This is a genomic window from Pseudogracilibacillus sp. ICA-222130, assembly GCF_037892545.1.
Taxonomy (GTDB): Bacteria; Bacillota; Bacilli; order Bacillales; family Amphibacillaceae; genus Pseudogracilibacillus.
On sequence record NZ_JBBKBG010000012.1, the window covers coordinates 1 to 57,671 of the forward strand.

Consider the following 57,671-nt stretch of genomic DNA (forward strand, 5'->3'; position numbering starts at 1 on the left):
ATTAATTCCGCAAGTTCCCTCGCAATTCCCACTCTACTTGCGAATATACGTGAGGATCCTACATACCATTCAGATGCTTCAATATTCTGTCCTCCTACAAATTCAACTAATGGAAGTAAGACAGGTTGAACAGATGTACAATAAGGTCAAATTTACTTAAGGATGAATAAGCGCAATGCTATAAGAGATTTCTATCATTTTTTTGTTGAAGTTGGTTCATGAAAGTAGTGGAAAAAATAAGGACCTTGGTACGTGAATGTACCAAGATCCTTATTTTGTTTTAATAGCTTCTATTTTAAACGACAAGTTTATTTTTAAAAGAGTATGTGAAGGATATTTTTATCCACTTAAATAAGGTTCTCTAATTTTAATCGTTTATTTAAGAAATACATAATGTAAATTGCAATCCCCATTGTGACAAACTCACTTATTCCAAGCGATAACCATAATACTCCAAAGGCATCTGGTACATCTGCAAAGAAGATAAGCATGTACGCAATGATGTACATATTAATAGAAAAAACAGCTGTATTGATCCACATAAGTGCAATTTTGTTTTTCACAAAACGCGCGATATACATTGTAATTCCTAAAGATAATGCCGTATGTAGCACACCGAATACAATATCTGCTTTTGTCGGTGAAAACACTAAATTGGCAAGAAATACTCCAACAACAATCCCGAAGAAATATTTTTTATTTAATACGATTAAATGGTTAAAAAACTCCGAAATTCGAAATTGGATCCCTAAAAATCCGAATGGTGCGATAACGGCAGTTACAACAAAATAAAGTGCTGCAACAAGCCCGTTAACGACTAATGTTTTTGATTGCATATTATCATTCTCCCTTAGTTTTTTTACGTTGGATGGTTCCGAACAACGTGTAACCTTGCTTATAATACTAGTAATCAACTTATTTTTCAAATAATGCGCATTAGAAAGCGTCAAACTTACCATATGGTTATTTTTCCACTATGTATGCATTGCAAACATACGCTTCAGATCAATAAAAAGGAAGTATGAAAAAAGCACTATTTCTATCTTTCTCCTAAATTTGACTTGACAGGTAGGAATTATATGAATATGATAGTGGATAAGATGATACGTATCGATATATAAGCTGACTAGAAAACTAGAGGCGAAACAAATTACTACATCGTGATTTGTTTCGCCCTTTTTTTATATTATTTTATGGTGGGGTGTATAAAAGTTGCAGCTACAAGTAAGAAACAGTCCTTTTAGTGAAGAAGAAGTTCAATTATTAAATCAGTTATTAGGGAAGTTAACCGGTACACAGAGGGTTTGGCTTAGTGGTTATCTAACGGCTGAAATAGTATCAGATATGGGTGCTACACAACAGGAACCGGCCCATATGTTACAGGAAGTACAAGTAACAGAGACAAAAGAGATAACCGTGCTATACGGTACTCAAACAGGAAATGCCCAATCATTAGCAGAGACTTTCACAGAACAATTACTAGGAAATGGATTAAAGGTAAATGCAATTTGTATGAATGAGTTTAAAGCGCGAGATATAAAGAAATTATCTCATGTTCTTATTATCATTAGTACCCATGGAGAGGGGGATCCACCTGATAATGCGATAGAGTTTTGTGATTTTATCCATAGTAAGCGTGCACCAAAATTAAATGATTTACATTATTCCGTACTTGCTTTAGGGGATAGTTCCTACGAACAATTTTGTTTAACAGGAAAACAAATTGATGAACGACTCGAAGCATTAGGAGCGACCCGTATTGCCGACCGAATAGACTGTGATGTTGATTTTGATGAGGATGCTGAAAATTGGTTTACATCCGTCTCGTCAGAGCTTCAAGAACTAACGACAACTTCTACAAAGAACATAGCGAATACAACGAATGAAAATAAAGTAACATCTCTCTATTCAAGAACGAATCCATTTGAAGCGGAAGTATTAGAAAACATAAATTTAAATGGGCGAGGGTCGAATAAGGAAACACGACATATTGAATTGTCTATAGAAGATGCTAATTTAAAATTTGAGCCCGGTGATTCTATCGGTATTTATCCAGAAAACGATCCACAATTAGTGGAACAATTGATTACAAGTTTTGGTTGGGAAAAAGATCAAGAGATTACGATAAAAGATCATACTTGGACAGTTGAAAATGCGTTAAAACATCATTATGAAATAACACGCTTAACAAAACCTATCTTAGAAAAGATTGCATCCACTTTTCAACATGAAAAACTAACAACATTATTACAAGATGAACAAAAAAATACATTAATGGAATATATAGAAAATCATGATCTATTAGATTTAGTGGAAGATTATTCATTGCAAAATGTGAGTCCGGATGAGTTACTCCCATTATTACGCAAAATACCTGCACGTCTTTATTCGGTTGCGAGTAGCTACCGCGCAAATCCGGATGAAGTGCATCTAACTGTAGGCGTAGTTCGCTATCATGCAGGAGAAAGGGACCGAAATGGTGTCTGTTCTGTTCAGCTATCAGAGCGGATAGAGCCAGGAGACAAAGTGAAAATATATGTGCACAAGAATGATTATTTCCGTTTACCAGAAGATGATCAAGTACCAATTATTATGATTGGACCTGGAACAGGTATTGCACCATTTAGATCATTTATGGAAGAAAGAGAAGAAATAGAGGCGAAAGGAAAGTCGTGGTTGTTTTTCGGAGACCAACATTATAGAACAGATTTTTTATATCAAATTGAATGGCAACGTTGGATCAAACAAGGAGTTTTAACGAAATTAGACTTAGCTTTCTCACGTGACCAAGAAGAAAAAGTATATGTACAACATAAAATGTGGGAAGAAAAAGCATTGTTTTATCAATGGTTAGAAGAAGGTGCCATCATTTACGTTTGTGGGGATGAAAAAAGCATGGCGAAAGATGTTCATGATACGATTTTACGAATTATTCAAGAAGAAGGAAATAAATCCGAAGAGGAAGCAACTGCCTATTTAAAAACGATGCAACAGCAAAAGCGTTACCAACGTGATGTATATTAACGCATTGGAAATATAGGATTGAATAATATCGAGAGGGGATTTGAAGTGACATTAAGAAATGAAAAAGTATTAGAAACGATGACAGAACAACATAGTGATGTAGAAGATATAAAAATTAAAAGTAATTATTTACGTGGAACATTAGTCGAGACATTTGCAGACTCATTAACTGCAAGTATTCCAGAAGAAGATAATCGTTTAATGAAATTCCACGGGAGCTATATGCAAGATGATCGTGACCTTCGATTAGAAAGACAAAAACAAAAGCTAGAGCCGGCTTATCAGTTTATGATCCGTGTTCGTGCAGCAGGAGGGGTTGTCACTCCAGAGCAGTATATTGCGATGGATGAAATCGCGCATCAATATGGCAACAAAACATTACGTTTAACAACAAGGCAAGCGTTTCAATTATATGGCATTGTTAAATGGGATATGAAAAAGACGATGCAAGCAATCAATGATACATTATTATCTACATTAGCTGCTTGTGGGGATGTCAATCGTAATGTAATGTGTAATCCGAACCCTTATCAGTCAAATGTACATGAAGAAGTATATAAATGGGCAGAGAAGATAAGTAAACACTTGGAACCACAAACAAATGCATATCATGAAATTTGGTTAGATGGAAAAAAAGTGGTGGACCAACAAACAAACGAGGAACACGAGGAACCGATTTATAAAGACATTTATTTACCACGAAAATTTAAAATTGGGATTGCAGTACCACCTTCTAATGATGTGGATGTCTTTTCTCAAGATATTGGTTTAATTGCAATTATAGAGAAAGGAAAATTTGTTGGTTTTAATGTTGCGGTCGGTGGTGGAATGGGTATGACACATGGGGATGAACATACATATCCCCAAATTGGTCGAATAATTGGATTTTGTCCACCAGAAAAAACCGTCGATGTAGCAGAAAAATTAGTAACGATTCAACGTGATTTCGGAAACCGTTCTATTAGAAAATATGCTCGGTTTAAATATACGATTGATGCAAGAGGAATCGACTGGTTAAAAGAGACATTACATGAACGTTTAGGATATGAGTTGTCAGCACCGAGAGATTTTCATTTTGATCATAATGGAGATCGTTATGGATGGGTAAAAGGGTCGAATGGAAAATGGCATATGACGATATTTATCCAAAATGGAAGAATTAAAGATACGGATCAATATTTATTAATGACAGGATTGCGAGAAATTGCGAAAGTACACACAGGTGATTTTCGACTTACACCTAATCAAAACTTAATTATTGGAAATGTAACAGAGGAGAAAAAGGAACAGATTGACCGTCTACTAAGTATATATAATATTTCAAAAGGAGAGAATGCTTCAGCACTTCGCCGTAATTCCATAGCTTGTGTTGCTTTTCCAACTTGTGGATTGGCGATGGCAGAATCGGAAAGATATTTACCTAGTTTGATTGATAAAATCGAGCTATTGCTAGAAGAAGCTGGGCTAGAGGAACAGGAAATTACGATTCGGATGTCTGGTTGCCCGAATGGATGTTCACGGGCGGCGTTAGCAGAAATAGGATTTATAGGCAAAGCTCCAGGAAAATATAATTTACATTTAGGCGGAAGTTTTAACGGAGATCGCTTAAGTGTGATGTACAAGGAAAATATTGATGAAGAAGAAATATTAGCTTCACTACAACCAATTATTAATCATTATGCAAAAGAAAAATTAGACAATGAAAACTTTGGAGACTTTGTAGTACGAGAAGGATATGTACCAGCAGTCTATAATGGATTACAATTTCATGAAAATAGATGATATGAGTAGGAATTCATTTCAAAACATGGTATGATATTGCTTATATATAAGTAAATGGGTGCGAATAATTGGTAAAGGAGGAATGATTGTGAAAAATGATATTGAAAGTGAGGCGCAATTATCCAAAAAGATATTTGATATGCTAAAAACTATATCATTTGGCACCATTACAATCATCGTTCAAGATGGAAAAATCATTCAGCTAGAGAAAAATGAAAAAATAAGAATTAAATAAACAATCGCTGACTAGAAAACTAGAGGCGACAGTAGGAAAGAACATCTCTTCTTTCCTACTGTCGTCTTTTTTTCATTTGAAAGGAGAGTAATATCATGGGTGCAACGTTCTCTTATGAACATTGGGAGGATTCCATTGCCTCACAATTAAATGAACAATTTCAAGAATCTTTAGATGTGTTGAAATGGGCGTATAACACATACGAAAAAAGCGACATCGTATATGCTTGTAGTTTTGGGGCAGAAGGGATCGTATTAATCGATTTAATTAGTAAAGTAGCAAAAGATGCAACCATTGTTTTTTTAGATACGGGATTACATTTTGACGAAACCTATCAGTTAATCAAGCAAGTAAAAGAAAATTATCCGACATTAAATATTCAACTAAAAAAACCCGAGTTAACAGTGGAGGAACAGGAAGAACAATATGGGGCTGCCTTATGGGAAAAGAATCCAAATAAATGTTGTCATATACGAAAGGTAGAGCCGATGCATGCGGTGTTATCAGATGTGCCTGCATGGATTTCCGGATTGCGACGTGAGCAATCCAAATCAAGAAGAAATACAAATTTTATTAATAAAGATGATACTTTTCAAGCGATAAAAATTTGTCCACTCATTCATTGGACGTGGAAAGAAATATGGCAATATATTTTATTGCAGGATTTAAATTACAATGTTCTGCATGATAAAGGCTATCCTAGTATCGGGTGTGAAAAATGTACGTTACCAGTTTCAGATGAATCTAATAGTCGTTCAGGTAGGTGGGCACAATTTCAAAAGACGGAGTGTGGATTACATTCCTCTTCGTAAAGAGAGTTAGGGATATATTATGGTAATAATCATGGCGGTTTTCATTGCATTATTATTTGCAATGAACATAGGTGGTAGTGGTGCAGCAGCAACGATGGGAATCGTATATGGAACAGGTGCCATTCGCTCTAAAAGGCGAACATTAATTATTTGCAGCATCGGTATATTTTTAGGTGCGGCATTTGGTAGTCGAAAAGTCATTGAAACGATTGGTACTGGTCTCATCGATGTCGATCTACTAAATGCCACATCTGTCGTTATCATTTTAGGAAGTGCTTGTACGTCCTTATTTATTGCAAATATGATTGGTATTCCATTATCGACAAGTGAAGTGACAGTTGGTGCAGTAATAGGATTCGGCTTTGTATATAGAAGTATTTACGTGGAATCCGTTGTAAATATCGTTCTATGGTGGATGATTACACCGTTGATAGCATTCTTAATCGTTTATGTAGCCATTTTATTTTATAAGAAACTAATCATAAAACTCCCTCATAAATTTCATATAAAAAAGCAATATATCGTCCTATTTGTTATATTTGCTGGTTTTTTAGAAGCATTGGCAGCAGGCATGAACAATGTTGCAAATGCAGTTGGACCGCTCGTCGGTGCAGCGATGATTCCTAGTTCACTTGCAATGGGTCTTGGAGGGGTGTTTATAGCAATCGGTGCAATTGTATTTGGAGGTAAGGTACTGGATACGAACGGGAAAAAAATAACAAAAATCTCTATCCATGATGGGTTAATCGTTTCATTGACAAGTGCAGGTATTACGATTATCGCTTCGATATGTGGCATACCAATTCCGATGACACAAGTAACGACATCTGCCATTGTTGGTGTCGGTGTTGCAAATGAAGGAAAAATTATCTTTCAACAACCAATTTTTAAAAGAATCATGATTGTTTGGATATTATCTCCATTATTATCCTTTTTTATCGCTTATTATATGGTGCAAATTTTTATCGAACAGGATATGTTATCTATCTTGTTAATGACGGCTTTCTTACTTTTTTCGGTTACAATTTGGAAAATAAAAACGAGCATTTGGAAAAAAGACATGAATAAAAGGAGTGTTTAAGATGACGGAAAATTTACCACATGGAGGTACATTAGTACAACGCGTGCATATAACAGATGAAAATACGACTAGTAAGCATATTGAGTTAGATGCGATTGCCTTAAGTGATTTAGAATTAATCGCTAATGGAACATATAGTCCACTAACAGGATTTGTTTCAGAAAGTGATTATCATTCCATTTTGGACAATATACGTTTAGCAAATGGGACGATTTGGAGTATTCCAATTACTTTGCCTGTTACAGATCATGTTGCAACATCTTTAAGGAAAGGAGAAAAAGTTGGATTAAAGAATAATGGACAATTGTACGGTTATATAGAAATAACAGAAATATATAGAGCGGACAAAGAGAAGGAAGCGAAAAATGTATATGGGACGGTAGATGAGCAACATCCGGGAGTGAAAAAAATATTGGAACGTCCAAATAATTATGTGGCTGGTCCTATTACATTAACTAAATTTCCTGATCGTGAATTTTCTCATTATCATTTCACTCCGAAAGAGACTAGAAAACATTTTGAAGCACTCGGTTGGGAAACGATTGTCGGTTTTCAAACGCGTAACCCAGTCCATCGTGCACATGAATATATTCAAAAAGTCGCATTAGAAACGGTGGATGGATTGTTTTTAAATCCTTTAATTGGAGAAACGAAGGCAGATGATATTCCTGCATCTATTCGAATGAAAAGCTATGAAACATTGTTGGAAAACTATTATCCAAAAGATCGAGTGTTTTTAGGGGTGTTTTCTGCGGCAATGCGCTATGCCGGACCACGTGAGGCGATATTTCATGCGATTGTACGGAAAAATTTCGGTTGCACGCATTTTATTGTTGGTCGTGATCATGCTGGAGTTGGTGATTATTATGGCACATATGAAGCGCAACATTTAATAGCTCAATTTGAAGAGGAGTTAGGTATTACGATATTAAAGTTTGAAAATAGCTTTTATTGCACGGCTTGTGGCAATATGGGAACGACAAAAACATGTGCCCATGATAGCTCCCACCATCTTTTGTTATCAGGGACAAAGGTGCGTGAAATGTTGCGAAATGGAGAGCATCCACCGAAGGAATTTAGTCGACCTGAAGTGATTGATGTGCTCATAGAAGGATTACGAGAAAAGGAAAAAGTGTCAGGGGGAACTACGAAATGAGTACACATATTGTATGGCATGATTTAGCGGTAACAAAACAAAAGCGACACGAATTAAAAGGACACAAAGGAGCCGTCATTTGGCTGACTGGTTTATCAGGATCTGGAAAATCAACCATTGCAAATGCAGTAGATTACCAATTGCATGACCAATCTATCCATAGTTATGTATTAGATGGCGATAATATTCGGCATGGTTTAAATGCGAATCTTGGCTTTTCTAATGAAGACCGTAAAGAAAATATACGGCGTATTGGAGAAGTAGCGAAATTATTTGTTGATAGCGGACAAATTGTTATAACAGCTTTTATCTCTCCATTTATAGAAGATAGAGACATAGCTCGTCAATTATTTGAAGCAGATGAATTTATTGAAGTATATGTGAAGTGCCCAATAGAAACATGTGAGGCGCGTGATCCAAAGGGATTGTACCAAAAGGCTCGTGAAGGGATCATTCCTGAATTTACAGGTATTAGTTCCCCATATGAAGCCCCAACAGAACCGGAAATAACGATTGAGACAGACGTATTAAATATTGAAGAAGCAGCAGCAAAAATTATTCAATATTTACGCACTCATCATTTCATTCAATAAATAGGAGGCATTCGAATGGCAAAAGGAAAAGTTTACATTGTCGGTGCAGGTCCCGGAGACGAAGAGCTTATTACAATAAAAGGGAAACGTGCTATCGAAGAAGCAGATATTATTTTTTATGATCGATTAGTGAATAAGCAATTACTCACGTATGCGAAACAACAGGCAACTTTTATTTATGCTGGAAAAAAACCAAATTATCATGCGATTAAACAAGAAGCATTAAATGAATTACTCGTAAATCATGCGAAACGTGGGAAAGTTGTTACACGTTTAAAAGGTGGCGATCCTTTTATATATGGACGTGGCGGGGAAGAAGCGGCGGTACTTGCCCAACATCACATACCATTTGAAATTGTTCCAGGTATTTCAGCAGGTATTGCAGCACCTGCATATGCTGGTATTCCTATTACACACCGGAATGTTAGTAATAGTTTTACAGTGATGCCTGGCCATGACGAACAAGTAGAAAAAGTGAACTGGAGTCAGTATGTACAACCGAATCATACCCTCGTTATTTATATGGGAATGAAAAATCTACAACGAATCGTTGAGAAATTATTGTTATCTGGTCAGGATTCCACTATGCCAATAGCGATTATTCAATGGGGAACGACTGACACACAACGGGTAGTTTCTAGCACATTAGAGCATATTTTATCTCATCCTGAAACGAAGGAGTTAGCGAATCCAGCTATTATTGTTATTGGCGAAGTTGTTCGATTACAGCATCATTTACAATGGTTTACGACATCGTTGTATGATGATCCACTATTAGAATTACATGTAAAGTGAGGGATCAATTTGCAAGCTATTTTATATGTTGCACATGGTACGAGATCACAAGCAGGAACAATGGAAGCAAAAAACTTTATTTCCTATTATATGAAGCATGTTCAAGTACCAGTTCAAGTAATGAGCTTTATTGATTTTGTTTTTCCGGCAGTACATGAAGGAATCGATCTTTGTGTAGCTAAAGGGGCAAAGAAAATTGCCATCGTGCCATTACTGCTTTTAGAAGCTGGTCATGCAAAAAATGATCTACCAAAAATGATAAACGAAGCAAAAAGGAAATATCCACATATAACATTCACATATAGCCCACCTTTTGGTGTACATGATTATATGGTAGATGCCATTATCGATCGTTTAAACGAACATGGACCAATGAAACAAGATGCTTCTGTGTTGCTTATTGCTCGTGGGAGTTCTGATGTAAGTATTCTAGAAGATTTGCGCCGCATTATAGAAAAACTGAAAGCGAAAATAGGCGTTCCAAAAATTAGTGTCTGTTATTTAGCCGGACAAACGCCTACGTTACAAGCAGGATTAGAACAGCATATAACATATGGTGCAAAGCATATTTATGTAGTGCCATATTTACTATTTACTGGTTTATTAATGCAACATATAGAAAAGACGGTACATTCGACGCAAAGAAGAGAACAAGCGTACAATTTCCATTTATGTACACAAATTGGGAAAAGCAAGGCTATCACCCCTTATATGTTTGAACGAATCTATCAAGCTACAAAAGATCGGAGTATGACAGATGGCGTATTATCCTATATGGATTAATTTTAGCGGGAAAAAAATAACCGTTATTGGTGGTGGGAAAATAGCGGAGCGAAAAGTGAGTTCCTTTGTCAAGTTAGGTGCAAATATTGAACTGATTAGCCCGAAGATTACAGGACGATTAGAACAATATGTGTTGCAAGGGGAAGTACAATGGAGAGAAAGGCAATATGAGAACGGGGATGAAAAAGAAGCGTTTTATGTTATTGCAGCAACAAACGATAGACAATTGAATGAAAAGATTGTGCAATCATGTACACCATGTCAATTAACATTAAATGTTTCGGATCATACGGTAAGCAATACGATGATGGCGGCAATATTAAAAACAGAGCAAATCCAAGTAGCGGTAAGTACGAACGGAAAGGATCCATTTTTGGCTAAGAAGGTACGAAATGATATCGGAACATTTCTTACAGAAAGAGAATGATGGTACAAGAATGGAAATAAACTATTTGGAACAATGTATAGAAATTAACAAAAACTTCGACATAACGGGATAACCCTTTTGGAGGAAACCTTGAAATCACGGTAGTAGATGATGGAACATGAATTGTTCATTTTTCGGAGATTTTTATTAACATTTGATTAGAACTTGCTAGATGTATATGGAGAAGCGTAACGGAATGGTTTTATTCCTGCGCTTCTCTTTTTTCGTCATATAATTGTAGTATCTTTCTTGCGTGCTCTAGCGGAAGATGCGGCAAAACAACGAGATCATTTTTATCTTTTATGTGGATCGATGCAACACGTAATTTCTTTTGAAAAAATGTTTGCGTCATATAAAGTTCATCGATTTGTGTGAAAGACAATGTGACAGTGTGCTTTGGTATAAGCGTCGTTTGATATATTATGTCTGTCGATGTAAAGGTATAGGCGATTTTTTTGAAAGAAAGATAGCGGATGAAAAGGATGAGAAATAGAATGATGATTGGAATCATCCACCACTCTGGTATGAAATAAAAGATGAAAAATATTGTAAATACAAGTACATAACTTGGTTGTATCCATTGAATAAATAGTGCTTTTAAAGGTAATCGATATAATTGTTCAGTTGTTTTCATTTTTTCACACCTTAAATGACATCATGAATAGATGGTATAGTATATAGTAATTCCATTTTAACAAGATTTATGTACGATAGATAGAGAAGAGGAGGATTGTCGTGAAAAAGTCATGGATTATGCTCGGTTGTATATTATTGTTAGTTAGTTGTGGAAAAGATCGTAGTGAAGAGGAGAGGACAGTAACGATTATCGAACAAAGTATCGAACAGACGCAAAACGAATTTGCTTGGGAGCTATTTGAAGAAGTTTCTGAATCAGAGGATGGGAATATATTCATTTCGCCCTATAGTGTGTTTATCGCATTGGCGATGACAGTAAATGGAGCAGAGGCGGAAACAAAAGAGGAAATGATGCAAGTGCTAGGTGTGGATAATTTTTCCTTGGAACAACTAAATGAGGACAATGAGCGGTTGATGGTGTCATTAGAAAAAGCGACAGAGAAAATAACATTGCAATCGGCTAACGCAATTTGGTTGAATGATTTGTATACATTGGAAAAGGATTTTCAACATCGTGTAAAAACATATTACGCTGCGAACGTAGAGGAAGTGGATATAACAGACGCTACAACAGCGGACCTAATCAATATGTGGGTAAAAGAGCAAACGAATAAAAGAATAGAAGAAATAGTAGAGGCACCATTAGATGAACAATTGGTCATGATGTTAACTAATGCGATTTATTTTGATGGGGATTGGCAATATGAATTTGCCGAAGAACGGACAGTTGATGCTCCTTTTTATGGAAAGGAAGAAACAGAAGTGGCGATGATGAGTGTAGAAGAAGATTTGTCTTATAAAGAGGAAGCATCATTCGAAATGGTGCAACTTCCATACGGAGAAGGAGAAATGAGCATGTACATCCTTTTACCGAAGGAAGGAACGACCTTACAAGAAGTACAAGATGAACTTAGTTATGAGTCTTTTTCTTCCGTACGTACAAAAATGAAACCGAAAAAAGGAACAGTAGAATTACCTAAATTTTCATTAACCGAGGAATATGAATTAAACGATGCGCTTATTCGATTAGGAATGGAAAAGGCATTTGATGATGAACACGCAAATTTTTCGAACCTAACGACATCTGATGACCCGTTATGGATTGATTTTGTACAACATAAAACATTTTTAGACGTAAATGAGCAAGGAACAGAAGCGGCAGCTGTAACAAATGTTGGGATTAAAACGATGTCAGCGAAGGAGGATGATTCATTTTATATGCAAATGAATCGACCGTTTCAATTTTTTATAATAGAAGAGGAAACAGAAGCAATTTTATTTATGGGCGAAATACATTCTTTAACAAAATAAAGTATGAATAACCATTCATTTTGTGGTAAGATGCATGTAAAGGTTTGTAGAATGGATGAGGTGGAGAGATGTTATTAAAAACAAATGCCAAAAGGGGAACGATGGGACAGGTGCAATGGATCCATAATTTTGTTTCATTTGGTCCTGTTCGATTAAATGTGATTGTGTACGAAGTGGATGGTATCTTAATTGATACAGGGTCGATAAGAGTTATACAATTTTTACAACCATTCTTTGAAGAAGTCCAAGCAGAACAAGTCGTTATTACGCATTCTCATGAGGATCATACAGGTGGAGCGGCATTTATTCAACAAAAATATGGGATACCGATATATATGAATGAAAAATCGATTGCACCATGTAAAGAAAAGGCGACATACCCGCTATACAGAAAAGTATTTTGGGGAAAACGTCCACCTTTTGAAGCGAAATCGATCAAGGATACATTTACGTCTCGAACAGCGAATTGGAAAGTGATCCATACACCGGGACATGCTGCAGATCATCTATCATTTTTAAATGAGCAAACAGGGCAATTATTTTCTGGTGATTTGTATGTACATCCTGAAACAAAGGTTATCTTGCGAGAAGAGAGCATTCCGACGATTATTCAGTCGATCAAACGAGTTTTGCAATATGACTTTAAGGAAATGTTCTGTTGTCACGCTGGTTATGTACCAAATGGACGGGAAGCCTTCGAACAGAAGTTGCGTTATTTAGAAAATGTACAAGGGGAAGTGTTAAAATTACATGAAAAAGGGAGTAGTGTGAAGGAGATTCAGCAACACATTTTCCCCAAAAGTTATCCGATTACAAAGTTATCCTTTGGGGAATGGGATAGCAAACATATTATTACATCCATTATTCAAGAAGCAAAAAGAGGTTAAGACATAAGGGACGGAAACCATGACACATACGAATCCACATCGAGAAAGAAATATGCGCTACTTTCCGTGAACAAGGTGTTATGAAACGAAAATAGATTGGCCAATGGGAGCTTAGCATATTTCTTCTGTTTAAGATTATGAGTGATGTATGTTTCACATTTGTTGTACGTTATGTCTAAACCTCTAATGTAATTATCTTTTATTGTTCATCTAGCAAGTCTTTTAGAGAGAAATCAATTTCTTTATTGGTAGATTCTTCATATCCTTGCATATATTTAATACGACGTTGTGCGGAAGCTGCTGATACTTGCTCGTCTGCATGATAAGATGAACGAACAAGCGGACCTGATTTACAATGTTTAAATCCTTTTGCTAACGCAATTTCTTCTAGTTCCTTAAACTCATCAGGGTGATAGTATCTTTCCACATCTAAGTGTTTTTTTGTTGGTTGTAGATATTGTCCGATCGTTAAAATATCTACATTATGTGCAAGTAGGTCATCCATTGCTTCTAAAATTTCTTCTTTTGTTTCACCAAGCCCGACCATCATACTTGATTTAGTCGGTGTATCAGGAGCGATTTCTTTGACGCGTTTTAATAATTCTAATGAGCGATCGTATTTTGCAATGGCACGTACACGTTTCGTTAAACGACGAACTGTCTCAATATTATGATTGAAAATGTCTGGACCAGATGACATTAATTCATGTAAACTTTCATAATCCCCTTTCATATCTGAAGGTAAAATTTCAATCGTCGTTCCAGGATTCTTTTTTCGTACTTGTCGAACTGTTTCAGCAAATACTGCTGCACCACCATCATTTAGGTCATCACGCGCTACTGCTGTAATGACAACGTGTTTTAAGCCCATCACTTTAACGGAATCGGCAACACGTTCAGGCTCTCCCCAGTCTAATTCATTCGGTAATCCTGTTTTTACAGCACAGAAACGACAACCACGTGTACATGTATCTCCTAGAATCATAAAGGTAGCAGTTTGTCTTTCACTCCAACATTCATGTAAATTCGGACAGCGTGCTTCTTCACAAACTGTATTTAAGCGTTTTTCACGCATTAATTTTTTTAAGCCTTTGTAAGAATCTGATGTATTAATTTTGATTTTTAACCATTCTGGTTTACGCAAATATTGTTGCTCTTTTGCCATGATTAAACGCTCCTCATCGATTTTTTAAGTTTAAAATTCCATTCATCTGTACGGTATTTCGTATCGACTAAATATTCCACATATTTCCACTGATCTTCATTCAACTGAAACTTTTCCGTTTGAATCTGTAATGCACTTTCAAATCCTTGTAAAAATGCATCGCGCATCATATCGTATGTGTGCGTTTTTTTAGTAATTTCATTAATGCTTGTCGCTTTATGTTTAAAAGCTTGTTTTTGACGCTCTTTTATCTTTTCGTTTGGGTAGTTAAAGAGATCAAACAACATATCAAGATCAAAACTCATTGGGATGGAACCGTGTTGCAGCAATACACCGTTTTTTCTTGTTTGTGCATTTCCAGATATTTTTTTCCCGTCCACTAACATTTCATAAATGGCTGGTTGTTCGAAACAGACATCAGACCGCTGACGTTTAGCTTCTTCCTCTGGTACAGCAAATTCCGCATTGACACCTAATAGCTGGTAGCCTTCCAATAATCCTTTTGACAAAACATAATATGCTTCATTAATAGAACTAGGAATTTTTGGATGTTCTTCACTAACGATAATACTATATGTAATTTCATCGTCATGTAAAACAGCACTTCCACCTGTTAGGCGGCGAACAAAATCACACCCGTGTTTCTCTACTGCTTCAAAATTAATTGCTTTTTCAGCCTTTTGAAAATGTCCTAATGTTAAACTAGGATTTTTCCAGCCATAAAAGCGTAGAGTCGGTTGAATGATACCTTCTGCATGGAATTGAAGCAATGCTTCATCAATGGCCATATTTGTTGCGGCATCATGGTAACCAGTATCTAATAAGTACCACTTTTCTTGCAAAAAATCACCCCGTTTGAAGATATTGTCTATTTGTATGAACAATTGAATATAATAAGAAATTTTTATCAAACTATTTCTATTTTAGTATATTATGGACTAAAAAACAAAAGAATGAATTAACTCTAAAGAGTCAGAAAAAATAGTTACTAATAGGGGCATATTTGTGGATAAAACCTTATTTTATCGTGCTTATAGAGAATAATCTTAAATTTATCCACAAAGTTAATAGTTTATCCACAACATTTCATACACAACGAAAAACATTGAACTATTCATGTTTCTGTTATATGTCCACAAACTTGTGCATAACCCTGTTGATAACTGTGGAAAACTAGAAATATCTTTCACAGCTATTGACGCTATGATGGTATAAAATTAGTAAGAACAGATGACCTATTTTTATACTAAAAGAATCATATTTACATCTTATTTGTATGTATTACCATATAAAAAATGCATTTAAGAAAAATCTAAGCCGAAATACGAAAAGGTACGCGATAAAACAAAAGAAATGTACAAGCACTTCTATGGGGGACGAAGCATAAAATAGGCTTCATCGCTTCCCACTGAAGTGCAAGTACATTTCTAACGTATACATATATCATAAATGTTCGTATTTCGAAAATTTTCCCTAACTATTCTCGCAAACGCCATGCTTATTTAAGCAACATCATTTTCTTGTCTTGTTTCATATTTACGTTTGAACATCACGACGAAGTAAGAAATAGTTAATCCGACAAATAATGCAGTAAAGCCTAATAAAATACCTGCATTTTGCCACATAACAGAGTATTCTCCACTTGAAATAACTGCTTTGAATCCTGCTACGGAATATGTCATAGGTAGTAATAAGTTAATTGGCTGTAACACTTTTGGAATTAATTCTAATGGGAATGTTCCTGCACTTGTTGTTAATTGTAAAATTAAAATGATGATCGCAATGAAACGACCAGGGTCTTCTAAACAAGTAACAAGGAATTGAATTAAGGTAATAAATGTTAAGCTCGTAATAATCGAGAATAATAAGAATAACGGTACACTTTGTACTTCTAATTTTAAACCGATTAATAATATACCACATGCAATTAATGCTTGTAATACACCTACTGCAACTAATACAGAGGTTTTAGTAATGAACCAATGTAAACCATTTTTCGGTGTAGATGCTGGTTCACGTAATGGATATACGATAGATAATAATAATGCTCCAACAAATAACCCTAATGATAAGAAGTAAGGAGCAAATCCAGTTCCATAATTTGGTACTTCATTGATTTTATTATTTTTTACATCTACAGGAGTAGCCATCATATTATATGTTTTTTCATTTGTGTCAATGTCATTTGCTTCCTTAGCTGCATCGTTCATTTCATCTTTAAATTCGGTCGTTCCATCTACAAGTTCATCCATACCATCTACAAGTTCATCTGAACCTTCTGCAAGTTGTTCTGTACCATCAGCTAATTGGAAAGAACCATCTTCTAATTGACGTAATCCACCAAGTAATGTATTCGTACCATCTACTAAATCAGAGACACCATTATTGGCTTCACCGAATTTGCTTGAGAATTCACCCATGTTTTTTACGTATTCATTTTGTCCTGCAGCAAGTTGATTGGATCCAGCTTGTAACTCAGCAGCACCTTCGGATAGTGCTCCGACTCCTTCTGCTAATGCCTTTTGGCCGTCGTTAATTGCTTTTACGCCGCCTTTAAGTTCATTAAATGCAGGATCGACAGCTGTTTTTAGTTCTGTTTCTAAATTTTTGGTCGCACCTGTTAAGCCTTTGTTTACTTCCGTAGAATATTGTGCAAAACCATCTTCAATACCGGCAATTAACTCATCAATGACATCTAATTCTGCCATTTTATGATCAATTTTCGGTTTAATTTTTCCCGAAATTTCTTCCTGGGAAGGCATTTTTTGTTGGATACTAGCATTTACTTGTTCATCAATGCTGTTTACGACTTCTTCTTGTGAAGGAGATTGTTCTGCCACGCCTGCCATGACACCTTGAACAAGTTCTTCAGGAACTCCTTGTTCTAATAAGGCTTTTGCAATCGCCTCTGCTTGGGCTGTTTGAGCATTGATCATCTCGTTAGCAATCATTTGAGAGACTTCTTTCGTCTCAATACTTCCACCAAGTTCTGTTAATACCCCTTCAGCGATTGTGTCACTAATTGCTTGTGAGTCGATGGAACCTACTCCATCTTTTATTCCAGATGTAATGCCATTTTCAAGTTCTTTTAATCCATCATTCATTGCTTTTGTACTAGCATTTAATTTGGTGTTAATTTCTTTTGCTATTTCTTTCGGTAATTCTTTTTGCATTTTGTTTACGCCAGCGTGCAGTTCATCTGTTCCGTTAATTAAGGAAGGGATGTTTGCATCTAATTGGCCAATTCCATCTTTAGCGGCTTTAACTCCAGCGGCAAGATCTGCAGTTCCTTGTTCTACTTCTTTGGAGGCATTAAATAAAGCATTGGAACCTTCCCCTAATTGGTTCATTCCATCTTTTAATGTGTTCGTACCATCTGCTAATTCTTTTCCACCGTCTGCTGCGGTTTCCATACCATCTGTAAATTCGATTGTTTTTTCCGCTAGCACATGTAAATTATCCATTATTTTCGTAGAACCATCTTGTAACTTTTCGGAACCTTCATGTAAATCTTCTGTTGCATCACTTGCATCATCTAAACCTTCTGCAACTTCATCGATTTTTTCGAAGATTGTTTCCGCATATGTTTCTGTAACCTTTTCTTGTAAAGCTTCTTTTATTTGTAACATAGCTGTTTCCCCAATTTGGGAAGCAAGGAAGTTATAACTTTCATTTGGAATATAGCGTATATCTAATTTTTTTGGTTCATCGTCCATTAATGTTGTAGCACTTTCAGAAAAGTCTGTTGGGATTTCAATTACAATATAATAATCTTCATCGTTTAACCCGCGATGTGCTTCTGCCTTATCGACAACATGGAAATTAAATGTCCCATCATCTTCTAAATTTTCGACGAGTTCCTTACCAAGTTCCAAAGTTTCCCCATCTTCTACCGCACCTTCATCTTCATTGACGACGGCGATGGGTAAATCATCTAAATGATCATATGGGTCCCAAAACGCCCATAAAAACATACCAGCATATAATATTGGTACAGTAATTACTGCAACTACCGCAATAAGTAGTTTATGTTCCTTAAAAAGTTGTGCAAATTCATTCATAATTCCTTTCACACACAAACCCTCCTAATAAATAGTGATAAATAACTGGACGAACCATCTGGCCATTTCGGAGTAAAAAAACGAATGACTAAAACGACCATATAGTCAATTGTTGGCAAAATGATGGATCATCTCATCTTATGCAAGAGATAATCCTTTAAAGATATATAGATCAAATAAATTCGCTATTTCTTCTTCATTGAGTGGTTCTCGTTGTTTTTCCCAATCAAAAATTAATGCAACATATAGCTTTACTAAGATGAATGCAGTGATTTCTGGATCGCATTCTTTGATTGCACCATTTTCAATTGCTCGAACAATTTTTTCTTGAATAAAACAAAGAATAGACTGTTCGACTTTGCGCATCATTTCTTGCACGACTGGTGTTCCAATATCTCTTTCTTCTTGAAAAAGTTTAATCGTTAATTGGTGTTCCATACGGTATTCCAACATTTTATAGATAGCATGATGCACATTTTCTTGGAATGGTTTATTCGATTTAATGACTAAAGAAGCTTCATGCTCCATATCCGAAATTAATGTTGTGATGATTTGATCGAATAATTCTTCTTTGTTTTTAAAGAAATTATAAATAGTCCCTTTACCGACATTTGCTAATTTAGCAACTTGATCCATCGTTGTCGCTTTATACCCATATAAAGAGAACGATTTTGTAGCAGCCTCTAGAATTTGTGTTCGGCGATCGATTGCTCTCTACTCCTTTTTATATATGTAATTGACCAAATGAACAAATTAGTCATTTGTGACATAGAGTAATATAACATAAGAAAAACTGAAATGCAATACATGAAAGAAAATAATATTAGTTAGAAAATTAGAAATAATTGATAATTAATTGTTGGAAGCGTTATAATGTTTTTTAATAGGAAGGGAGAGATTGCAGTGCCAATAAATATACCTGAGGGCTTACCGGCACGAAAGAGATTAAAACAAGAGAAAATTTTCGTGATGGATGAGGATCGTGCACGTACACAAGATATTCGACCATTAAATATCGTTATTTTAAATTTAATGCCAGAAAAAGAGAAAACAGAATTACAATTATTACGTTTATTAGGAAACACACCGTTACAAGTGAATATTACATTTTTACATACAGCAACACATATTTCGAAAAATGTAAGCAAATCTCATTTAGATACCTTTTATTCCACATTTACAGATATAAAGGATAAACGATTTGATGGGATGATTATTACAGGTGCACCAATTGAACATTTACAATTTGAAGATGTGAATTATTGGGAAGAATTAGTCGATATTATGGAATGGACAAAAACAAATGTCGTATCGGTATTTCATATATGTTGGGGAGCTCAAGCGGCTCTTTATCATCATTACGGCATTGATAAGTATGAACTACCAAAAAAATGTTCAGGTATTTTTCAACATAAAGTATTGGATCCAACTGTAAAATTAGTTCAAGGGTTTGAAGATGTATTTAATGCACCACATTCTCGATATACAGCAAATGCTATAGAACAAATAGAAAAGCATCCAGATTTACAAATTTTGGCCGTGTCAGAGGATGCAGGGTTATTTTTAATTAAATCAAAAGATAGTAAACATATAATGGTGACAGGACATTTAGAATACGATGCAACTACCTTACGTGATGAATATGAGCGAGATGTTGCAAAAGGCTTGGCTGTCGATATGCCTGAAAATTACTTCCCGAATAATGATTCTGCTAGGGAACCATTAAATACGTGGCGTGCACATACACATTTACTTTTTTCTAACTGGTTAAACTATTATGTGTACCAAGAAACACCTTTTACATGGGTACACGAATAAAAAGTTTGTTTTTACGGTTTTAACTTTTTTATATAGGGTAAATATATAATATAAAGAGGAAAGGTTGATGGAAAAATGAGTATGGAAAAATTAATTGAAGGTTTAAATTTAGACTTATCCCATGAATATGGAGCGGCGATTCAGTATACGTATAGTGCATCTGTTGTATCTGGATTATATCGTTCTGCATTAAAGCCATTTTTTGAAGATGAAATTTCAGATGAATTAGGACATGCTTTGTATCTATCAGAAAAAATTAAATCATTAGGTGGAACACCGACAACAAAAGCTGCAGAAGTACCACAACCAACAGAGGTAAAAGATTTATTAGAAGCAGTTTTACAATCTGAATCAGACACTGTCGAGCGTTATGAAAAGCGTAAAAAACAAGCGGAAGAATTAGGTTTAACAGAATTAGTTGTGCAGTTGGAAGATATGATTGCGGATGAAACTCGTCATAAGGAAGAAGTGGAACGTTTACTATTGGACCCACGCTTTAGCGAGTAATTCGTATAAAAAGTTTTTATATAAATTAAGAAAGCGGTAATGTTTAGAAAGCATGTATAAACATTACCGTTTTTCTTGTGCGGCATAAAAGGAAAGCCGTATTTTAATAAGGAATACGAAATAGTTGACGAAGGTTGATACCTCTAATATAATTAATATGAATTCGAGGTAATTAATAGGGAGTGATAAAAATGAAAGAATCGAAGGAACTTTCTTTAAAGCTGTTTGTCGTATTAAGTCGAGCAATAGAAGCAGTGGAGAAAGCCGTAGCAAAAGATACGAAGCGATACCACTTAAATTTAACTGAATTTGGTGTATTAGAGTTTTTATTCCATAAAGGGGAACAACCTATCCAAATTATTGGTAAAAAGGTATTACTTGCAAGTAGTAGTATTACGTATGTCGTTGATAAATTAGAAGAGAAAGAATTGATTGAAAGGGTTGCCTGTCCGAAAGATCGTCGTGTCACATATGCTCGTCTAACAGATAAAGGAAGAACTTTAATGGAAGAAATTTTTCCTTTACATGAGGAAGCGATGGCACATATTTTTTCTGATTTATCCAATGATGAAAAAGCGGAAGCGATTCGTTTATTAAAGAAAATTGGATTGTTTGCAGAGACAATCTAAGTTTTCCTCGCCTACTTATCTCTAATTCGATTAATATGAAACAATGATAAAGGGAGATTGAATGATTTATGTCACAAACAAAATTAACAATCGTTTATTATAGCCAAACTGGTACAAACTATCAAATGGCCAAATGGGCAGAAGAAGGGGCGAAAGAGTTTGGTGCGGACGTTCGTGTCGTGAAAGTGCCAGAATTAGCGCCTCAAACAGTAATTGATGGAAAGCCTGAATGGAAGGCACATGTAGAAGCTACGAAGGACGTACCAGAAGTGACTTCAGATGATATAGTGTGGGCAGATGCTATCATCTTTAGTACTCCGACACGTTTTGGAGCGATGGCAGCACAAATGAAACAATTTTTAGATACTCAAGGTGGCTTATGGGCAACTGGAAAAACAGTTAATAAAGTGGTTAGTGCAATGGCTTCAGCTGGAAACGCACATGGTGGTCAAGAAGCGACGATTTTATCGTTATACACTTCCATGTTCCACTGGGGAGCAATTGTTGCAGCACCAGGATATGCTGATCCATCAATGTTTACTTCAGGTGGAAACCCATATGGGGTAAGTGTAACGGTTGATGGAGAAGGTAATATGGTGGAAGACGTGGAAGCGGCAGTGAAGTATCAAGCGAAACGTACAGTAGAAATTGCATCAAAATTACAATAATGATTTGGTTGAAGTATAGACGTATCCTGTAGGTCGTCTTTACTTCAGCCTTTTTTTATCGGAGGGTGAGCAATGATTTCGATTGATCCAAAAGACCGAACTGAAAGAGAAAATTATAAATTGCTTATTGGGAGTGTCACACCGAGGCCGATTGCATTTGTAACGACAGAAAACTGTCATACAAATGAAGTGAATGGTGCTCCATTTAGTTTTTTTAATATCGTTTCATCCGCACCACCGATGATTTCCGTGGCCGTACAGCGTAAAAATGGGGAAATGAAAGACACTGCATATCATATTCAAGCGGAAAAGGAATTTGTTGTCCATGTCGTTGATGAAGACAATGTGGAAAAGGTAAATAAAACAGCCGCGAATTTACCACGACAAGAAAGTGAAATTACACATGAAGGATTTCAATTAATTAATAGTGATCTCATTCAAACACGTGGTATCAAAGAGGCAAAAATTCGTTTTGAATGTATATTATTTGATCTATTAACTTTTGAAAATGAAGGGAAACCGGCAACAGATCTCATTATTGGAGAAGTTGTTCGTTTCCATGTTGATGAGTCGATTTATCATGATGGAAAGATTATGTACGAACCATTACGTGCGGTAAGTAGGCTTGCAGGCAATGATTATGCCACCATTGGTGATATTATGACGATTGAAAGGCCTGATTAAAAGTATGGACATGCGTCCTATAAAGTACGCATGTCCAAACCTTTTTATGCATTGAAAACCACTGGCTCTGCCGGGGTTTGCGGATAGATTTTAGCATAATATGAACAATGCTTCCTATCATGATAAAGTTCGAGGTTGCAAGAATACGCCCCGAAGTTGCAAGAATACGACTCGAAGTTGCAAGAATATGCCCTGAGGTTGCAAGAATACGCCCCGAAGTTGCAAGAATATGCCCTAAGTTGCAAGAATATGCCCTGAGGTTGCAAGAATACGCCCCGAAGTTGCAAGAATATGCCCTGAGGTTGCAAGAATACGCCCCAAAGTTGCAAGAATACGCCCCGAAGTTGCAAGAATACGCCCCAAAGTTGCAAGAATACGACTCGAAGTTGCAAGAATACGCCTCGAAGTTGCAAGAATACGCCCCAAAGTTGCAAGAATATGCCCCAAAGTTGCAAGAATACGCCTCGAAGTTGCAAGAATATGCCCCGAAGTTGCAAGAATATGCCCCAAAGTTGCAAGAATACGCCTCGAAGTTGCAAGAATACGACTCGAAGTTGCAAGAATACGCCCCAAAGTTGCAAGAATAAAACTCTAACTTTGTGGGATCACTACCACACAGATGGTTTTGATTTATAAGGTTACTTTTGCTTTTCTGTTTAAAATCATAATTATCGCAATGACGATAAACATAATAATTGCACATGCTAAAAATGGTAAGCCAGCCGTTTCAGCAAACACTCCGGAAACAGATGAACCTGCAACAACCCCTAGAGAGAAAAAGGCGTAGAACACCCCATAAGCTTTTCCACGGTCTACTTTTGTAGAAGCTTCCGCAATAATTTTATTCATCGATGGGAAAATAAATGCAAAGCCTAACCCATAAATGACCATGGCAATAAAGTTACTCATAAATGTTGCCATCACACTTAAAATGATCATTCCAACACCAATAAGTCCTAATCCTGTTGCAATTAAATACACAGGCGAAAATTTATCGTAAATAAAATTTAAAGGAGTTAAGAAGACAATCAATGCCATAATGCCAAATGTACTTAACAACATGCCGGTCGTCTCTGTTGAAAGTTTCATTAGTTCTACGTTCAAAGGTAAAGCGAAAGCTAATGTTCCGTTACTAATCATTAAACCAAAAGCAGATACAGAGGATAAAATAATCATAGGATGTTTGATAAGTGGGATAAATTCTTTGAAATTAAACTTCCCACGGTCTGTTGCTACATATGATTCCTTTACGAAAAAGAGTACGATAAGCGATGTAAGAAGGAAAAGAACAGCTACTAATAGAAATACTGCTTCAATAGAGGCTCTTGCTGCAAGCACCCCTCCGACAGCAGGGCCGACAATCGCTGCGATCCCAATTCCTGCACCAGTAAACGCCATTCTCTTCCCGCGATTTTCTCCACCACTATGGTCGCCAATATAGGCAAAAGCTGCTGGAATTAAAACTCCACCTGCTAATCCATGGAAAAATCTTGCAATAAATAATTGCCAGCCGTTTTGTGAAAGTGGATATAAAAATAGCACAACACATACGGCAACCATCCCTGTAAATAACATCTTTTTACGTCCGAATTTATCAATCCAATGGCCACCAATGATATTCCCTATCATATTCGTAAATGAATAAACAGCCACAATGGCTCCAGCTAATATATAAGAAGCGTCTAATTCTATCGCATAAGGTGTAATAATTGGTAATTGAATGAATGTATCCAAAAATGCCACGATAATAATTATGTACATAATTCTATTCAAAATGCATCCCTACTTTCCAGTATATATTATACCTAATTTCTACATAAAATCGTTAAAAAATGCTATAAGTTCAAAAAGATGAAATAATTACCGGTTTTATTCCATGAATACAGATGAGCCTTTCGTATTATGTTGTTGTAAAAATATAGTAGAATAGAAGGTGTGAATCATGTATAATGAAACTATTGTCATATAATGGGAGTAAACAAAAAGTGAACGGAATAATGGTTAAACTTGGAGGTATTAGGATGAAACTGTTTCAACAGAGACCTAAAAAATGGACAGAGTATATCGAGGACTTGCACAGTGATTATATTACGGTTGGCAACCGTCCGACAGAAAGGTTAAAATTCCTTGGGATTACAGAAACAACATTAAAGGATGTCCGGGAAGCAGCGGTATATTTAGAACCTTATGTAAATGAAATTGTAGATAAGTTTTATGAACGTATTACAGCATTACCGCATCTAAAAAAGATAATTCTTCATCACTCAACAGTAGAACGGTTAAAAGTAACGCAGCAAAACTATGTAAAACAATTTTTGCAAGCGGATGTAAACACGGAGTATGTAGAGACGCGTGTAAAGATTGGAGTGGTACATAGTAATATTAATTTAACTGCAAACTATTTTATTATGGCACATGATGTAATGATTCAGTTCATGACAGCGATTCTAATGGAGAAACTAAGTCGCCAACCGGAAAAAATGGTCCGTACGGTTATAGCGATCCAAAAATTAGCGACATTTGATAAACAATTAATTGTTGATGTGTATACAGAGTCTACGTTTCGGAACTTTTTATTCGGTATTTCAGGAATGTTAAATGATGTCACATCCATCGATACGACACAGCAACTAATTGAAGGGATGGAAGAACAAATGTCTGAAGCACATAGTGTAACGGTAGCGACAGAACAAATGAATGCTTCCATACAAGATGTAGCAAACCATGCTGTTACAGTAGCGGAAACGACAGATGAGGCAGTACAAAGTGCAAATAATAGTCGAGAAATTATCGATGGAGCATTACGAGATATAAAGCAAGTTGGGGAAGTATATGATACGGTTATGGAAGATGTACATCATTTAGAAAAACAGATTGACCATACCCATGAAGTGATACATGTAATAAAAGAAATTGCTGACCAGACAAATTTATTGGCGTTAAATGCTAGTATTGAGGCTGCGAGAGCTGGTGAATATGGAAAAGGATTTGCGGTTGTAGCGACAGAAGTTCGCAAGTTATCAGAACATACGAAAGCCCAAATTGAACAAGTAACAGAAAATATGAAAACATTACAACAAGTTTCACGTCAAGTGACAGAACGAATCCAACAAACAGGAGAAAGTGTAGAACAAAGTGTGTCAGGATCTATTCAAGCAGGAAATGAGTTAGGTCATATTGTTTCGACGATGCAAACTATTAATGAACAAACTTCTCAAATTGCCGCAATGAGTGAAGAACAATCTTCTACTGTTGCGGAAATTAGTGCACGTAATGCAAAAATGTTTGAAGTAAGTGAGCAAGTACAAGGGCTTGCAAAAGATACAGCAGAAGTGGTCTATGAGTTAAGTGCAAAAATGAATGACTATCGTCTAACATTTTTAGAAACGAATTTAATATATAGTCAAAGAGATATTATTGAACTAGCGAAGACAGATCATTTATTATGGAAATGGAATATGTATAACTTATTGTTAGGTTCAGCCACTATTTCAAAAGATTCGTTAGTATCGCATGAAAATTGCCGCCTAGGAAAATGGTATTATAGTGAGCAATCGGCTGACTTACGAAAGGATCGTTCATTCCAAGCCTTAGAGAAACCACATAAAGAAGTACATATGTATGCAAAACAAGCATTACAAGCCTATGAAAATAACAATATCGATGAAGCTAAAGATGCATTGAGCCAGTTAGAGACGGCTTCAAACGAAGTAATGGAGCGATTAATCGAGCTTGAACATATTGTTCAAGCAGAAGAAGTGAGATAATGAAATAAATAGAAAAAACGGAGATGAAAATGATTAGTTTATCATTATGCATCTCATTTTTTTTACATAAAATTACTCTAATAATTAAAAATGTCACAATAATTCTGAAGAGTCTGTAAACAACTTGCAACAAACGTGTTCACAAAGTATAATGTAAACAATTAAGATAAAAGAGAGTTTAAGGGGGAACGAGGATGAAAAAGAGGTTACAGTTAGTACTTGTAGTGGTGCTTAGCTTGTTTGTATTAGCTGCATGTGGAGGAAATAATGCAAGCAATGGTAATGCAAATGATGGAGCGAATGACAGTAGTAATAATAATGCGACAAATAATGGTGGAGACAGTTATGTTGTTGGTGCAACACAAATTGTGGAACACCCATCATTAGATGCTGCATATGAAGGATTTCAAAAGGCGTTAGAAGATGCTAGTTTAGATGTTACATATGACTATCAAAATGCACAAAACGACCAAAATAATGTGAAAACAATCTCGGATAATTTTGTTGCAGATGATGTGGATTTAATTTTTGCGAATTCTACGCCAAGTGCATTAGGGGCTTTGAATGCAACAGCTGATATTCCTATTTTATTTACATCTGTTACAGATGCAGTCGATGCTGGATTAGTGGAAGCGATGGATCAACCTGGGGATAATATTACAGGGGTAGTAGACCTACACCCAGATGGAATTGCTGAAACGGTTAAGTTCATCGATGAGTATTTTGAAGGAGCAAAAGTTGGGTTAATTTATAATGCGGGAGAGAAGAACTCTGTTGCACAAATTGAAGCGGTAAAAGAAGCAGGGGAAGGAACGAGCTTATCGTTCGATGAAAGAACTGTTTCGAACTCATCTGAGGTGCAGCAAGCAGCAACGACGTTAGCTGGTGATATTGATGTCTTTTATATCGTTACAGATAACACAGTAGTATCTGCCTTAGATGCAGTTGTAGGGGTAGCGAATGAACAACAAATTCCTTTAGTCGTTGGAGAGCCTGATTCATTAGAAAAAGGTGGCTTTGTTACATTCGGTATTGATTATTTTTCAATTGGATACCGTACAGGAGAAATGGCTGTAGAAATTTTACAGGATGGGAAAACACCAGCCGAAATTGATGTGGAATATCCACCGGAAATTCAGTTATATATAAATAAGAGTGCAGCAGAATCACAAGGTGTCGAGTGGAACGATGATTGGGATGAAAGTGCAGAAATTATCGAATAAGTAATGTGAAAAATATATAACGACATCATATATTAGATAAAATAAAGGTTGGGACATTCGTTAGTAGATAGGCAACTTGAACGATAAGCAGCGATGACTTTTCACAGTTAATTCCTGTTTCATGTTGCTTTGTTTACTGTCCCAACCTTGTCTTTTTTACTTATTTGCACCATGAAAGCCAAAACGGGGGGAAGAAGAATGTTTTTATCATTATTCGGTGCAGTAGAGTCAGGAGCTATTTATGCAATCATGGCATTAGGGGTCTATTTATCTTTCCGTGTGCTAGATTTTCCAGATTTAACTGTTGACGGTAGTTTTGTAACGGGAGCTGCGGTTGCTGCAGTTACTATTATGAATGGAATTCCACCATTTATAGCAACGATAATTGGAACGTTAGCAGGGTTTCTGGCAGGTTGTATTACAGGAATCTTACATACGAAAGGGAAAATTAACGCACTTTTATCAGGGATATTAATGATGATCGCATTATATTCCATTAATTTGCGAATTATGGGATCACCACAAATTTCACTGCTAAATGAAGCGACCATTAAAACACAAATTGTTTCGATTTGGGAAAAAACAAGACTAGACCCTTTATTAAATAATATGTTAGCTTTAACTAGATTAGATAAATTTCCATCCACATGGGGCATACTCATTGTGATGTTTGTACTCGTCATTATTATAAAATTATTAGCAGATTATTTCTTAAAAACAGAAGTTGGTCTTGCCTTAAGAGCGACGGGTAATAACCAAAAAATGATTCGTAGTTTTTCCGCGAATACAGATACACTTATTATTTTAGGGATTGGTATTTCGAATGGGCTTGTTGCCTTATCTGGAGCACTAATTGCACAACATGGTGGCTTTGCGGATGTTGGAATGGGAATCGGGATGATTATTATTGGACTTGCTTCCGTCATTATTGGAGAAGCAATTTTTGGAACGAAAACGATTTTTCGGGCGACATTAGCTGTTTTATTAGGGGCGATTATCTATCGAATCGTTGTAACGCTAGCGCTAAGAGTAGATTTTTTAGAAACAGGAGATATGAAGTTAATTACAGCATTACTCGTTATTTTAGCGTTAATTGCACCGAAAATGTTGCAAGCTAGAAGAGAAAAGAAACGTCGTCAAGCTAAACAAGCATTGATAGAAATGGAGGATGTGTAAAATGTTACAGTTACAACATGTATCCATTACATTTAATGAAGGAACTCCAGATGAAAAAAGAGCATTGAAAAATATTAATTTATTATTAGATCGTGGAGAATTTGTCACAGTCATCGGCGGAAATGGAGCAGGAAAATCTACTTTAATGAATATTATATCTGGAAGTTTGTTTTCAGATATTGGGAGAGTCATAATCAATGGTCAGGAAGTTGGCAATTTACCTGAATACAAACGTTCTCGTTATATCGGACGTGTATTCCAAGACCCAATGGCGGGAACAGCACCAGATATGACCATTGAGGAGAACTTAGCGATAGCTTATTCACGAAACAAAAAACGCCGTTTAAAATTAGGGGTGACAAAGGCACGGAAAGAATATTTTCAAAGCCATTTAGAAACGTTAAATTTAGGGTTAGAAGATCGATTAAACGCAAAGGTTGGGTTGTTATCAGGCGGGGAACGACAAGCATTATCCTTGTTGATGGCGACTTTTACAGAGCCAGATATTTTACTATTAGACGAACATACAGCAGCATTAGACCCTGCTCGTGCGGAGTTAATAACGAATCTAACATCTGAAATTGTTGAGAAATTTAATTTAACGACATTAATGGTGACCCATAATATGCAACAAGCATTAGATATGGGTACACGATTATTAATGATGGATGCTGGACAGATTATATTGGATGCGCGTGGAGAAGAGAAAGATAATTTAACGATTGAAGGATTGTTAGAAGAATTCCAGCGTATTCGTGGTCGAGCATTAGCAAGCGATCAAACTGTATTAGGATAAAAATAAAAGAGTTTTGGGCATAAATGAGTAAGAGAACTAGAACACGAATATAAATAGATAATGTACTACCCTTCCTATCATTGCTATGGCGTGGATTGGTATCACTAAAGGGAAGTGTATCGTATATCTTATAAGGGATCATCGTCCATCCTATTCGTCTGTCATGCTTACATGTTTATTTCGTCCAAAACTTTTTTCTTTGTATCGAAATTGTGGCCATCCAATATGAATCGAAATATGTTCTTCCTTTTGCAAAATTTCCTTCCCATTTTATCATCCCATACCTTACAATAAAGTAATGTTTAGACGTAAATATGTAAGAAAAATCGATATGTCAGGTGATTAGATCATTATATAATATACATAGATTTTGAATAATTGAAGGAGTTTTGCAAGTGCAACCAACAGTTAATAAACAGAGAATACATCTTATTGATTTAATTAGAGGTTTTGCTTTATTAGGCTTGCCTTTTGTAAATGTCTTAGGGCTTTGGAGTGACAATGTAAATTTATCTGGTGAACATACGGATATCATCGTACAACGGTTTTTATTCGTATTTGTAGAAGGACGCTTTTTTGCTATCTTTTCATTTTTATTCGGTGTTGGCATGTATTTATTTTTATCAAGAGCGAAGGAGAAACATGCAAATTATCGATTCATTTTTATTAGACGAATGGCTATTTTATTCGTTATCGGGTTTATTCATCAATTATTTCAACCAGGGGAAGCATTGCTGTTTTATGCAATTTTAGGCATCATTTTATTGCCATTTTTTCATCTTCTAAAGCAATGGAACCTCATATTAGGGGTAATTGGAATTATCGTTGGAAGCGTATGGAGTGCTAAAATATTATTGCCCCTTCCGTACATGTTATTAGGACTAGCATTTGGCCAATATCGTATATTTGAAAAGACGATGTCCTACAAAAAATCATGGATATTTGTGGCGGCTATATCATTTGTTGCAACACTTATTGCTACAGTCTATTTATGGATGCAAGCACCATCATTAGGGATGACGTCATATATGGAAGGTGTTGAACTTACGGAGCTGCAAATGGATATGAATCGTGCATTTTACGAATTCTCTAAAATCGCGCTCATGCTAGCACCTATTTTTACGATCTTTTATGTTAGCTCGCTCGTCGTAGTGGAACCGTTTATCGGAAAAATATTAACACCATTATATGCATATGGACGTATGGCATTTACAAACTATCTCGGGCAAACTGTAATGTTATTACTCGTCCTACAATTTTTCGTAAAAGATTCTATCGTTTCTTATAGTTATGCGACTATCTCATGTGCAATTATCGTGCTTTTACAGATTGCCTTTTCAGCCTTTTGGTTAAAGTATTTCAAATTCGGGCCATTCGAATGGTTGTGGAGATGTGGGACATACGGGGAAATATTGCCGATAAAAAAATAGGGTGTACATGGACCTAGTGCAAGGTAAAAAAAGAGCACATCTGTCATATTTGGGGTCGCGTACCTTTCCATAATATGGCATGTGCTCTTTTTCTTATTTAATTTTGTGCAAAAAAACATTTATTGTAACTAATACATTATTTATGCTCATGTATCTTTGTACGTAAACCTACTTCATCTAATTTTAAGGCGACAACTTCATAGTTTGGAAGTTTTTCTTGCATTGTCTGTGCAACATGCACCCCTTGTCCATTTGCGACGAAGGAGATCATGGTTGGTCCAGCACCACTAATAACGGTACCATACGCACCAAGTTTTCTCGCTTCGGAACGAATTTCATAGTAGTTCGGAATTAACTTGGCGCGGTAGCTTTCATGGAATAAATCACTCTCCATCATTTTACCAGCTAATTCGTAATCACCTGTTAAAAGGGCAGAAATCATTAAATTACTAACTCCACTAGCTGTAGCAGCATCTTTCATTTCGAATTCTGTCGGTAATACTTTACGGGCATCTTCTGTTTTTAGCTCGAAGTTTGGTATATAGACAACTAAATCAGTATCAATGGCGGGCAACTTTTTGTAAGTTGCTTCTTCGCCCATTTTTACCGTCACGACGAAGCCACCTAATAATGCAGCCGCAACATTGTCTGGATGTCCTTCAATTCGAACCGCATAGTCTAATTTTTCTTTCTCACTTAATTGTAACTGGCATAATTGATTTGCTAATTCGATTCCGGCAACAATCGCAGAAGCGCTACTGCCGAGTCCACGTGCTAGTGGGATTTCGCTTGTCATCTTCACATGTGAAGGTGGAAGCAAGGCATCATGCCAATCCGCAACAGTTTTTGCTACTTTGTAAATATAGTGATCTTCATAATTAGCAACTTCAGGAATCGTATCTGTTGTATGTGTAAATTTCCAATTTGTTGCACGTTCGACATCTAATGTTAAATAACGGCTAACCGCAACTCCGGCTGAATCGAAGCCAGGACCGATATTTGCTGAACTTGCAGGAACAGTGATTGTAAACATTTTATTTCCCTACCAATTTTTCAATATATTGTGTGACAGCTGTTTCATCATTTGGCAATGAAACAGGGTCAATTGTTACTTGTTCGATGGCAGTTTGTGGATCTTTTAAGCCGTTACCAGTTAAAATAGCAACAACTTTAGTACCTTTTGCAATCGTTCCAGCTTTTACTTGTTGATACACACCAGCAATAGAAGCACATGATCCAGGTTCAGCAAAAATACCCTCTTTTGCTGGTAATGTTTTAAATGCTTGTAAAATTTCATCGTCGGAAACCGAAGTAATCATCCCTTTTGATTCATCACGAGCATTTTCGGCTAATTGCCAGCTTGCAGGGTTTCCAATACGAATAGCAGTGGCAACTGTTTCAGGTGTTGTAATAGGTTCACCCTTTGTAATTGCTGCAGCACCTTCTGCTTCAAATCCATATATTTTCGGTAATGAGGAACCTTTTTTCTCCGCATATTCTTTGAAACCTTTCCAATATGCACTAATATTTCCAGCATTTCCAACTGGGATAGCTAAAATTTCTGGTGCTTCCCCTAATTGGTCAATAATTTCAAACGCCGCTGTTTTTTGTCCTTCTAAACGATATGGATTGACAGAGTTTACAAGTGTTACTGGATAATTTTTACTAATGTTTTGTACCATCGTTAATGCATCATCGAAGTTTCCTGCGATTTGAACGATTTCAGCACCATACATAACTGCTTGTGCTAATTTTCCCATCGCTACTTTCCCTTCAGGAATGACAACAACAGCCTTCATACCAGCTTTTGCTGCATATGCTGCAGCTGCAGCTGAAGTATTTCCAGTAGAAGCACAAATAACAGAAGCACTTCCATCTTCTTTCGCTTTTGCAACTGCCATAACCATACCGCGGTCTTTGAAAGAACCAGTCGGGTTTAATCCTTCATATTTTCCGTATAATTCAATCCCTAATTCTTCTGATAGGTGAGGGAAATAAACGAGTGGTGTATTTCCTTCGTGTAATGTTAATGCAGGAGTTTCCTCAGAAACCGGTAAAAACTCTGCATATTCTTTAATTAGTCCTTGCCAATTTTTCATAATTAAGCATCCCCTTCAACACGGTAACTACTTTCAACCGTTTCAATTACATGTAAATCTTTTAATTGCTCCATCGCATTTTGGAAGTTTGCTAGTGATGTTTTATGTGTTACGACGACAATTTCTGCTGCACCTTTATCCACAGGTGTTTGTAAAATTCGCTCAAAGCTAATCCCTAATTGATTGAATAAATCAGAGATAGATGCAAAAGCTCCTGTTTCGTCTTTTACACGTAGACGTAAGTAAAACTGGCCGAAACGTTCTTCCGCAGGGGCTAATTGTTTCTCGAAACGAGTTTTAACAAACTTTTTCCCGTTCACACCTAATAGCATATTTTTAATCGTTGCAACAACGTCCGACATAACAGCTGTTGCTGTTGGTAAACTACCAGCACCAGGTCCATAGAACATTGTTTCTCCAACTTGTTCTCCACTTACATATACGGCGTTAAATTCATCGTTTACAGACGCTAATGGGTGATCTTTCGATAAAAATGTCGGTTGAACACTGACTTCAATTTTATTATCATGACGATTTGCAAAACCGATTAGTTTCATCGTTAAGTTTAATTTATTCCCATATTCAATATCTTCTAATGCTAGCGTAGAAATACCACTTACTTCTACATCATCTAGTTCCACATTTGTGAAAAACGATAGACGAGCTAAAATAACCATTTTTCGTGCAGCATCTAGTCCTTCCACATCAGCTGTTGGGTCTGATTCCGCAAAGCCTAATTCTTGTGCTTTTTGTAAAGCATCTTCATAGCTCTGACCTTCTTTGTCCATTTTTGTTAAGATGTAGTTCGTTGTACCATTAATAATTCCCATTACTTGGTTAATTCGATCTGAAACAAGTCCATCAGATAATGGGCGTAATAGAGGGATTCCTCCACCAACACTTGCTTCATAGAATAAGTCACAGCCATTTTCACGTGCTGTTTCTTCCAATTCTGGACCGTGTAATGCAATTAAATCTTTATTTGCCGTTACCACATGCTTTTTCGCTTTTAATGCTGTTAAAATATATTCACGAGCCGTATCTACTCCACCCATTACTTCGATAATTACATCGATGTTCGGATTGTCTAATACGTCTGCACTATTTGTTGTTAATAATGATTCATCTACTGCGATTTTTCTAGCTTTTTCTATGTCGCGAACAAGTACTTTTTCAACTTTTACACCGCAACCTAATTGATGTTGTAGGTCTTCTTGATGGTCTTCTACAATTTGGATGACACCAGAACCGACCACACCTAATCCTAATAACCCAATAGAAATTTCCTTTTTCAAATCGTCACCTCATTTATTATGTATAGATAATTTTGAATATTTCAATTAATCGTATGTCATATAGAACAAGAACTATTATACCATTTTTATATATGATTTTGAATTTATATAATTATTTCATGTATGTTTGTATCATGTCATGTAATTTTCGTGTGAATTTTTCACGTTCTTCGTTTGTAAAAGGCTTCGGTCCTTTCGTTTTCTTCCCGGCTCGTCGCATTTGTGCTCCGATATGTCGTTGAGCAAGTAATGGATCAATATTTTTATCTGTATATTCGAACCCTTTATGGTGGAGGACATGTGCTTGTTTTCCTAAGCATAGTGCAGCAAGCCCATAATCTTGTGTAATGACGATATCGTTCGGTTGGATGTTTCGGACAATTTCATAGTCGGCCATATCGGCCCCTTTATCCACGTGAATAACTTCGACAAATGATGGATATTCCGTTTGCGAAAAATGGGCATAATTTTTCACAAAAATGACTTGTAGCTCATGTGCTTTTGCTACTTCAATTACTTCATTTTGCACGGGGGATGCATCTGCATCAACAAAAATTCTCATCTATCTTTCTCCTTCTTTACCTCTTGTCTTTTCGTGGCTCTATCATACCACGTATAAAAATGGATGGACAAAATAATGGGGAAATAAAAATGAGTAGAAGTTTTATGGATTTTAGAGCTAGGGGAGTAGCATGCAAGAGCTGGGATGCCCTATCGTCCTTGAAAACGTGGAAATGAAGTTTTCGGGGACGCTGGGTCGTTCTACCGTCCTTGAAATCGGGAAAATAGCAATCTCAAGGACGCTGGGTCGTTCTACCGTCCTTGAAATCGCGAAAATCCCAAACTCAGGGACGCTAGGTAGTTCTACCGTCCTCGAAATCGCGAAAATAGCAATCTCAGGGACGCTAGGTTGTTCTACCGTCCTCGAAATTGCGAAAATAGCAAACTCAGGGACGCTAGGCCGCTCTATCGTCTTTGAAATCGCGAAAATTCAAAACTCAGGGACGCTAGGTTGTTCTACCGTCCTCGAAATTGCGAAAATCCAAATCTCAAGGACGCTGGGTTGCTCTATCGTCCTCGAAATCGCGAAAATCCAAATCTCAAGGACGCTGGGTCGCTCTATCGTCCTCGAAATCGCGAAAATAGCAATCTCAGGGACGCTGGGGAGTTCTACCGTCCTCGAAATCGCAAAAATCCCAAACTCAGGGACGCTAGGGAGGTCTACCGTCCTCGAAATCGCAAAAATCCCAAACTCAGGGACGCTAGGGAGGTCTACCGTCCTCGAAATCGCAAAAATCCCAAACTCAGGGACGCTAGGCTCCCAACACCCCAAAGCTCCAAACCCCATCAACCCCACACTTAAAGCAATTTTACATAATCTTAAAACCCAATCCCGTCTTCATAATCTTCCATTTCCCACTCTTGTTTCATCGCACGTTTATGATTTTCTTTTAATTCTTCAATGATCGTATCGACATCGACTTCATTTTCATAATGCCACTGTAAAGCCATCGACATATATAGTTCGTTTAATTGTGCGATAGATAACCCTTTCGTTTTCTTCGCAATAGCATCTAATCTTTCGTGTGGAACGAATTGAGTTAAATTTTTCTTCTCAATATAACGTTTGCGCATTTCAGTATTTGGTTGTTTCACTTCATATGCACGATCAAATCGTCCGGCACGATTAATTAAAGCAGGATCAATTCGTTCGGGGTAGTTTGTCGTCCCGATTAAGAAAATTCCTTCCTTAGTTGTTGCACCATCTAATGCATTTAAGAAAACAGAACGTGCTTCTGCTGGCATGGAATCAATGTCTTCGATAATTAAAATGACAGGCGCCATTTTGGTCGCTTTTTCAAACACTTCACTAATCGAATAACTGGATGTATATTCTGTAATTTGCCAATAAATAACCGGCGCATTGACACTACCGGCGATCGACTTTACGAGTGTTGTTTTTCCGTTTCCAGGATTTCCGTATAATAAAATTCCACGACGATAAGGAATGTGGTAAGTTTTATAAAATGTGCCTTCGTTGGTGAAAAATTCATCAATTGAACGGAAAATATCTCGCTTGATACTTTTTTCAAGCAGTACTTCTTCTCGAGAAATTTGATTCGTAATTTCCTCTTGTTCATCGATTAAACCGTCCTCTGTATCGGTCATAATCGTAATGCCATCTAACATAGATGTACGGTATTGCTCTTCCATAAAATGTAAAAATGCAATGACTTGTGCATCATCAGATCCAAAAATAAATTCGTGTGGATAATCAACATGGCTTTGGAATATATGGATATTCGCAATAGCTACATCAAATCTTGGAAAATAGAAAACATGATTTTCCTCAGATACTTGAATTGTTTTTGCCCCATCTTTATCTATAATTTGTTTTTGAGGATCATGTTCATGAATCGGAGCAATTACCTCCATTTCTGGTGTGTCACTTTCGATTAATTGTGTGAGAATGATATCGGACATACCGATCGTTTCCTCATATGTATAAATAACATATGTATGTCCCGTTTTTTCTCTTAATACATTTGCGATTTTGTCAGTCGTATATGCAAAATCATAATAATGTGGATAATGTTCTCGTGTTATTTCTGAAAAACGTACTAAAGGTTGTTTCATGTATATAATCTCCATCTCTTTGTAATGATAGTATTATAACTTTTCTTCCTCGATTCGTAAAACTTTAATCGAAATGCATATAAAGGAAAAAAACCGTTTTCTTTGTTATACTTAAAATAACCTTTTTAAGGAGGAAACGAGATTGAAACATAATGTGAAATTAGAAAAAGAGGCAATGCGCGTCTTAAAAGAAACGAGTAGAACATTTTATATTCCAATTACATTGTTGAAAAAGGAATTACGTTTAACAGTCGGTTCCGCTTATTTATGTATGCGTGCAATTGATGAAATTGAAGACCATGAAACGATGGAAAAGGATATTAAAGCACGTCTATTACGTGAGACAAAAACATTGTTACTAAAAGAAGGCTCTTTCGATAAAGAAGCATATATGGATCTCGTTCGACCATATGAAGATGTGTTTCCTGAAGTAACATTACGTTTAGCAGAGTGGTTGGATGTTTGCCCAGAAGGGATTGTCGAACAGGTGAAGCAATCGACAGCTGAAATGGCTGGTGGGATGGCTGACTGGGTAGAAAAGGACTTTGCTGTAAATACGAAAGAAGACCTTGATGATTATACATACTATGTTGCAGGACTCGTTGGAGTAATGCTTTCACATATTTGGGAATGGTACGATGGAACTGAAACAGATCGTGATTTAGCGATTGGGTTTGGACGTGGATTACAAGCGGTAAATATTTTACGAAATCAAGAAGAAGATATGGAAGAGCGTGGGGTTAGTTTCATGCCAGAAGGATGGACTCGGGATGATTTATTCGTCTATGCGCGGGAAAATTTAGCAAAAGGGGACGAATACTTAAAATCAATTAAAACGAGAACCATAACGCTATTTTGTAAGATTCCATTAGCTTTAGCAAAACGTACGTTGAAAGCAATGGAAGAAGGAAAAGAAAAAATGTCTCGGATTGAAGTCGAAGAAGTAGTAGAACAAGTGAAAAGTGAATAGGTATAATGAAGCATTAGTCTCTCTTACGAAATATGGAAGCGGAAGGTCTAAGGAGACGGGGACAAAACTTGTCTTTATGCATGAAAAACGGTCATGTTTATCACGAAAACATGACCGTTTTTCATGTTGCAATCGTTAAAGTGATGAAAATGGGCGGTAAAATTTCTTACATTTACTACGGGTAACGCAAATCTTAATTTATTTTCTACGTTGGCTTCCCCTCAAAACGGACAGTTGAATGAACCTTAAAATAGCCTGCAAAATCCAAAAACTAGTTCAACATTTCCCATAGAAACATAGATTCCACCTATATCTTCATTCGGAGCCTTTCCCATAAGAAAGTATTACAATGCATAAAAAACAAACCATAACATAGTGTCTCATTCATAAAGAAAAAAGAGGAGTACAAAGCAATCATCAACTTGTATTCCTGTTTTTTTGGAAAATGTTACAAATGTTAGAAGTTCGTCACGATTTATCGAAAAAGAGGTTTGTTTACATGTAAGAAAAGGAATAAAATAGTATAGGTATTCACTCATATATACATTGTTTAGAAATTGTTGTATGATATTTTTGATATTGATTGTAAAGGAGGCTCGGACAGTGGTAAATAAAGACATTATAAAACTACTATCTTTATTCATAGTAAGTACACTATTTGCCATGCTTTTTCCGTTTGTTGATAGTGGACAAGCTGAAGAGAAAGAGCCTAAAGAATATTCGAGGAACCACTATTTTGCTAATGACGAACTAAGAGAATTGATAGAAATTCGTGCGTTAAATAATAATTATGATCATGAAGCAACACAAGAAATGCTTGATCGAATGGCAGCATTTCCAAGAAGAATTCTTCAAGAGGCAGTCAAAAAAGACGTACTGTTTATTTTATCAGATATACCGGCAGTGCAATTAGAAGAATTCCAAGATTTGCAAGGGGAGTTATCTGGTAAAAATGATGTTATTTATGATGACATAGCAGGATTAGCGCGGGATAATGTGAGTGTTGCAAAAATTGGCCAAAGTTATCCAGGAGATATGCATTACAATGCATTGTTAGAATACCATGAGTTTGCACATTTGGTTGATTTTAATGTATTAGATGAAAAAGTATCGGATATGGACGAGTTTAAGAAAATACATAAAAAGGAATATGCGAAACTATTTCCAGGGAGTACTTATTATTCATATGCAGACGAATATTTTGCTGAAACGATGACACATTATTTTCTAGGCGGTTGGTACAGAGAAACATTGAAAGATACTGCACCGAAAACATTTGAGTTTATGGATACTTTTACAGGAAGAATTTTAAGCGTCGATGAAAATAATGATAAAGGGATCAAGTTGTCATGGGATGCCCACCCAAAGGCAGAAAAATATCATATTTATCGAGATGGGGATAGAATACATACAACGGATGAAACAACGTATGAAGATGTGAATTTTGATATTTTCACCACACATGAATACGTCGTTGAAATGATAGATGAAGAAAATAATGTACAGGGCAAAACGTTTAGTAGAGAAGTAAAAACAGAAGATAACAAATTTTTTTCAATTGATCATCCTGATAATATCTCTGTCGTTACGAATAGTAAAGACAATATTACGCTGAATTGGGAAAGTGTTGAAAATGCTATTTATTATGAAATAGTTCGCGATGGAAAACTTCTTGATTCATCCGTTGTAAATAGTTATACAGATAAAAATGTAGAACCGAACAAAACATACGAATATAAAGTACGAGCTGTTAATAGTGCGAAGCGGTTCGTTTCATTTAATGACATAACGGTTGAAACAGATTCTCGAATAACAAGATTTATTCATCAAATGAAATCCATTTGGTCTAATTTTTTTATCATTCAAATTTTAATGCCAATTATTACAGTGACCATTTTATTACTTATCTTTAGAAAAAGAAAATAAGCGTTGGTATGGACTTTGATAGCCATCCAACGCTTATTTTTTATGCCTTTTGTTCTTTGCTTACAAATGTCACAATGACGAATAATAAAAAGCTAATAAGTAAAATGGTTCCCCCGCCAATATAAATTGGTAAAATAATAGCCTTTGAATCTCCAAATGGTTGTAAATATTGTAACCATAGTCCGATAGATAAACCTGCAGCGCCGATGATGCCTGTTAATGCTTGGGCAGCTACTAATGAGGATGCTTGAATACGAAATGCTTTATAATACACACCCCATGCGAATAGAGATAACCAACCAACCACTAAAATATGTGCGTGAACCGGACGGAATGCTAATGAACCAGCACCCGCCATATGGGAACCTAAAAATGCTCCAATTAATCCGAAAATCGCTGCAAAGCGAATAAGTCTTTTACCCCAAATTGTTTCCATATTTCTTATCTTCCTCTCATATAACTGTTATATGCTATATTAGAGGTCGAATATGAACGCAACATGAACTGCATATTACAATTTAGGGAAAGTAATTGAAAAGGTGGTTCCTTGATCCATATTACTTGTGACATGGATGGTTCCATGATGTAAGTCCACTACTTGTTTGACGATAGATAAACCTAATCCTGTCCCTTCAATGCTCGCATGTCTTGCACTATCTACTCGGTAAAATCGATCAAATAAAAATGGGATTTTTTCTTGTTCAATACCGATGCCGTTGTCTTTTATAACGGCGATAATTTCTTCGTCATTTTCAAGGACCTCCATATGGATCGCTCCGTTTTCCTTCGTATATTTTAACGCATTGGAAAGTAAATTTTCCCAGACTTTTTCCATATATGCTTTGTGGCCGTACATCGTCATTTCGTTTATGTGCATGGTTAACGAAATGTTCTTCTCCATTAACTTCCAGCGATGTTTTTGAACGACTTCTTTTATTTGTGTATCCAGACGAAAATGTTCTTTTGGAACATCACTTTCTAAAGTATCTAGCGATGTTAATAATAATAATTGTTTGGTCAATGCGGATAGGCGGTCTGTTTCACTTTGAATAATTTCGGTATACAAACGTACCTCTTCGTTTGTGAGACTCCCTTCATGTAACAGACTCGCATACCCTTGAATATTTTGCAAAGGTGTTTGGAAGTCATGGGATACATCACTAATAAATTGCTTTTTCATTTTATCGGAGGCTTCTAATCTATCTGTCATTTGTTTAAAACTTTTTGCTAATTGGCCAATTTCATCCCGACGATTAGTCGGTAATTCAACCGCAAATTGTTCTTTTCCAATTTCTTTTGTCGCTCTTGTTAATTCTGTTAAAGGACGAACGAGTTTCCTAGCAATAAATAACATAGCAACCATACTAATGATTGCCATTGCTAGAAACATCCCACCGAGTAAATAATGAACTTCTGTAAATAGTAATTTAATATCGGGACGAATGAAAATAGCATGTTGTTGCCCATCGATTTCAACAGGTACCCCGACAGTATTTGCTGTTTCATCTGAGAAAAATCCTGTGACGAATGTTTCTTTTGGAAAATCACGCATCCCATGATAAATCGTACCATTTAACACTTGTGTTATTGCATCGTCTGATAAATTATGTTCCCGAAAATCAGCCCCATAAAAAGCGGCATCCCCATCTGAATCAATGTGTAAAATTTTATACCCAACATGTGCAGTAGTCTGTAAATAATGCTCGATATGATCGGTTGTTGCCATATATTCGGCCATTTCTTGCGCGATATGAACATTTTTGGTGTCGTTGTTTTCTTTTAAATATTGATGATAAAAAGTGTTGACAGCTAAAAAGGCAATAATCGAACTACCGATCATAATGACCGCTGTAAAAATGAAAAACTTACTATATAAAGATCGAATCATTGTGCAACCTCTAGTTTATAACCAACTCCACGAACCGTAACAATGGTAATTTCATCTGTAATCGGACGTAATTTTTCGCGAATTCGCTTAATATGAACGTTTAATGTTTGGTCGTCTCCCTCATAATCGATTCCCCAAACTCGTTCAATTAAAAATTCCCTTTCAAACACATGGTCTGTTCGTGAAGCGAGTACAGATAATAATTCGAATTCTTTTAATGGGAGGAATAATGTTTTATCACCAACTGTAACATCGTAATTTTGTTGGTTAATGGTCATAGGGCCAATTTTGATTAGTGTATCGACAGATTTGTCATATCGACGTAAAATTGCTTGTACACGAAAAAGTAATTCTTTCGGTTCAAAGGGCTTTACGACATAATCATCTGAACCAGCTAAAAAACCTTTTTCTTTATCTTCCAATTCCCCTTTTGCTGTTAATAAGAGGACAGGGATATCGTATGTACGTAATTGTTTTGTTAATTCATATCCGTCCATTTTTGGCATCATCACATCGACAATCGCAAGGTCAGGAAGTTCCTGTTCCATTTTTTCTAATGCATCTATCCCATTGAGCGCTTTTATCATTCGGTAATTTGCTCTGCTTAAATGAATGCTAACGAGGTTGACAATTTTTTCATCATCGTCAACGACTAAAATTTTATTCATACAATCGTCCTTTCCGATAGTTTGCACATCCTTTTGTTAAAAAGATTGTTGCATGTTCTTTTATTGTTTATACTAACAATAACATAGATTTTTTAAGGGAGAGAAAAATGATGGTAGAAAATATTGCGCAATATATTGATCATACATTATTAAAACCAGAAAGTACGAAGGAACAAATAGAACAACTATGTAAAGAAGCGAAAGAATATAATTTTGCCACAGTTTGTGTGAACCCTTATTGGGTCAAATTTTCAGCTGAACAATTAGCTGGAACGAATGTCGGAGTGACGACAGTAATTGGGTTCCCGTTAGGGGCGACGAGTACATTTACAAAGGTTGCCGAGACACGTGATGCGATTGCAAATGGTGCGACAGAAGTAGACATGGTAATGAATATCGGATTATTTAAATCTGGTGATGATGTAGCTGTGTTACAAGACATAGAAGATGTGGTTCAAGCGGCAAATGGTGCAGCAGTCGTAAAAGTAATTTTAGAAACCGGTTTTTTATCTCCTGACGAAATTGAACGTGCATGCAATATCGCAAAAGAAGCAGGGGTAGATTTTGTTAAAACATCGACAGGATTTGGACCTGGAGCTGCCACAGTAGAGGCAATTGCATTGATGCGTCAAACAGTAGGACCGAATATCGGCGTAAAAGCTTCAGGTGGTGTACGTGATGCAGCATCAGCAAAAGCGATGATTGATGCAGGAGCCAATCGAATTGGAGCAAGTGCTGGCATTGCTATTGTAGAAGGAACCGCGAGTGACGCAGAGTATTAATGTAAAGATACGAATAAAAGGTAATGTTTATCGAAAAAGATGAACATTACCTTTTTTTATATGACAGAATCTCGATGTTTCCTAATTAGAAGTAGTGCTTTCTGAGAAGGAATAAAATATATCTGAAATTTTTTAAAAATACTGTACATAATTTTTAAATTATGCTATCCTTCATTTGTGTCAACTTAAAAATATTATGGTTTACAAAGGGGTGGAATCATGAAAACGAATCAAACAGTAAAAATTGTCTACGGTGGATTATTTATCGCACTTACGGCAATTGGAGCGAATATTACTGCGATTATGCCGTTTTTAGTCGTTGGAGGAGTGCCTATTACATTGCAAACATTTTTTGCCGTATTGGCGGGACTTGTCCTCGGGAGTCGCTTAGGAGCATTTACGATGTTCGGGTATATGTTAATTGGATTGGCAGGTGCACCTGTGTTTGCACAGTTCAGTGGGGGTGCTGCAAATTTATTAAGTCCTACTTTTGGTTTTATCATTTCATTTATTATCGTTGCGTACATATGTGGGAAACTGGTGGAATATAAGCAGACAAAATCGATGTATATAGCTGCATCGTTGTTCGGAATGTTATTTATTTATGTTTTTGGAACGAACTGGCTATATATGGCTTATAAACTTTGGTTTCAAGCGCCAGAAGGATTTCACTACGGAATTGCATGGTTATGGATGAGTGTTCCATTGCCAAAAGATATTGCTTTAGCACTTGTTGCAGGTGTATTTGCATATCGATTAGATGCTATTTTAATGATACAAAAGGTTCGTTCACAATCATAAAAAGAAAGGAAGACATAAGATGGAAGATAGAAAATATTGGGCTCAGTTAGCAGATAAAGTAATACAAGGCTATCATATTACGCGAGAAGAAGCGATGAAATTTTTGCAATGTCCAGATGAACAGGTATTAGCAGTATTAGATGGCGCCTATCAAATTCGTCACCATTATTACGGCAATAAAGTGAAATTAAATATGATTATCAATACGAAGTCAGGTGCCTGTAGTGAAAATTGTGGATACTGCGCACAATCTATTGATTCTAAGGCGCCAATTCAACGGTATAAAATGATGGATAAGGAATCGATTTTAGCTGGAGCAGAACAAGCGAACAAGTTACAATCAGGAACATATTGTATCGTTGCAAGTGGACGTGGTCCGACGAATCGTGAATTGAATATTGTCGTCGATGCGGTGAAAGAAATCAAACAAAATTATGATATGAAAATATGTGCTTGTTTAGGTATTTTAAAAGAAGGGCAAGCAGAACAATTAAAAGCAGCAGGAGTCGATCGTTATAATCATAATTTAAATACATCGAAAAAACATCATGATTACATTACGACGAGTCATACGTATGATGATCGTGTATCCACCGTAAATAAAGTGAAAGATGTTGGAATATCTCCTTGTTCAGGTGTCATTGTCGGAATGAAAGAAACGAAAGAAGATGTGGTGGATATGGCATTTTCTTTAAAAGAACTCGATGCGGACTCCATTCCAGTTAACTTTTTACATGCAATTGATGGGACAAAGTTAGAAGGAACGAATGAACTAACACCGACATATTGTTTAAAAGTGTTAGCGTTATTCCGTTACTGTTGTCCAACGAAGGAAATTCGAATATCTGGTGGACGCGAAGTGAATTTAAGAAGTTTACAACCATTAGGATTGTATGCTGCCAATTCAATTTTTGTCGGGGATTATTTAACGACTGAAGGACAATTGAGTACAGCAGACCACCAAATGTTAGAAGATTTAGGATTTGAAATTGATTATGGTCATGAAAAAGCGAGAGTGTAAAAACTTTATTGCTTGAATATATGGGCATGAAAATGAGCGTTCGGCATAAAAACATAGCGAAATAAATGAAAAGAGTTTGGAACAAAAAAAGTTAGTACGAAATACGAATGATAATATAGGCGAAAGAAATGTACAGCGAGTCTACCAAGTTGGCAGGACGCTGTAGCGCTTAGCTAGAAAAAGGTGTAGCAGCTACTGACTCAAATGTGATGGTACATTTCTATAGCGATTATCTAAGAAGAGCGATTCGTGTCTCGTGCATCTTCACTAACTTATGTTCCAAACTCTTTTTGATAAGATTTCGTTTTTATAAAGAACGTACAGCTTTTGGAATATTTTCTGCTTTTGTAATTGCTGAAATAACTGACACACCATCCGCCCCAGCATGAAGCACATGATGGGCATTTTCAGGTGAGATACCACCAATGCCGACGATGGGAATTTGAGGGGTCAGTTTTCTTAATGTTTGAATCCACTCTATTCCAACGGGTTGTAGAGCATCGGATTTCGAAGTTGTGTTAAAAACAGGTCCCGCACCAATATAATCAATATATGCAAGCGAACTTTTTTCATATTGCTCCATATTGGAAATGGATAAACCGATCCATTTATGTGGGTATTTTTCACGGATCTTTTTAACCGGTTCATCCGATTGACCAACATGAATGCCGTCAGCATGTAGTACATCGATTAATTCGACATCATTATTTATTATAAACGGGATATTTGCTTCCTGACAGATTGCTCGTAATGATTTACCAAGGGCAATTTTTTCTTCCCCTTGTAAACTTCCTTTCCCTTTTTCACGAAATTGATAGATAGTGATCCCACCTTGAATTGCTTCTCGTAAGATCGTTTCAGGTGTTCTATCTTTGGGGCAATCTTGGCTTCCCATAATAAAATATTTTCGTAATATATTTCTGTTCATCCTCTTTCTCTCCTAATCGACGTGATGTAATGCATCTAAAAAGTGAACTTGGAAAGTTCCAGGGCCATGGACATTGGAAGATGCCATTGCTCGCTCCGCAGCTTTTGTATAAAATTCGATTATCTGATAGGTTGCTTTAAAAGGATCCACCTCACATGCTACATTCGCCCCAATAATAGCACCTAATAAACAACCTGCACCAGTTATACGTGTTAACATTTCGTGCCCGTGTTCATTTATATATGTTTCTCTTCCATTGGAAATAACGTCTTTTGCCCCTGTAATCACCGCGATTGTCTGGAATTTCGTTGCAACTTTTTTAGCAATTAATTTCGTTGTTTCTATTGGAGGATCGACAGAATCAACGCCTTTCATTGCCACTTTTTCATCGACTAATGCGGCCATTTCCCCTGCATTTCCTTTAATCACCGTGAAATTTATGGCATGTAGAAATTTAAGGCAAGCTTGTTTTCGAAAAGAAGAGGAACCGACTGCTACAGGATCTAATACGATTGGTTTTTGATGATTATTTGCAACCGTTCCAGTAGTAAGCATTGCTTCCATATCTGAATCCATTAATGTACCCGTGTTAATTAAAATAGCATCTGCTTTTTTAGCGACTTCACTAACTTCCATCGGGTTATCGGCCATAATAGGTGAGGCACCAATGGCGAGTAACCCATTAGCGGTAAAGTTTTTGACGACATTATTCGTTAAACAGTGGACGAGAGGAGCCTTTTTCATGATGTTTTCATTTATATTCATACTTGTCTCCCTCTAATGGCCCAATGTTTTGTTGGCCCACTACCAGCACCAAGTGGAATAGATTCTTCAATAGCAGCTTGAATAAATTCTTTTCCTTTTTCCACTGCTTCATATAAAGAAAGACCTTGTGCAAGATGGGCGGTAATGGCTGCGGAATACGTACAACCTGTTCCATGTGTATGTTTTGTATCAATTCGTTTTTTTGTAAATACATGCATGTCGTTTCCATCATATAAGAAGTCTGTTGCATCGTTGTCTTTGCTTAAATGGCCTCCTTTTACAAGTGCTGCTTTTGCTCCATACGTATGAACAATTTTTTCGGCAGCTTTTTTCATATCATCGAATGTCGAAATGGTCATGTTCGTTAAAAATTCAGCCTCCGGTAAGTTCGGTGTAACAACAGTCGCATAAGCTAATAATTCATCTCGTAAGAAGTCACGGGCCTCTTCATTAATTAAATGGTCTCCACTTGTAGCAACCATAACAGGATCAATTACGAGTGGGAGATTTTTTCCGTCGAGCTTTTTCTTTATTATTTTCATCATATCAATGTTTGCAATCATTCCTGTCTTAACAGCATCTACAGGAACATCTGAAAATACAGAATCTAATTGTTGTTCAATCATCTCCAAAGATATATGTTCAATCGCTTGAACCCCTGTCGTATTTTGTGCGACGACAGATGTAATAATGCTCATGCCATATGTTTGTAATTCTTGAAATGTTTTTAAATCAGCTTGTATTCCTGCGCCTCCTGTAGGATCTGTACCTGCAATGGTTAATGCACATGTAATATCTTTCATTTGATTTGCTCCTTTGTTTGATTTTAGGGATGTATATGACGTTATAAAATATATATTTTTCCATAAAAAAACCAGATTCCTCGTGAGAGAATCTGGTTCGACTGCAAAAAAAGCCATGGATTCCTACTTCCCTCCGCTAGTTCGAACTAGATCAGGTTCACGAGGGTTAGAAATGTCACGCACTTCTTCTCAGCCTTCCACGCAAAAGGCACCCCTAGTAGATTTCTGACTCTAGTATAGCAGATTATGTTCTACTTGTCATAAGGAGGAAAAGAACGCATTTCATTTGCGCGTATATCCCGTAAACGTACTTACTGTAAGACTGTAGTGTGGTATAATTTTAAAAAGGATTGGATGGTGACATGGATGTCGAATATAATCTATCATTTTAAAGATGTGTTCTTTTTCTCAAAACAAAAAACGATTCCTGTATTGGATGAAGAAGATTCTTCAGTTGGAACAATCGTTCGAACGTTTAATGAAGATGGGTTTTTAGAGGAGGAGCAAATCAGGAAAGGAACTTTTTACGCATTTCAAAATCATGCTGGAAAGACCACCTTGTCCTTTGCGGTAAAAAAGCAAGGATTAAAGGCATTCCTAGGATATGCATATACATTTTATTTGCACGATGCAAATGAACAGTTCCAATTAGAAGATGCGAAAGGTCTAATTTATTTGTATTTCCACGTAAAGGGAAAAATAAAAGGAAAGAAATTTGAAGCTCATGAAGATTGGGACGGGAACATTACATTAAAATGGGATAAAACAATATTTGGAAAAATTAAAGTTGATACATACACATATAAAATAGAAGTAGAAATAGTAAATAATACAGTAGCACCATTATTGCTGACGCCCGGTTTTGTATCACTCATTTATTGTATGTATCGTATCTATGATACAGAAACAGCTGTCATCAATGAACTATTAGATTATATAACTTAAGAAAATGACGATGAAATATATACATATCACCATTTTTATCGGAGATTTGCTAAAGTAGTATAGAATGTTAAAAAAATATTAAATTTGACTAAAAGTCATGTATTTTTCCTTGTAAAATGATACAGTTAAGTATATATAAAATAAAAAGCGAGATGATACGATGAAAATTTGGATGAGAAAAATTGCCGTTGCATTCGTCGCTTTCATAACGTTAGGTTTATATGTTCCGTCATTTGATGTAGATGCACATGTAGGAAAAGAAGAGAAAACGTATGATTCGTCTAAAGCGAATATAGTTGCGGAACAAGTAACTACATATGATGTTGAGGAAGAGGATGTAGCTGCTACATTAATGGAAAAAGCTATTGCACAAACGAGTGTTAAATTTGGACCGAAGATAGAAAATCAGCTAGAAAAAGAGTTTCAAGAAGTAATTTTACCGAAAATGGAGGACACTTTAACGTCTATCTTTACGGAAGTAGGAGAAGACAGACTGCCATTTTATGAAATCACGGAAAACCCTGCAAAAGGGTATGGAGAAAGAATATTCAATGTATATGATGTAAAAGATAAAAAAATAATTGCGAAGTTTCACGTTCGTCGAGATTTTAAACCACAAGAAGGATATTGGTTTAATTTCCACTATCATTTAGGAAAAGATCAGTTTGAAACACATTATGAATTAGGCAATATATACTGGGATAAAAACATGCCACCGAAATGGATGGCGCAATAAAGCAAAAAAACACTTTATCATTGGAAGGATAAAGTGTTTTTATTTTTGTCATTTTTTAGTCACATATTGGTCAAAGAAGGTCATTTTTTATTGACAGATGACACCGTGTCATTTATAATGAAATGGAGTGGAAGTGACATTGTGTCATTTTGACTTTGTACTTAGGAGGAACTTGGATGCCGAGACAGACTTTTTATAATTTACCTATAGAAAAACAGGAAGTATTAATTGAAGCGGGAGAAAAAGAATTTTCACGAGTTCCATTATTTGAAGCTTCCATTGCGAATATTGTAAAAGAGGCGGGTATTCCACGCGGTAGTTTTTATCAATATTTTCAAGATAAAGAGGATTTTTATTTTTATATATTAAACCAGTATGCAGATGAAAAAAGAAAACGATTTATTCGTTTATTAGAAAAGCATGACGGGAATATATTTTATGCAGTGAGTGATTTATGTGAAGACTTACTCATTCGAATTGACAGGAAAAATGATAAACAATTTTTCAAAAATATGTTTCTACATTTAGATTTTGAAACAGAACGTGCTTTTTTAAGTGATATGAATTATAGCGTACTGAGTGAACAATATAAGGAAGTAAGGGATCTCGTCGATACGACCATTTTAAATGTAAAAAATGATGAAGAATTATTTCATATGATTCAAATGTTATTATCCATGATGTTAGGTAACATCGCACGTAAATATGCGGTGAACATACCAAATGAAAAGGTGCTACACAATTTTACGACACAAATTAATTTAATGAAAAAAGGATTTAAGGCAAAATAATTAAAAGGAAGAGAGAGGGTTCATGATGAAAATCAAATTATATGGTTCTTCAACAGCATCAACGAGAAAAGCGAGAAGGTGGTTTGAGGAACATAATATTCCATTTGAATATCGTGATATTTTGAAGAAGCCTTTAAAGAAAAAAGAAATGCAACAAATTTTACAATTAACAGAAGAGGGGACAAAAGATATTATTGCGACAAGATCGAATGTGTATAAAGAATTAGATCTAGACTTAGAAAATATCTCATTAAATGATTTATATACATTAGTAAATAAAAATCCAAAGTTGTTACGTCAGCCGATTATTTTAGGGGATGATAAATTACAAGTAGGATTTGATGAGTATAATATTCGACAGTTTATCCCTCGAGAAGAACGCAAACGATTTATTCATGATTCTTTAGCTTTCGTGTAAAAATTAACTATACTTTACATGAAAAGGATGTTATTTATAACAGAAATGTTGTAGAATAAGAGAAACATTATGAAAGAGAGGAAGAAGTTCGTGGCAAAAAGAATATTTTACTTTTTATTAACAAACGTACTAGTTCTTTTAACCATTTCGATTATATTCACGATCTTACCGATTGGGAACTATATTGGAGAAAATGGTACTATAGACTACGGTGCCTTACTAGTATTTAGTGCGGTTATTGGTTTTACGGGTTCCTTTATTTCGTTAGCAATGTCTCGTTGGATTGCGAAGCGAATGATGGGTGTGAAGATAATTGATCCGAATAATCCCAAGAATGAATATGAACAAGTAGTTATTGAAAAGGTATACCGCTTATCAAGAGCAGCTGGTTTAACATATATGCCTGAGGTTGGAATTTACAATTCACCAGAAGTGAACGCATTTGCAACAGGACCATCGAAAAAACGTTCATTAGTTGCCGTTTCAGCTGGATTGCTAGATGAAATGGATGATGATGCGGTGGAAGGAGTTATCGCACACGAGGTTGCCCATATTGCAAATGGCGATATGGTGACAATGACATTGCTACAAGGTGTTGTGAACACGTTTGTTGTATTTTTATCTAGAATTGTTGCGCTTATCGCATCACAGTTCGTTCGTGAAGAAATTGCACCAATCGTTCATTTCATCGCGATTATCGTATTCCAAATATTATTCTCTATTTTAGGGAGCCTTGTTGTATTTGCTTATTCACGCCATCGTGAGTTCCATGCGGATAAAGGTGGAGCAGATTTAGCGGGTCGTGACAAAATGCGTCATGCGTTAGAAAGTTTAAAAATGTATGCGGATCGAACTACAGCTGGAGAAGACGATACAGCAGTAGCTACAATGAAAATAAATGGTGCTAAAAAGGCGATGCAATTATTCTCTACACACCCAGATTTAGATGAAAGAATTAGCCGTTTAGCATAATAATCATAATGTTAGGAAAAATCGTACGATCCTATGTGTCGTACGATTTTTTTGTCCAAAAATAGGGGAGAAGCACTCAGGGGAAGTTGGTTTCGTTCCCCTTACAAAAGTTTGTTTTTCACTAAGACAGCTTTAATTTTTGTATATGTGAATGTATCTGGCAATGCTTCTTTGATTGGCTTCAACCTCTTCTCATCGAACCTTTCATATACACTTAATACTTCTCTTTCTTCTTCTTCGTTAAAGAAAATATCCCAAACGATTGGAAGGCCTTGGTCAAATGCTTTAAATAAATGGTTTTCAATTGTTTGTTCTTGCACATCCCGTATTTTTGCAATATCTTTGATCGATTTACCAGACTGGAACAATTGATAGCTTTGCATATGGGATGGTGTATCAGGATCATCAAGTACTTGTTGTTTGGCAATCGAACGGTTTATAGGTGTTCCAATTTGGACTTTCTTTTTCACATGTGGATTCTTTTCTTTCCATTTGTTAATAGCATGTAAAAATGTTTCCCCGTATTGACTATATTTCTTTTCTCCAACCCCTTTAATTTCAAGCATTTCGTCTTTTGTCGTTGGAAAATAACGGCACATATCACGTAATGTCGCATCGGAAAATAGTACATATGGTGGCACGTTTCTTTCATCTGCCATTACTTTTCGGAGCTCCCTTAATTCGCCAAATAATGTTGCATCAAAATCCGTCGCATCAGTTGTTGGCACTTTTAATGTATACATTTCTACCGTCTTTTCTCCTTTTAAAACGGCAATAGATTGATAGTTTAGTTTTAATGTTGGGTACATTCCTTCTTCTGTTGAAAGTAGTTGTTCGGCAATTAAAAACTGGATTTTCTCCGTAATGTCTTTTTCAGTATAAGAAGATAAAAGCCCATATGTTGTAAGTTTATGTAAATTGAATTGAATTAACTTACGATCTTTGGAACCACGTAATACCTTTGCGGTCATGCTGACACCGAATTTTTCATTCATGCGTTTTACACAAGATAATATCATTTGTGCTTCCTCTGTTATATCGACTTTTTCCCCATGTTTTTGGCAGTTACTACACGTTTCACAACGAGTGTTAGAGGGAATATTCGTAAAATAGTCGACAATATAACTACTTAAGCAACGACCGGTAAAACAATAATTTGTCATTGCTTGTAACTTTTCATATTCTAACTGTTTCATTTCTTCTTCCATCTCAGATTGTTCAATGAGGAATTTTTGCAATTGGATATCTTGATTGGAAAAAATTAACACACAATCGCTATTTTCTCCATCACGTCCAGCACGTCCGGCTTCCTGATAATAAGATTCGATGTTCATCGGCATAGCATAATGTAACACAAAGCGAACATTCGATTTATCTATGCCCATTCCAAATGCATTCGTTGCAATAATTACTTGGCATGCATCATGAATAAATGCGTTTTGGGCTTTTTGACGACTTTGTTCATCTAATCCAGCATGATATTTTGCAACATTGTACCCTTTATCATGTAAACGTTCATATAATGTATCTACTTGTTTTCTTGTTGCAGCATATATAATGCCGGATTCATCTTTTCTTTCTCTTAGGAATTGTTCGACGTAAGAAGTTTTATCTCGGCCTTTTACGAGATGAAAGTGTAAATTACTTCGTTCGAACCCTGTTTGAACGACATGATCATCTTGAATATGTAAAAGTTGTTGAATATCCTTTTTTACCTCTTTTGTTGCCGTAGCAGTTAATGCAACATATAGCGGGATATTCGTTAGTTGCTGTAATGTAGGGACGACAGAACGATAATTCGGCCTAAAATCGTGCCCCCATTGGGAAATACAGTGTGCTTCATCAAAAGCGATTAAGGAAATAGGAATGTTACTTATCGTTCGTAAAAAGTAATCCGATTGAATTCTTTCTGGTGCAATATAGACAAATTTAAATGCCCCTTGTTTCAAAAGTTCCATTCGTTCTTGTTGTTCAAACGATGTGAGGGAACTATTAATATAGGTGGCAGAAATGCCTAACGTGTGTAATGAGTCTACCTGGTCCTTCATTAAAGAAATAAGTGGTGAAATAATGATGGCAGTACCTTCTTTCGCAAGCGCAGGTAGCTGAAAACAAAGTGATTTTCCATTACCAGTAGGCATGATTGCTAACGTATGGTTGTCATTCATAATATGTGAAATTGTTGCCTCTTGACCAGGGCGAAATGTAGAATATCCGAAGTAATGCTCCATGATAGACGTAATTTGTTGCACGGTGTATGAACTCCTTTAACATTATAAAAATCATGTAATCTTTTTATCTATCTCTATTGTACAACATTTTTTTATGGCATCATATAGGAATACATTGATATAGAAAGGATGGATGTAATGAGTGACTGGGTTATTAAATTGCTCATTGCGACAGTAGCAGGTGTCGTATTAGGAATTGAACGAGAAGTAAAACATAAACCACTTGGATTAAAAACATGTGTTGTAATTGCTGTAACGAGTTGTCTATTAACGATTGTGTCGATTGAAACAGCCTTTTTAAATGAACAGAATCCATTTATTCGTTCTGACCCAATGCGATTATCCGCACAAATTGTAAGTGGGATCGGTTTTTTAGGGGCAGGTGTCATTTTACGGAGAAATAATGATGTCATTTCTGGGCTTACGACGGCCGCAATTGTTTGGACAGCCTCGGGAATCGGGATTGCAGTTGGTGCGGGCTACTTTAAAGAAGTGGCTGTCTGTTTAATTTTAATCGTTATAAGTATTCGCTTTTTACCATTTGTCGTTACAAAGTTAGGACCACATACATTACGTGAGCAAGAAGTTAAGTGTACCATTTATATGGATGAATTAACGACAGATGTCCAACAAACGTTGGCGGAAGTAGAAAATGTGATTGGGAAACTACGAAATATAAAAATTAGAAACCGTGAGAAAGAACTAAGAGTGGAATTTATCAGTTTGATAGAGGCAAAGGAGCATTCTATCATATTATATTATGATGCGTTAAAAGAGATTGAAGGAATTAAAGGCATTGAAATTCATGGAAGATAGTGCTCGAGATGCCCAATAAGAGTGCGCAAAAAATAGTAAGCACTAAGAGGGAAGAGGAATCCATTTAAAAAGGAAATCATCATTATTATTTCCGCGTCCATTTGGGAGGACGTTTTAAAATGCCACTAGCACCATTTTGGAGCACATAAATAGAAAACAAGTGAATTTCCCTCCAGTCGTCCAAAGCGAACGCTAGGAGAGAAATTCACTTGTCTCATGAATGATTATGATAAGATGAAACATCGACTAGTAAGGCCAAAGTTGACCATACAGCACGGGTGAAAACCACAGTACATTTTGCCGTGACATCCTTGCATATCATAAGGGACTGCTTACACTACATTTCGAACTTATACTGGTTGACAAAAAATGATTGAAATTAGAAATCTACTATTAGACAGACAGCTTTTCAAAGCCTTTACATAGTCCCTTATGTCTTTTCCTAATTTCGTTTACCTCTCAAATAGTTAGGCACGGAATGATTCTGCATTTTCGATAGCGGCATCGACTTCTTTTGTATAAAGAAGTTTCACATCGTCTGACCAGACAAAAAGTTTTGCCATGACATCAATAATTTCATCTTTATAACGTTTAACCTCTGCAATATTAAAAAGTAAATCTCCCGTACGACGGTACATAAAATCAATTGGATGTAAGACCATTTCATGGTGAATACTGTACATTAATTTTGCATACAATGCATTCGGTAAATTCGTATCATTGTAATCGATATAAGAAATAGCCGTTTCAATATTTGAGCCAAATGTTGCAATTAAAGTGCTAGCTTCGTCTTTTGTAAATGATAAAGCTTGTAATTTTTGCATCCAAATTTCTTTAAATGCAGCGAATCCTTTTGATCCACCAACATCTCCACCTGAGATTGGTAATTGTTTTGTTTGACATGTAGCATGGTCAAATTTTTTCTTCGGAATATATTTTTTATATAATAAGTCAACGATTGTTTCAGCCATTTTACGGTATCCTGTTAATTTACCACCAGCGATTGTAAGAATGTTTGATTCAGCTTCCCAAATTTCATCCTTACGTGAAATTTCAGATGGGTCTTTACCTTCTTCGAAAATTAACGGACGGACACCAGCCCAGCTTGATTCCACATCAGCTTCATCTAAAGTTAAATGCGGGAACATATCTGCAATGGCTTTTAATAAATAATCTACTTCAGATTGTAATACGTGCATATCTTCCGCATCACCGTCATAGAAATCATCTGTCGTACCTACATACGTTTTTCCATCACGAGGGATGGCGAAAACCATACGTTTGTCATGTGTATCAAAATATACTGCTTGTTTTAATGGGAATTTTTCTTGGTCGAAAACAATATGAACCCCTTTTGATAATTGTAAATGCTTTTTACCTTTTACATAATCTAAATGACGTAGTTTATCTACCCAAGGTCCACTTGCGTTTACAACAACATTTGTACGAACCGTTATTTCTTTCTGAATTGCTTTATCTAAAAAGCGTACACCGTTCACTTTTTTCTTTGTATCATATTCAAATCCAGTAACTTGTGCATAGTTTAAAATAGTCGCACCTTTTTCAGCTGCTTTTTTCATTACTTCTAAAGTTAAACGAGCGTCATCTGTACGATATTCAACGTACACACCGCCACCTTTTAATCCTTTTTCTTTAATGAAAGGCACTTTTTCTACGACAGCATTTTTGGAAATCATCACTTTACGTTCGCTGCGTTTTACTTGTGCTAAATTGTCGTACATCGTTAAGGCAATATTTGTTAGGACACGTCCAAATGTACCACCTTTATGGAAAGGAAGTAACATACGCTCAGGTGTTGTAACGTGTGGTCCATTTTCATACACAACTGCACGCTCACGTCCTAATTGTGCAACTTCTTTAATTTCAAATTGTTTTAAATAACGTAACCCACCATGTACTAATTTTGTAGAACGACTGGATGTTCCACTTGCGAAGTCATTCATTTCTAATAATGCAACCTTTAATCCACGTGTTGCTGCATCTAATGCGATTCCAGCACCAGTAATTCCACCACCAACAATCACGATGTCGAACGTTTCATTTGCTAATTTACTTGTTGTTTCAGCTCTTCTTAAGTTTGAGAAACTCATGTATGATTCGCTCCTTTATATAGTTTATGCATAAAAAAAGAGAGCACAGAAAAATATTGCCTTCATTCAAAGCAATGTCATTTCTGGTCTCTCTCGTATACTCTAACCATTTTTTTTATTCATTTGATACTTTAAGTATAACATAAATTGAGATGAAGTCCATACTATTGTTTGAAAATAAAAGAAGATTTATACGTTGTGTAACGAATTAGACAAAATATCATCAATACATCAAATGAAGTAGTGAAGATAAGTTATTTTGTTTAATGTATTTGACATTATTTGCAGAAAAAAAGGGAACGTATGCTATGATAGATATAGGTATATTGGACGGATGTATAGGATGTCTAAAATATTTTTGTATTACATAGAGTAGTTATTTTGGAAGGAAAGTAGGGATGAATGTTGCAGGTTATCGTCACACATATGAATACGGATTTTGATGCGTTAGCATCGTTGTATGCAGCAAAAAAATTATACCCAGACGCAACGGTCGTCTTATCTGACAAACAAGAAACAAAAGTAAGGCAGTTTCTAAATATATACCGTGACACGCTTCCATTTACAGATGAAAAAGATGTAAATTGGGACAATGTCACAGATATGATTATAGTCGACGTAG

The 57,671-nt window shown here is 36.1% G+C and carries 56 protein-coding genes and 2 riboswitches (1 of these 58 running past the window's edge); of the genes, 36 read left to right on the forward strand and 20 right to left on the reverse strand.

Annotated features, from left to right (window positions below; genetic code table 11):
• Positions 1-347: 347 nt before the first annotated feature.
• Complete coding sequence (locus WKT09_RS06790) at positions 348-836, reverse strand: QueT transporter family protein (protein ID WP_340415319.1); 489 nt, start codon at positions 834-836, stop codon at positions 348-350.
• An 8-nt stretch (positions 837-844) separates the two neighbouring features.
• Positions 845-889: riboswitch (PreQ1 riboswitch) on the reverse strand.
• A 323-nt stretch (positions 890-1,212) separates the two neighbouring features.
• Here WKT09_RS06790 and WKT09_RS06795 point away from each other — a divergent pair.
• The 10 genes from WKT09_RS06795 to WKT09_RS06840 all read left to right on the forward strand — a co-directional run bounded on the left by WKT09_RS06795 (position 1,213) and on the right by WKT09_RS06840 (position 10,688).
• Positions 1,213-3,024, forward strand: coding sequence for an assimilatory sulfite reductase (NADPH) flavoprotein subunit (locus WKT09_RS06795; RefSeq protein ID WP_340415320.1), 1,812 nt, complete (start codon positions 1,213-1,215; stop codon positions 3,022-3,024).
• A gap of 45 nt (positions 3,025-3,069) precedes the next feature.
• On the forward strand, positions 3,070-4,806 hold the full coding sequence (cysI, locus tag WKT09_RS06800) for an assimilatory sulfite reductase (NADPH) hemoprotein subunit (protein ID WP_340415321.1): 1,737 nt from the start codon (positions 3,070-3,072) through the stop codon (positions 4,804-4,806).
• Positions 4,807-4,906: 100 nt separating this feature from the next.
• Positions 4,907-5,041 carry a YezD family protein gene (locus WKT09_RS06805; protein WP_340415376.1) on the forward strand — a complete coding sequence of 45 codons (135 nt, stop codon included), beginning with the start codon at positions 4,907-4,909 and terminating at the stop codon, positions 5,039-5,041.
• A gap of 95 nt (positions 5,042-5,136) precedes the next feature.
• Complete coding sequence (locus tag WKT09_RS06810; protein WP_340415322.1) at positions 5,137-5,853, forward strand: phosphoadenylyl-sulfate reductase; 717 nt, start codon at positions 5,137-5,139, stop codon at positions 5,851-5,853.
• 19 nt (positions 5,854-5,872) lie between these two features.
• Positions 5,873-6,934, forward strand: coding sequence for an inorganic phosphate transporter (locus WKT09_RS06815; RefSeq protein WP_340415323.1), 1,062 nt, complete (start codon positions 5,873-5,875; stop codon positions 6,932-6,934).
• A gap of 1 nt (position 6,935) precedes the next feature.
• On the forward strand, positions 6,936-8,090 hold the full coding sequence (gene sat, locus WKT09_RS06820) for a sulfate adenylyltransferase (RefSeq protein WP_340415324.1): 1,155 nt from the start codon (positions 6,936-6,938) through the stop codon (positions 8,088-8,090).
• Entirely contained in the window at positions 8,087-8,683 is a 597-nt protein-coding gene (gene cysC, locus WKT09_RS06825) for an adenylyl-sulfate kinase (protein WP_340415325.1), read from the forward strand. The genes sat and cysC overlap by 4 nt, the downstream gene beginning before the upstream one ends.
• Before the next feature lie 15 nt (positions 8,684-8,698).
• Complete coding sequence (gene cobA, locus WKT09_RS06830; RefSeq protein ID WP_340415326.1) at positions 8,699-9,478, forward strand: uroporphyrinogen-III C-methyltransferase; 780 nt, start codon at positions 8,699-8,701, stop codon at positions 9,476-9,478.
• A 9-nt stretch (positions 9,479-9,487) separates the two neighbouring features.
• Entirely contained in the window at positions 9,488-10,261 is a 774-nt protein-coding gene (locus WKT09_RS06835; RefSeq protein WP_340415327.1) for a sirohydrochlorin chelatase, read from the forward strand.
• Positions 10,236-10,688, forward strand: a complete 453-nt coding sequence (locus WKT09_RS06840; protein ID WP_340415328.1) for a precorrin-2 dehydrogenase/sirohydrochlorin ferrochelatase family protein — start codon at positions 10,236-10,238, stop codon at positions 10,686-10,688. Before WKT09_RS06835 ends, WKT09_RS06840 begins: the two co-directional genes overlap by 26 nt.
• Before the next feature lie 202 nt (positions 10,689-10,890).
• Here WKT09_RS06840 and WKT09_RS06845 read toward each other — a convergent pair whose 3' ends face one another.
• The gene (locus WKT09_RS06845) at positions 10,891-11,322 is read right to left on the reverse strand and encodes a PH domain-containing protein (protein ID WP_340415329.1); all 432 of its coding nucleotides are present in this window, start codon (positions 11,320-11,322) and stop codon (positions 10,891-10,893) included.
• Between the two features lie 101 nt (positions 11,323-11,423).
• Between WKT09_RS06845 and WKT09_RS06850 the strand changes: the two genes are divergently transcribed.
• Together WKT09_RS06850 and WKT09_RS06855 are read left to right on the forward strand one after the other, a co-directional pair.
• Complete coding sequence (locus WKT09_RS06850; RefSeq protein ID WP_340415330.1) at positions 11,424-12,635, forward strand: serpin family protein; 1,212 nt, start codon at positions 11,424-11,426, stop codon at positions 12,633-12,635.
• A 68-nt stretch (positions 12,636-12,703) separates the two neighbouring features.
• On the forward strand, positions 12,704-13,522 hold the full coding sequence (locus tag WKT09_RS06855; RefSeq protein ID WP_340415331.1) for an MBL fold metallo-hydrolase: 819 nt from the start codon (positions 12,704-12,706) through the stop codon (positions 13,520-13,522).
• A gap of 199 nt (positions 13,523-13,721) precedes the next feature.
• Here WKT09_RS06855 and lipA read toward each other — a convergent pair whose 3' ends face one another.
• The 4 genes from lipA to WKT09_RS06875 all read right to left on the reverse strand — a co-directional run bounded on the left by lipA (position 13,722) and on the right by WKT09_RS06875 (position 19,456).
• A complete protein-coding gene (gene lipA, locus WKT09_RS06860) occupies positions 13,722-14,687 on the reverse strand; it encodes a lipoyl synthase (RefSeq protein WP_340415332.1) in 966 nt (321 codons plus the stop codon).
• A gap of 2 nt (positions 14,688-14,689) precedes the next feature.
• Positions 14,690-15,529, reverse strand: a complete 840-nt coding sequence (locus WKT09_RS06865) for a lipoate--protein ligase family protein (RefSeq protein ID WP_445323998.1) — start codon at positions 15,527-15,529, stop codon at positions 14,690-14,692.
• Positions 15,530-16,189: 660 nt separating this feature from the next.
• Positions 16,190-18,760, reverse strand: a complete 2,571-nt coding sequence (locus WKT09_RS06870) for a YhgE/Pip domain-containing protein (RefSeq protein WP_340415333.1) — start codon at positions 18,758-18,760, stop codon at positions 16,190-16,192.
• A 126-nt stretch (positions 18,761-18,886) separates the two neighbouring features.
• Positions 18,887-19,456, reverse strand: coding sequence for a TetR/AcrR family transcriptional regulator (locus WKT09_RS06875; RefSeq protein WP_340415378.1), 570 nt, complete (start codon positions 19,454-19,456; stop codon positions 18,887-18,889).
• Positions 19,457-19,651: 195 nt separating this feature from the next.
• On the opposite strand from WKT09_RS06875, the gene metA reads away from it, so the two are divergent.
• From metA to WKT09_RS06905, 6 genes are all read left to right on the forward strand, one after another.
• Positions 19,652-20,566 carry a homoserine O-acetyltransferase MetA gene (metA, locus tag WKT09_RS06880; RefSeq protein WP_340415334.1) on the forward strand — a complete coding sequence of 305 codons (915 nt, stop codon included), beginning with the start codon at positions 19,652-19,654 and terminating at the stop codon, positions 20,564-20,566.
• 81 nt (positions 20,567-20,647) lie between these two features.
• On the forward strand, positions 20,648-21,073 hold the full coding sequence (locus WKT09_RS06885) for a ferritin-like domain-containing protein (RefSeq protein ID WP_340415335.1): 426 nt from the start codon (positions 20,648-20,650) through the stop codon (positions 21,071-21,073).
• Positions 21,074-21,264: 191 nt separating this feature from the next.
• Complete coding sequence (locus WKT09_RS06890; protein WP_340415336.1) at positions 21,265-21,702, forward strand: MarR family winged helix-turn-helix transcriptional regulator; 438 nt, start codon at positions 21,265-21,267, stop codon at positions 21,700-21,702.
• Between the two features lie 68 nt (positions 21,703-21,770).
• Positions 21,771-22,370, forward strand: a complete 600-nt coding sequence (wrbA, locus tag WKT09_RS06895; RefSeq protein WP_340415337.1) for an NAD(P)H:quinone oxidoreductase type IV — start codon at positions 21,771-21,773, stop codon at positions 22,368-22,370.
• A gap of 72 nt (positions 22,371-22,442) precedes the next feature.
• Positions 22,443-23,054: a flavin reductase family protein gene (locus tag WKT09_RS06900; RefSeq protein WP_340415338.1), complete on the forward strand. Its 612-nt coding sequence runs from the start codon at positions 22,443-22,445 to the stop codon at positions 23,052-23,054.
• A gap of 119 nt (positions 23,055-23,173) precedes the next feature.
• Positions 23,174-23,641, forward strand: coding sequence for a hypothetical protein (locus WKT09_RS06905; protein ID WP_340415339.1), 468 nt, complete (start codon positions 23,174-23,176; stop codon positions 23,639-23,641).
• A gap of 43 nt (positions 23,642-23,684) precedes the next feature.
• On the opposite strand, the gene WKT09_RS06910 is transcribed toward WKT09_RS06905, so the two are convergent.
• Positions 23,685-24,827 carry an MFS transporter gene (locus tag WKT09_RS06910; RefSeq protein ID WP_340415340.1) on the reverse strand — a complete coding sequence of 381 codons (1,143 nt, stop codon included), beginning with the start codon at positions 24,825-24,827 and terminating at the stop codon, positions 23,685-23,687.
• A 248-nt stretch (positions 24,828-25,075) separates the two neighbouring features.
• Here WKT09_RS06910 and WKT09_RS06915 point away from each other — a divergent pair, with 248 nt between their 5' ends.
• The 5 genes from WKT09_RS06915 (at position 25,076) to WKT09_RS06935 (ending at position 31,446) form a co-directional block, all read left to right on the forward strand.
• Positions 25,076-26,821, forward strand: coding sequence for a methyl-accepting chemotaxis protein (locus WKT09_RS06915; RefSeq protein ID WP_340415341.1), 1,746 nt, complete (start codon positions 25,076-25,078; stop codon positions 26,819-26,821).
• A 194-nt stretch (positions 26,822-27,015) separates the two neighbouring features.
• The gene (locus tag WKT09_RS06920) at positions 27,016-28,044 is read left to right on the forward strand and encodes an ABC transporter substrate-binding protein (protein WP_340415342.1); all 1,029 of its coding nucleotides are present in this window, start codon (positions 27,016-27,018) and stop codon (positions 28,042-28,044) included.
• 198 nt (positions 28,045-28,242) lie between these two features.
• Positions 28,243-29,220, forward strand: coding sequence for an ABC transporter permease (locus WKT09_RS06925; protein WP_340415343.1), 978 nt, complete (start codon positions 28,243-28,245; stop codon positions 29,218-29,220).
• A 1-nt stretch (position 29,221) separates the two neighbouring features.
• A complete protein-coding gene (locus tag WKT09_RS06930; RefSeq protein ID WP_340415344.1) occupies positions 29,222-30,016 on the forward strand; it encodes an ABC transporter ATP-binding protein in 795 nt (264 codons plus the stop codon).
• Between the two features lie 395 nt (positions 30,017-30,411).
• Positions 30,412-31,446, forward strand: coding sequence for a DUF418 domain-containing protein (locus WKT09_RS06935; RefSeq protein WP_340415345.1), 1,035 nt, complete (start codon positions 30,412-30,414; stop codon positions 31,444-31,446).
• Positions 31,447-31,582: 136 nt separating this feature from the next.
• Here the strand turns inward: WKT09_RS06935 and thrB are convergent, their stop codons facing one another.
• The 4 genes from thrB to WKT09_RS06955 all read right to left on the reverse strand — a co-directional run bounded on the left by thrB (position 31,583) and on the right by WKT09_RS06955 (position 35,402).
• A complete protein-coding gene (gene thrB, locus WKT09_RS06940; protein WP_340415346.1) occupies positions 31,583-32,479 on the reverse strand; it encodes a homoserine kinase in 897 nt (298 codons plus the stop codon).
• Between the two features lies 1 nt (position 32,480).
• Positions 32,481-33,545 (reverse strand): threonine synthase, encoded by a 1,065-nt coding sequence (gene thrC, locus WKT09_RS06945; protein ID WP_340415347.1) that lies wholly within the window; start codon positions 33,543-33,545, stop codon positions 32,481-32,483.
• A 2-nt stretch (positions 33,546-33,547) separates the two neighbouring features.
• A complete protein-coding gene (locus WKT09_RS06950; RefSeq protein ID WP_340415348.1) occupies positions 33,548-34,840 on the reverse strand; it encodes a homoserine dehydrogenase in 1,293 nt (430 codons plus the stop codon).
• 112 nt (positions 34,841-34,952) lie between these two features.
• Positions 34,953-35,402 carry a YaiI/YqxD family protein gene (locus WKT09_RS06955; RefSeq protein WP_340415349.1) on the reverse strand — a complete coding sequence of 150 codons (450 nt, stop codon included), beginning with the start codon at positions 35,400-35,402 and terminating at the stop codon, positions 34,953-34,955.
• A gap of 130 nt (positions 35,403-35,532) precedes the next feature.
• Between WKT09_RS06955 and WKT09_RS06960 the strand changes: the two genes are divergently transcribed.
• Positions 35,533-36,306, forward strand: a complete 774-nt coding sequence (locus WKT09_RS06960; protein ID WP_340415350.1) for a hypothetical protein — start codon at positions 35,533-35,535, stop codon at positions 36,304-36,306.
• Here WKT09_RS06960 and WKT09_RS06965 read toward each other — a convergent pair.
• On the reverse strand, positions 36,221-37,477 hold the full coding sequence (locus tag WKT09_RS06965; protein ID WP_340415351.1) for an AAA family ATPase: 1,257 nt from the start codon (positions 37,475-37,477) through the stop codon (positions 36,221-36,223). The genes WKT09_RS06960 and WKT09_RS06965 overlap by 86 nt on opposite strands.
• Before the next feature lie 142 nt (positions 37,478-37,619).
• On the opposite strand from WKT09_RS06965, the gene WKT09_RS06970 reads away from it, so the two are divergent.
• Positions 37,620-38,447: a squalene/phytoene synthase family protein gene (locus tag WKT09_RS06970; RefSeq protein ID WP_445323999.1), complete on the forward strand. Its 828-nt coding sequence runs from the start codon at positions 37,620-37,622 to the stop codon at positions 38,445-38,447.
• 603 nt (positions 38,448-39,050) lie between these two features.
• Entirely contained in the window at positions 39,051-40,373 is a 1,323-nt protein-coding gene (locus WKT09_RS06975; protein WP_340415352.1) for an anthrax toxin lethal factor-related metalloendopeptidase, read from the forward strand.
• Positions 40,374-40,413: 40 nt separating this feature from the next.
• Here WKT09_RS06975 and WKT09_RS06980 read toward each other — a convergent pair whose 3' ends face one another.
• The 3 genes from WKT09_RS06980 to WKT09_RS06990 all read right to left on the reverse strand — a co-directional run bounded on the left by WKT09_RS06980 (position 40,414) and on the right by WKT09_RS06990 (position 42,929).
• Positions 40,414-40,809, reverse strand: a complete 396-nt coding sequence (locus WKT09_RS06980; RefSeq protein WP_340415353.1) for a hypothetical protein — start codon at positions 40,807-40,809, stop codon at positions 40,414-40,416.
• 75 nt (positions 40,810-40,884) lie between these two features.
• Positions 40,885-42,261: a sensor histidine kinase gene (locus tag WKT09_RS06985; protein WP_340415354.1), complete on the reverse strand. Its 1,377-nt coding sequence runs from the start codon at positions 42,259-42,261 to the stop codon at positions 40,885-40,887.
• Positions 42,258-42,929 (reverse strand): response regulator transcription factor, encoded by a 672-nt coding sequence (locus WKT09_RS06990; RefSeq protein ID WP_340415355.1) that lies wholly within the window; start codon positions 42,927-42,929, stop codon positions 42,258-42,260. The genes WKT09_RS06985 and WKT09_RS06990 overlap by 4 nt, the downstream gene beginning before the upstream one ends.
• A 110-nt stretch (positions 42,930-43,039) precedes the next feature.
• Here WKT09_RS06990 and deoC point away from each other — a divergent pair, with 110 nt between their 5' ends.
• From deoC to bioB, 3 genes are all read left to right on the forward strand, one after another.
• Positions 43,040-43,711, forward strand: coding sequence for a deoxyribose-phosphate aldolase (gene deoC / locus WKT09_RS06995; RefSeq protein WP_340415356.1), 672 nt, complete (start codon positions 43,040-43,042; stop codon positions 43,709-43,711).
• A 219-nt stretch (positions 43,712-43,930) separates the two neighbouring features.
• On the forward strand, positions 43,931-44,512 hold the full coding sequence (locus WKT09_RS07000) for a biotin transporter BioY (RefSeq protein WP_340415357.1): 582 nt from the start codon (positions 43,931-43,933) through the stop codon (positions 44,510-44,512).
• Between the two features lie 19 nt (positions 44,513-44,531).
• The gene (gene bioB, locus WKT09_RS07005; RefSeq protein WP_340415358.1) at positions 44,532-45,533 is read left to right on the forward strand and encodes a biotin synthase BioB; all 1,002 of its coding nucleotides are present in this window, start codon (positions 44,532-44,534) and stop codon (positions 45,531-45,533) included.
• Between the two features lie 307 nt (positions 45,534-45,840).
• Here bioB and thiE read toward each other — a convergent pair whose 3' ends face one another.
• From thiE to thiD, 3 genes are read right to left on the reverse strand one after another with little or no spacing between them, the layout of a single operon-like run.
• On the reverse strand, positions 45,841-46,461 hold the full coding sequence (thiE, locus tag WKT09_RS07010) for a thiamine phosphate synthase (RefSeq protein WP_340415359.1): 621 nt from the start codon (positions 46,459-46,461) through the stop codon (positions 45,841-45,843).
• A gap of 12 nt (positions 46,462-46,473) precedes the next feature.
• The gene (thiM, locus tag WKT09_RS07015; protein WP_340415360.1) at positions 46,474-47,226 is read right to left on the reverse strand and encodes a hydroxyethylthiazole kinase; all 753 of its coding nucleotides are present in this window, start codon (positions 47,224-47,226) and stop codon (positions 46,474-46,476) included.
• The gene (gene thiD / locus WKT09_RS07020; protein ID WP_340415361.1) at positions 47,223-48,029 is read right to left on the reverse strand and encodes a bifunctional hydroxymethylpyrimidine kinase/phosphomethylpyrimidine kinase; all 807 of its coding nucleotides are present in this window, start codon (positions 48,027-48,029) and stop codon (positions 47,223-47,225) included. Before thiD ends, thiM begins: the two co-directional genes overlap by 4 nt.
• Before the next feature lie 111 nt (positions 48,030-48,140).
• Positions 48,141-48,255: riboswitch (TPP riboswitch) on the reverse strand.
• A gap of 140 nt (positions 48,256-48,395) precedes the next feature.
• On the opposite strand from thiD, the gene WKT09_RS07025 reads away from it, so the two are divergent.
• From WKT09_RS07025 to htpX, 5 genes are all read left to right on the forward strand, one after another.
• Positions 48,396-48,974, forward strand: a complete 579-nt coding sequence (locus tag WKT09_RS07025) for a tubby C-terminal domain-like protein (RefSeq protein ID WP_340415362.1) — start codon at positions 48,396-48,398, stop codon at positions 48,972-48,974.
• Between the two features lie 160 nt (positions 48,975-49,134).
• Positions 49,135-49,710: a YpjP family protein gene (locus WKT09_RS07030; RefSeq protein ID WP_340415363.1), complete on the forward strand. Its 576-nt coding sequence runs from the start codon at positions 49,135-49,137 to the stop codon at positions 49,708-49,710.
• 176 nt (positions 49,711-49,886) lie between these two features.
• Positions 49,887-50,501 (forward strand): TetR family transcriptional regulator, encoded by a 615-nt coding sequence (locus tag WKT09_RS07035; protein ID WP_340415364.1) that lies wholly within the window; start codon positions 49,887-49,889, stop codon positions 50,499-50,501.
• Between the two features lie 25 nt (positions 50,502-50,526).
• On the forward strand, positions 50,527-50,919 hold the full coding sequence (locus WKT09_RS07040) for a Spx/MgsR family RNA polymerase-binding regulatory protein (RefSeq protein WP_340415365.1): 393 nt from the start codon (positions 50,527-50,529) through the stop codon (positions 50,917-50,919).
• 90 nt (positions 50,920-51,009) lie between these two features.
• Positions 51,010-51,891 carry a protease HtpX gene (htpX, locus tag WKT09_RS07045; RefSeq protein ID WP_340415366.1) on the forward strand — a complete coding sequence of 294 codons (882 nt, stop codon included), beginning with the start codon at positions 51,010-51,012 and terminating at the stop codon, positions 51,889-51,891.
• A 101-nt stretch (positions 51,892-51,992) separates the two neighbouring features.
• Here the strand turns inward: htpX and recQ are convergent, their stop codons facing one another.
• Complete coding sequence (recQ, locus tag WKT09_RS07050) at positions 51,993-54,143, reverse strand: DNA helicase RecQ (RefSeq protein WP_445324000.1); 2,151 nt, start codon at positions 54,141-54,143, stop codon at positions 51,993-51,995.
• Between the two features lie 117 nt (positions 54,144-54,260).
• Here recQ and WKT09_RS07055 point away from each other — a divergent pair, with 117 nt between their 5' ends.
• Positions 54,261-54,938 (forward strand): MgtC/SapB family protein, encoded by a 678-nt coding sequence (locus tag WKT09_RS07055; RefSeq protein ID WP_340415367.1) that lies wholly within the window; start codon positions 54,261-54,263, stop codon positions 54,936-54,938.
• A gap of 467 nt (positions 54,939-55,405) precedes the next feature.
• On the opposite strand, the gene WKT09_RS07060 is transcribed toward WKT09_RS07055, so the two are convergent.
• Positions 55,406-57,049, reverse strand: coding sequence for a glycerol-3-phosphate dehydrogenase/oxidase (locus tag WKT09_RS07060; RefSeq protein WP_340415368.1), 1,644 nt, complete (start codon positions 57,047-57,049; stop codon positions 55,406-55,408).
• A 405-nt stretch (positions 57,050-57,454) separates the two neighbouring features.
• Between WKT09_RS07060 and WKT09_RS07065 the strand changes: the two genes are divergently transcribed.
• Positions 57,455-57,671, forward strand: the 5' end (the start) of a protein-coding gene (locus WKT09_RS07065) for a CBS domain-containing protein (protein WP_340415369.1). It continues 2,336 nt past the right edge of the window; the window shows 217 of its 2,553 coding nt (coding positions 1-217); it begins with the start codon at positions 57,455-57,457; the stop codon falls past the right edge of the window.

Excerpts from the sequence above, each read along its gene's own strand:
- WKT09_RS06790 (WP_340415319.1), bottom strand. The coding sequence starts at position 836 with ATGCAATCAAAAACATTAGTCGTTAACGGGCTTGTTGCAGCACTTTAT.
- WKT09_RS06810 (WP_340415322.1), top strand. The coding sequence starts at position 5,137 with ATGGGTGCAACGTTCTCTTATGAACATTGGGAGGATTCCATTGCCTCA.
- WKT09_RS06815 (WP_340415323.1), top strand. The coding sequence starts at position 5,873 with ATGGTAATAATCATGGCGGTTTTCATTGCATTATTATTTGCAATGAAC.
- sat (WP_340415324.1), top strand. The coding sequence starts at position 6,936 with ATGACGGAAAATTTACCACATGGAGGTACATTAGTACAACGCGTGCAT.
- cysC (WP_340415325.1), top strand. The coding sequence starts at position 8,087 with ATGAGTACACATATTGTATGGCATGATTTAGCGGTAACAAAACAAAAG.
- cobA (WP_340415326.1), top strand. The coding sequence starts at position 8,699 with ATGGCAAAAGGAAAAGTTTACATTGTCGGTGCAGGTCCCGGAGACGAA.
- WKT09_RS06840 (WP_340415328.1), top strand. The coding sequence starts at position 10,236 with ATGGCGTATTATCCTATATGGATTAATTTTAGCGGGAAAAAAATAACC.
- WKT09_RS06845 (WP_340415329.1), bottom strand. The coding sequence starts at position 11,322 with ATGAAAACAACTGAACAATTATATCGATTACCTTTAAAAGCACTATTT.
- WKT09_RS06855 (WP_340415331.1), top strand. The coding sequence starts at position 12,704 with ATGTTATTAAAAACAAATGCCAAAAGGGGAACGATGGGACAGGTGCAA.
- lipA (WP_340415332.1), bottom strand. The coding sequence starts at position 14,687 with ATGGCAAAAGAGCAACAATATTTGCGTAAACCAGAATGGTTAAAAATC.
- WKT09_RS06885 (WP_340415335.1), top strand. The coding sequence starts at position 20,648 with ATGGAAAAATTAATTGAAGGTTTAAATTTAGACTTATCCCATGAATAT.
- WKT09_RS06890 (WP_340415336.1), top strand. The coding sequence starts at position 21,265 with ATGAAAGAATCGAAGGAACTTTCTTTAAAGCTGTTTGTCGTATTAAGT.
- wrbA (WP_340415337.1), top strand. The coding sequence starts at position 21,771 with ATGTCACAAACAAAATTAACAATCGTTTATTATAGCCAAACTGGTACA.
- WKT09_RS06900 (WP_340415338.1), top strand. The coding sequence starts at position 22,443 with ATGATTTCGATTGATCCAAAAGACCGAACTGAAAGAGAAAATTATAAA.
- WKT09_RS06905 (WP_340415339.1), top strand. The coding sequence starts at position 23,174 with ATGATAAAGTTCGAGGTTGCAAGAATACGCCCCGAAGTTGCAAGAATA.
- WKT09_RS06915 (WP_340415341.1), top strand. The coding sequence starts at position 25,076 with ATGAAACTGTTTCAACAGAGACCTAAAAAATGGACAGAGTATATCGAG.
- WKT09_RS06920 (WP_340415342.1), top strand. The coding sequence starts at position 27,016 with ATGAAAAAGAGGTTACAGTTAGTACTTGTAGTGGTGCTTAGCTTGTTT.
- WKT09_RS06925 (WP_340415343.1), top strand. The coding sequence starts at position 28,243 with ATGTTTTTATCATTATTCGGTGCAGTAGAGTCAGGAGCTATTTATGCA.
- WKT09_RS06930 (WP_340415344.1), top strand. The coding sequence starts at position 29,222 with ATGTTACAGTTACAACATGTATCCATTACATTTAATGAAGGAACTCCA.
- thrB (WP_340415346.1), bottom strand. The coding sequence starts at position 32,479 with ATGTTTACAATCACTGTTCCTGCAAGTTCAGCAAATATCGGTCCTGGC.
- thrC (WP_340415347.1), bottom strand. The coding sequence starts at position 33,545 with ATGAAAAATTGGCAAGGACTAATTAAAGAATATGCAGAGTTTTTACCG.
- WKT09_RS06955 (WP_340415349.1), bottom strand. The coding sequence starts at position 35,402 with ATGAGAATTTTTGTTGATGCAGATGCATCCCCCGTGCAAAATGAAGTA.
- WKT09_RS06960 (WP_340415350.1), top strand. The coding sequence starts at position 35,533 with ATGCAAGAGCTGGGATGCCCTATCGTCCTTGAAAACGTGGAAATGAAG.
- WKT09_RS06965 (WP_340415351.1), bottom strand. The coding sequence starts at position 37,477 with ATGAAACAACCTTTAGTACGTTTTTCAGAAATAACACGAGAACATTAT.
- WKT09_RS06980 (WP_340415353.1), bottom strand. The coding sequence starts at position 40,809 with ATGGAAACAATTTGGGGTAAAAGACTTATTCGCTTTGCAGCGATTTTC.
- WKT09_RS06985 (WP_340415354.1), bottom strand. The coding sequence starts at position 42,261 with ATGATTCGATCTTTATATAGTAAGTTTTTCATTTTTACAGCGGTCATT.
- WKT09_RS06990 (WP_340415355.1), bottom strand. The coding sequence starts at position 42,929 with ATGAATAAAATTTTAGTCGTTGACGATGATGAAAAAATTGTCAACCTC.
- deoC (WP_340415356.1), top strand. The coding sequence starts at position 43,040 with ATGGTAGAAAATATTGCGCAATATATTGATCATACATTATTAAAACCA.
- WKT09_RS07000 (WP_340415357.1), top strand. The coding sequence starts at position 43,931 with ATGAAAACGAATCAAACAGTAAAAATTGTCTACGGTGGATTATTTATC.
- bioB (WP_340415358.1), top strand. The coding sequence starts at position 44,532 with ATGGAAGATAGAAAATATTGGGCTCAGTTAGCAGATAAAGTAATACAA.
- thiE (WP_340415359.1), bottom strand. The coding sequence starts at position 46,461 with ATGAACAGAAATATATTACGAAAATATTTTATTATGGGAAGCCAAGAT.
- thiM (WP_340415360.1), bottom strand. The coding sequence starts at position 47,226 with ATGAATATAAATGAAAACATCATGAAAAAGGCTCCTCTCGTCCACTGT.
- thiD (WP_340415361.1), bottom strand. The coding sequence starts at position 48,029 with ATGAAAGATATTACATGTGCATTAACCATTGCAGGTACAGATCCTACA.
- WKT09_RS07025 (WP_340415362.1), top strand. The coding sequence starts at position 48,396 with ATGTCGAATATAATCTATCATTTTAAAGATGTGTTCTTTTTCTCAAAA.
- WKT09_RS07030 (WP_340415363.1), top strand. The coding sequence starts at position 49,135 with ATGAAAATTTGGATGAGAAAAATTGCCGTTGCATTCGTCGCTTTCATA.
- WKT09_RS07035 (WP_340415364.1), top strand. The coding sequence starts at position 49,887 with ATGCCGAGACAGACTTTTTATAATTTACCTATAGAAAAACAGGAAGTA.
- WKT09_RS07040 (WP_340415365.1), top strand. The coding sequence starts at position 50,527 with ATGAAAATCAAATTATATGGTTCTTCAACAGCATCAACGAGAAAAGCG.
- WKT09_RS07055 (WP_340415367.1), top strand. The coding sequence starts at position 54,261 with ATGAGTGACTGGGTTATTAAATTGCTCATTGCGACAGTAGCAGGTGTC.
- WKT09_RS07060 (WP_340415368.1), bottom strand. The coding sequence starts at position 57,049 with ATGAGTTTCTCAAACTTAAGAAGAGCTGAAACAACAAGTAAATTAGCA.